Here is a 55,253-nt window from a genome sequence, read left to right as displayed (position 1 = left end):
CGACCAGGTCCTCGGCCGGGCCGCCGGTGGCCAGGCGGCGGAGCTGGAGGCCCATGACGAGGGCGACGGTGGCGCCCGCGTGCCGTTCGGCATCCGGGACGCCGAGGCCGGTGAGTATCTGGGCGGCGAGCCGGTCGTACGCGGCGAACGCCTCCGACGCGGCCTCGCGCAGCCGCTCGTCCCGGCCCGCCTGCACGTACAGCTCGAACGGCGCGATGTGCTCGCTGTCGAAGCCGATGCCGCCGGCGACCTCGCCCGCGAGGGCCGCCGCGCCCGCGAGGTCCACGTCGCCCGCGCGGCGGTGGGCATCGGCGAGTTCGGTGAAGCGGCGGGTCTCGTCGCGCACGAAGTGGAGCAGCGCCTCGCGGAGCAGCTCGTGCTGGGTGGCGAAGTGGTACGTGACCGAGCCGAGGGAGACGCCCGCCTCCGCCGCGATCCGCCGGTTGGTCACCGCCGCGACGCCGTCGCTGCCGATGATCCGCAGCACGGCCCCGATGATGCGCTGCCGGGTGGGCGCCGAACGCCCGGACAGGGCAGGCGCGACGGGCACGGTGGGCGAGGCGGGCACAGGGCCGGTGGGCCCGGAACGCCCGGGCACGGGCCGGTCGGTGGCGGAGGGGCCGACGGTGGACATGACCGTCATTCTCCCACCGGCGTGCTCCCCTCCACGACCGGCCCGGACAGGGCGGCCGCCTCCGCCCCCGGCGGACGCCGCTCGTACCACCGCAGTTCCGCCTCCAGTTGGGCCGCCAGCGAGATCAGCCGCTCCTCCGCGCCCTGCGGGCCCAGGAGTTGGGCGCCCACCGGCAGGCCGTCCGAGGTGAGTCCGGCGGGGACGCCGACGCCCGGCCAGCCCAGCACGTTCCACGGCCACGCGTACGGGCAGGCGGCGGCGATGCCGATGTCCGTACGCCCCGAGGACAGCCCGTCGAACGCGCCGATCCGCGGCGGCGGCGCGGCCGTCGTCGGCGTCAGCAGGACGTCGTAGCGGTCGAAGAAGCCGCCGAGGCGGCGGTGCTGGGCGGACTCGCGGGCGCGGGCGGCGCGGACGATCCGGCCGCCGAGGCGGTGTCCGGACCGGGCGGCGGCCCGGGTGCGGGGGTCGAGCAGGGACGGGTCGGGGTGGCGGTCGGCGTACTGGGCGATGCCGTTCGCCGCCCGGGGGAGGAAGCTCAGCCCGATGAGCCCGTACCGGGGGCGGGCCTCCTCGACCTCGTGGCCGAGGCGCGCCAGGGTCTCGGCGAGGGCGGTGACCGCGCGGCGGACCTCGGGGTGCGGGCGGGCCCCGGTCAGGGTGAGCGGCGGGAGCGGCGCGAGGGCGATCCGCAGCCGCCCCGGCTCCCGGCGGGCCGCGGCGGACGCGTCGACGGGCGCGGGCCGGAACCGCTCGCGGGGGTGCGCGCCGGCCGCCGCGTCCAGGAGGAGGGCCGCGTCGGCGACCGTCCGGGCGAGCGGCCCGTTCACGGTCAGGCCCTGGAAGCAGTCGTCGTACGGGTGGACGGAGACCCGCCCGCGCTGCGGCTTGATGCCGACGAGGTGGGTCCAGGCGGCGGGGATGCGGATGGAGCCCGCGCCGTCGGAGCCGAGCGCGGCGGGCACGAGACCGGCGGCGACGGCGGCGGCCGAACCGCCCGAGGAGCCGCCGGGGGTGTGGGCGGGGGACCACGGGTTGCGGGTCGCGCCGAAGGCCGGGCCCTCGGTGAACGGCCACTGGCCCAGTTCGCAGGAGTTGGTCTTGCCGACGATCACGGCCCCGGCGGCGCGCAGCCGGCGGACGGCCTCCCCGTCCTCGGCGGCGGGCGGGATCTCGCCCGCGCAGCCGAAGTACGTGGGGACGCCGGCCACGTCGGTGTCGTCCTTGACCGCGATCGGGACGCCGAGCAGCGGCAGCCGCTCCCCCGCGGCGAGCCGCCGGTCGGCCTCGCGCGCCTCGGCGAGGGCGGCTTCCCCGCGTACGGTCCGGAAGGCGTTGAGGGTGCCCTGGGTCGCCTCGATCCGGGCGAGGGCGCCGGCCACCAGTTCCTCGGACGTGGACGCGCCGGATGTGAGCGCCCTGATGTGCTCGGCCAGCCCGCCGGCCGGAGCTCCGGCACCGGTTGCGTCTGTGGACACGAAGCCCCGCCTCCTCCTTGTTCGTTCGAACGAACAGAACTGGAGAGTAACCAGCGGTACGGGGCCGGGGCAACCGTCCACGCGGGCCGAATCCCCGCGCGGACGGGCTCAGTTGACGGGACCACTCCAAGGGATCAGTCGAGGGGTGACGGGATCAGTCCAAGGGATCAGTCGACGGGCGCTCCGCGCCGGTCGGCACCGCTCAGGCGCATCAGCGCCAGATACAGCAGCAGCGAGGTCGCGAGCCCCACCGCCCAGCCGTAGTCGGCCAGCGGCTTCAGCAGCGGGATCAGCCCGTCCTCGGGGAACGGGCCCTTGCCCGGGGCGGAGTGGGAGCCGCCGACCGCGAGGACACCGCCGACCAGGAAGGCGGTCACGGCGTGCGGGTTCCAGCCGCCCGCGTACCAGTAGGGCCCGCCGGGGGCGTAGAGGGCGGGGAGGTCGAGGACCGTGCGCCGGACCAGCCAGTAGTCGGCGATCAGGATGCCGGCGACGGTGCCGAGCAGACCGCCGACCAGCCCGAGCCAGGTGAAGATGTACAGCTCCGGCGTGGCGGTGAGCTTCCACGGCATGATGACCACGCCGACGACCCCGGTGATCAGCGCCCCGGTCCGGAAGCTGATGAACTTGGGCGCCAGGTTGGCGAGGTCGTACGCGGGTGAGACGACGTTCGCCGCGATGTTCACGGAGATGGTGGCGACGAGCACGGTGACCAGCGCGAACAGCAGGCCGAAGACGTTGTCCGTCTTGGCGGCCAGTTCGACCGGGTCCCAGATGGCCGCGCCGTAGACGGCCTGGGAGCCGGAGGTGACGAACACCGACAGCAGGGCGAAGAGGGTCATCGTGGTCGGCAGGCCGAGGGTCTGGCCCCACACCTGGGCGCGCTGGCCCGCGCCGAAGCGGGTGAAGTCCGGGATGTTCAGGGAGAGGGTGGCCCAGAAGGCGATCATGCCCATGAGGGACGGGAAGAAGACCGGCCAGAAGTCGGCGCCCCAGCCCAGTTCGGACGGCTGGTCCAGCAGCGGCCCGAAGCCGCCCGCCTTGACCGCGATCCACCCCAGCAGCGCGAAGGCGCCGACGAGGACGAAGGGCGCCGCCCAGTTCTCGAACCGGCGCAGGGCCTCCATCCCCCGGTAGATGATGGCCAGTTCGAGGGCCCAGAAGAGGAGGAAGCAGAGCCACAGGGTCCACGGCTGGCCGCCGATCCGGGACGCCTCCGTCCAGCCGCCGAAGATCTTGCCGAGGAGGACGAAGATGCCCTGCCCGCCGATCCAGGTCTGGATGCCGAACCAGGCGCAGGCGACGGCGGCCCGGATCATCGCGGGCAGGTTGGCGCCGCGCAGCCCGAAGGAGGCGCGGGCCAGGACCGGGAACGGGATGCCGTACTTGGGGCCGGCGTGGCCGGTGAGCAGCATCGGCGCGAGGACGATGACGTTCGCCAGGGCGATGGTGAACACCGCCTGCTTCCAGTCCATCCCGAGGGCGACGAGACCGGAGGCGAGCAGCCAGGAGGGGATGTTGTGCGCCATCCCGACCCAGAGGGCGGCGAAGTTGTAGGTGGTCCAGCGGCGGGCGGCGACCGGCACGGGCAGCAGGTCGTCGTTGACGAAGCGGTTGTCGACGGGGAGGGCACCCGGCGGGAGCTCGACGCGTCCCGCCGGGTCGGCTATCGGTTCCTCGGAGGGCGCGGGCGGGACGGTCGCGGTCATGGGGCCTGCCTGTGAGGAGGGGACCGGTGAGGAGGGGGGCCTGTGCGGGCGGCCTGTGCGGAGAGTGGCGGGGCGCGGGTCAGGAGAACGCGGGGATGATCTCCGCGCCGTACGCGTCGATCGTCGCCTCCTTCGCGTCGTGCATGTCGTACACGGCGAACTGGTCCACGCCCAGCTCCCGCAGGGCCGTCAGCTTCTCGATGTGGGCCGCCGGCGGGCCGAGGAGGCAGAAGCGGTCGACGATCTCGTCCGGGACGAAGTCGGTGGACGGGTTCCCGGCGCGGCCGTGGTGGCTGTAGTCGTAGCCGTGCCGCTCCTTGATGTACGCGGTCAGCGCCTCGGGGACCATCGCGGAGTGCTCGCCGTACCGCGAGACCAGGTCGGCGACGTGGTTGCCGACCATCCCGCCGAACCAGCGGCACTGCTCCCGCGCGTGGGCGAGGACCGCGTCCGAGGCGTCCTCGGTCACATAGGCGGGGGCGGCGACGCAGATGGTGACGGCGGCGGGGTCGCGGCCCGCGTCGGCGGCGGCCTGCCGGACGGCCTTGACCATCCACTCGGTGAGGAAGGGGTCGGCGAGCTGGAGGATGAAGCCGTCCGCCTTCTCCCCGGCGAGGGCGAGGGCCTTGGGCCCGTACGCGGCCATCCAGACCGGCAGCTTCCCGTCGCGCACCCAGGGCAGGCGCAGCAGCTGCCCGTCGACCTCGGCCTCCCGGCCCTCGGCGAGGTCGCGGATGACGCCGATCGCCTCGCCGAGCCGGGCGAGGGTGTTGGGTTTGCGCCCGGCGACGCGCATGGCGGAGTCGCCGCGTCCGATGCCGCAGACCGTGCGGTTGCCGTACATCTCGTTGAGGGTGGCGAAGGTGGAGGCGGTCACCTCCCAGGTGCGGGTGCCCGGGTTGGTGACCATCGGCCCGACCACGAGCCCGGTGGTGTGCTCCAGGATGCGGCTGTAGATGACGAACGGCTCCTGCCACAGCACGGCGGAGTCGAAGGTCCAGCCGTAGCGGAAGCCGTTGCGCTCCGCGCGCCGCATCAGCCCGACGACCTCGGAGGCCGGCGGGTCCGTCTGCAGGACGAGTCCGAAGTCCACGCGGTGTCCCTTCAGTTCAGGCCACTGGGGCCGGTGTGGGTCAGCCCAGGTACTGGCAGGTGGAGCGGGGGGTGTAGACACCGTGCCCGGCGCGGCCGGTGTAGGTGCGCCGGTCGATGACGACCTCGCCGCGTGAGAGGACCGTCTCCACCTGGCCGGTGACCTTGCGGCCCTCGTAGGCCGAGTAGTCGACGTTCATGTGGTGGGTCTCGGCGGAGAGGATCTGCTCGGCGTGCGGGTCGTAGATCACCACGTCGGCGTCCGAACCGGGGGCGAGGGTGCCCTTCTTCGGGTAGAGGCCGAACATCCGGGCCGGGGTGGCGCAGGCGATCTCGATCCAGCGGCGGCGGGAGATGTGCCCGTCGACCACGGCCTGGTGGAGGAGGTCCATCCGGTTCTCCACACCGGGCAGACCGTTGGGGATCTTCGAGAAGTCGCCCCGGCCGAGGTCCTTCTGCCCGGTGAAGCAGAAGGGGCAGTGGTCGGTGGAGACCACCTGGAGGTCGTTGGTGCGCAGGCCCCGCCACAGGGCGGCCTGGTGCTTCCGGGGCCGCAGCGGGGTGGAGCAGACGTACTTGGCGCCCTCGAAGTCCGGCTCGGCGAGGTTGTCGGTGGAGAGGAACAGGTACTGGGGGCAGGTCTCGCCGAAGACGGGCAGCCCCTTGTCGCGGGCGGCGGCGAGTTCGGCGACGGCCTCCTCGGCGGAGACGTGCACCACGTACAGCGGGGCCCCGGCGACCCGGGCGAGCTGGATGGCGCGGTGGGTGGCCTCGGCCTCCAGCAGGACCTTGCGGACCTCGCCGTGGTAGCGGGGGTCGGTCTCGCCCCGGGCGAGGGCCTGTTCGACGAGGACGTCGATGGCGATGCCGTTCTCCGCGTGCATCATGATCAGGCCGCCGTTGCCGGCGGAGCGCTGCATGGCGCGCAGGATCTGCCCGTCGTCGCTGTAGAAGACGCCCGGGTAGGCCATGAACAGCTTGAAGCTGGTGACGCCCTCCTCGACCAGGCGGTCCAGCTCCTTGAGCGAGGACTCGTTGACGTCGGCGAGGATCATGTGGAACGCGTAGTCGATGGCGCACTTGCCGTCGGCCTTGGCGTACCAGGCGTCCAGGCCCTCGCGCAGGGAGCGGCCGACGGACTGGACGGCGAAGTCCACGATGGTGGTGGTGCCGCCCCAGGCGGCGGCCCGGGTCCCGGTCTCGAAGGTGTCGGAGGCGAAGGTGCCGCCGAACGGCAGTTCCATGTGGGTGTGCGCGTCGACGCCGCCCGGGATGACGTACTTGCCGGTGGCGTCGATGGTGCGGTCGGCGGTCCAGGACTCGGCGGCGGCGGTGCCGTGGGCGGCGAGCGCGGCGATCCGGCCGTCGTCGATCAGGACGTCGGCGTGGATCTCGTCGGCGGCGGTGACGACGAGACCGCCGCGGATCAGGGTGCGGGTGCTCATGGTCGGTCCCTCACAGGTCCCTCACGTACGGTCGGGTTCTCCGGTCGGTCACAGGCCGCGCAGGGCGCGTTCGAGGACGCCGGCGCCCTCCTCGGCCTCGGCGACGGTCAGGGTGAGCGGCGGGGCGATGCGCAGCACGCTGGTGCTGTGGCCGCCGCCCTTGCCGATGAGCAGCCCGGCCTCCCGGGTCGCCTCCAGGACCTGGGCGGCCGCCTTGGGGTCGGCCTCGTCGGTGCCGGGGCGGACCAGTTCGATGCCGATCATCAGGCCCCGGCCGCGGACCTCGCGGACGGCCGCGACCCCGGCGCCCACCGCGCGCAGCCGCTCCAGCAGCAGCCCGCCGACGCGCCGTGCGTTGCCCTGGAGGTCGTGCTCCAGGACGTAGCCGAGGTTGGCGAGGGAGGCGGCCATGGTGACGGGCGAACCGCCGAAGGTGGAGATGGAGTTGGCGTCCAGGCAGTTCATCACCTCGGCGCGGGCGACGACTCCGCCGACGGACATGCCGTTGCCGATGCCCTTGGCGAAGGTGAGGATGTCCGGCGGGCCGTTCTCGGCGTGTGCCTGCCAGCCCCAGAAGTGGTCGCCGGTGCGGCCCCAGCCGGTCTGCACCTCGTCGGAGATCCACAGCACCCCGTGCCGGTCCAGGACTTCGCGGAAGGCGGCGAACAGGCCGTCCGGCGGGGAGGTGAAGCCGCCGACGCCCTGCACGGGTTCGGCGATCAGCGCGGCGGGCGCGCGGGTGTGGCCGAGCAGGTCCTCCAGGTCGGCGACGCAGGCGGCGGTGAACTCGGCGTCGGACAGGTGCGCGTAGGGGCCGCGGGTGCGGACGCCGCCGTGCACGTACAGGGTCTGGAGCGGGGAGAGGCCGGTCGGGGACCAGGCGCTGTTGCCGGTGATCGAGACGGTGGAGAAGGAGCGCCCGTGGTAGCTGTTGCGCATCGCCAGGATCTGGTGGGAGCGGCGGTACGCGGTGGCCAGCAGCAGGGCGGTGTCGTTGGCCTCGGTGCCGGAGGTGGTGAAGAAGACGCGGGCGTCGGGGATGCCGGAGAGGGCGGCGATCCGCTCGGCGAGTTCGACCATGGGGCGGTCGAGGTAGAGGGTCGAGGAGTGGATGATCCGCCCGGCCTGCTCGGCGACCGCCTTGGTGACTTCGGGGAGGGCGTGGGCGGTCATCGTGGTGAGGATGCCGCCGAAGAAGTCCAGGTAGCGGTTGCCGTCCGCGTCCCAGACATGGCGGCCCTCGCCGTGGGTGAGCTCGATCGGGCGGTCGTAGTAGAGGGCGAGCCAGTCGGGCAGCACGGCCCGGTGGCGGCTGTGGAGGTCGCTCACGGCCGCACCAGCCCCTCGTAGGCGTCGGGGCGGCGGTCCCGGTAGAAGGCCCACTGCTGGCGGACGGTGTCGATGAGGTCGAAGTCCAGGTCGCGGACGAGGAGTTCCTCCGCCTTGTCGCTGGCCGGCTCCCCGACGAACTGGCCGCGCGGGTCCACGAAGTAGCTGGTGCCGTAGAAGTCGTTGTCGCCGTACTCCTCGATGCCGACGCGGTTGATGGCGGCGACGAAGTACTCGTTGGCGACGGCGGCGGCGGGCTGCTCCAGCTGCCAGAGGTAGGAGGAGAGGCCGCGGTGGGTGGCGGAGGGGTTGTAGACCAACTGCGCTCCGCCGAGGCCGAGTTGGCGCCAGCCCTCGGGGAAGTGCCGGTCGTAGCAGATGTAGACGCCGACCTTGCCGACGGCGGTGTCGAAGACCGGCCAGCCGGCGTTGCCCGGGCGGAAGTAGTACTTCTCCCAGAAGCCCTTGACCTGCGGGATGTGGTGCTTGCGGTACTTGCCGAGGTAGCTGCCGTCGGCGTCGATCACGGCGGCGGTGTTGTAGTAGAAGCCGGCGCCCTCGATCTCGAAGACGGGGACCACGATCACCATGCCGGTCTCGCGGGCGAGGTCCTGCATCCGGCGGACGGTGGGCCCGTCCGGGACGGGCTCGGCCCAGCGGTAGTGCTCCGGTTCCTGCACCTGGCAGAAGTACGGGGCGTTGAAGACCTCCTGGAACCCGATCACCTTGGCGCCCTGCCGGGCCGCCTCGCGGGCGTGCTCCTCATGCTTGGCGATCATGGATTCGGTGTCGCCGGTCCAGGTCGCCTGGACGAGGGCGGCGCGTACGACTTGGGCCATGAGCTGCTCCTTCGACGGGACGCCAGAGAGCCTCTACGCACGTAGACGCGATACGCAGATGGAGAACGTAAGCCACGTCACACAGCGGGGCAAGACCATCGTCGTCAACCCGCGGAGTCGATCATGTTTCGCACCCGAGCGGTCGATTTCGGAAGGGTTTCGGGGCGGGACCGGGCGCGGGGGCGGGGCGACGGGGGTGCCGGAGGGGGCCGCCCGGGGCACGGGGCGGCCGGTCGGGTGCGGGTCGCCCGGGTGCGGGCGGGGCGGCCGCGGCCGGTCAGGTGCCGAGGTGACCGGCGACGCGCAGGGCGTGCACCAGGTCGCGTTCCCGGGACGCGGAGACCTCGCGGGCCGCGTCCAGCAGCCGGGGCACCAGCCGCCCGGGGTCCCGTGCGCCGAGCCGGGCCGCGTCCTCCGCGCTGCGGGCGCGGACGTACGCGCCGAGCAGGGCGGCGGCGCGGGACGGGCGGCCGTCGTCGTCCAGGGCGAGGACGGCGTCGGCGATCTCCTCCGCCGGGCGCACCACGCCCTGGTGCAGCAGCTGCCGGGCGTCCTCGGCGCGGCCCGAGGCGTCGAGCAGCTCCGCCGCCGCGGCGAGCCGGGTCGCGGGCTGCGAGGCGACCTCCCAGAGCAGGGTGGACCGGTCGGCGGCGAGCCCGGCGCGGTCCAGCTCGTCCGCGAGCGGCGGCAGCCAGTCCGCGGGGCGGGCGGCGGCCTCGCAGAGCACCACATGCGCCTCACCGCTGAGCCCGGCGGACCGCAGGCTGCGCAGCGCGGCGACGGTCTCCCGGGCGGCCCGCAGCGCGACGTCCGGCGGCTCGGGGCTGGGCGGGGCCTCGACGGGCCCGGCCGCGGCACCGCCGTAGCGCGCGCCCCGGGGCACGTCCCCGGCCTCCGGCACCGGCAGCACGGGCACGCCCAGCACGCCGTCCGCCGCACCCCCGTCGTCCTCCACCCCGGCGAACCGGGCCCCACCACGGCGGCGCCGCTTCTTCGGGGCCGGGGGCGGGGTGGTGTCCGCGACCGCCTTCGCGGTGGGGTCGGGGTGGCCCCCGGCGGTGGGGGACGCGTGGCTCCGCCCGAAGGCGTCCTGCGGCCGGCCGCGCCCGGGGGCGTCCCGTGCGGGGTCGCCACCGGAGACGTCCGGTGCGTAGCCGTACCCGGAGCCGTCCGACGCGTGGCCGCGCGCGGGGTCGGCCGGTGCGGGGTGGCCTGCTCCTCCGGAGCGCGCGTCTCCCGGCATGGCCGGGCCTGCCGGGTCTCCGGTCCAGGCGCCGCCGCCGGGCCGTCCGGCCTGGTCGGACGCCGACGCGGAGCGGGGTTCGTCCCCGGACCGGGCAGGGTACCCCGGGTCCCCGGTCCAGGCGCCGCCGCCGGGGCCGGGCGCGGGCGCGGGGCGGGTGGGGTACCCCGTGGGGGCAACTGGTGAACCGGCGGCGTCCTCCCCCGCCCGGACCCGGTACGGGTCCGGCGCGGCGCCACCCGGCGCGGTGCGCGGGACACGGTGGTCCGGGGCCGGCCCGGGCGGGGCGTCGGTGGCCGGGTCCGGTGGGGTCCAACCGGGCGCGGGCCAGGGGTCGGGGGGCGGGAGCGCGGCCAGGCGGGCGGTGAGTTCCGTGACGCGGGCCATCGCCCGTGCGTGGTCGTCGCGGGTCCAGGCGAGTTCGTTGGTCAGGCGGTCGGCCTCGGGGCCGCGCGGCGGGACCGCCGCGAGGAGGCGCAGGAGTTCCTCCGCGCGCGACTTCGCGTGGATCTCCTCGCGGAGCATCAGTTCCAGCCGCTCCTGGAGGGCGTCCCGGCCGCCCGGCAGCCGGTCGTGCGCGGCGGCGGCCGCCGAGTGCAGGGAGCGGGCACGGGCGGCCTCCCGCTCGGTCCAGACCCCGCCCGCCACCGCCGCGAGGTCGTGGAGCAGGGACTCGACGACGTCCCACGGCGGCACCTCGACGCCGTCGAGACAGGCGCGCATCCCGTCCGGGTCCCGTCTCAGGAAGATCGCGTACCAGCCGTCCGCACGGTCGATCCGGCCGGTCAGTTCCGCGAGGTATCGCGCGAAAACCCCGGTCTCGACCGGGAGTTGCTGCACCGTCATCGCCACCCTGCCAGTTGGGGAGGTTCAACCGGAAGGCATTCGACCGCAGTTGTGTTACGGCGCTGCTACGCACGGTTTTCGGGAGCCGACCGGGGGCGCGCGGCCGGGAAGGTGACCGGAACCCGCCCGTGGAGCCGGAACCCCCCCTCAGAAGGTGACCGCGATCCCCGTGTGCGGGCGCTTCCCCAGCCGGGCGATCGTCGCGGGCCAGTCGACCAGCCAGAACTGCCAGGTGTACTTGCGCGCCAGCAGCTTGCGCACCGCCCGCGTGCCGGCCTCGTCGAGCAGCCGGGCCGTCCCCTCCGCGCTCGGGGCGCCGTCCTCGATCCGGCCCTTGACGTCGCACACGGTGATCTTCACGCGGGGGTCGTTGCGCAGGCGCTTGACCTTCCAGGAGTCGGACCGCGTCCACACGAACAGTTCGCCGCCGTCGACGGCGAACCACACGGGCGTGGCGACCGGCGTCCCGTTCTTGCGGTAGGTGGTGACACTGACGTACCGGGCGCGGGCGAAGGTGTCTGCACTCATACCGGCGGAGACTACGCGCCGCCGGACCGCGCCGCTCAGGCGGCCGGGGCCGCGACGGGCGCCGGTACGGACACCGGCGGGGCGGCGCAGCGCACCAGCACCTCGTCCAGGGAGAGACCCAGGGCGCCGGTGAGGGCGGCGACGGTGAAGAAGGCGGGGGTCGGGGCCCGGCCGGTCTCGATCTTGCGCAGGGTCTCGGCGGAGATCCCGGCCGCCGCGGCGACCTCGGCCATGCTCCGGCCGCCGCGCGCCTCCCGCAGCAGCCGGCCCAGCCGCTCGCCGCGTTCGCGCTCTTCGGGGGTGAGAGGGGTGCGCACCATGCCGTTATTCTAATCCCGCCCCGACCGGTATTTGAATACCGATCCGACCGGTATAGTAATTGGCATGGTGGAGATCAAGACAGACGCGTCCATGGACGCGATGCGGGAAGCGGGCCGGGTCGTGGCCCAGGCACTGACGGCCGTCCGGGAGGCCGCGACCGTGGGCACGAGCCTGCGCGAACTGGACCGGACCGCCCGCACGGTCCTCGACAAGGCGGGCGCAGGCTCCCCCTTCCTCGGCTACCACCCGGACTGGGCCCCGGTCCCCTTTCCGGGCGTCCTCTGCGTGTCCGTCAACGACGCGATCGTGCACGGCATCCCGGACGGTCGGCGCCTCGCCGACGGGGACCTGGTCAGCGTCGACTGCGGCGCCCTGCTGGACGGCTGGGCCGGGGACGCGGCCCTGAGCTTCACGGTCGGTCGCGCCCGCCCCGCCGACACCCGCCTCGTCCGCACCGCCGAGGCCGCCCTCGCGGCGGGCATCGAGGCGGCCGTCGTCGGCAACCGCGTCGGCGACATCGCCCACGCGATCGGCCGCGTCTGCCGGGACGCGGGGTACGGCATCCCGGACGGCTTCGGCGGCCACGGGATCGGCCGCCGGATGCACGAGGACCCGGGCGTCCCGAACGAGGGCCCACCCGGACGGGGCATGCGCCTGCGGCACGGCATGGTGCTCGCGATCGAGCCGATGGTGCTGGCGGGCGGCAAGGACGACTGGTGGACGGCGGGCGACGGCTGGACCATGCGCACCGGCGACGGCAGCCGGGCCGCGCACGCGGAGCACACGGTCGCGGTCACGGACGACGGGCCGCGGATCCTGACGCTGCTCTGACGGCCCGCGGCCCGCGGCCCTTGCGTCCCGGTCTCAGGACGGGTCGTCCACCGCGCCGACCAGCTTCCGGGCGAGGTCCTCGCCGAGGGACTCGGCGGCGGAGCGGCTCTCGATCGGGGTGGCCCGGGTGCCGGGGAAGAGGATGTACGTGACGTCCTCGGCAGTGCCCCCGCGGGTGGGGTGCGGGTCGATGCCGAGGGCCTCGGCCGCGGCGTACGAGGCCTCGCCGATGACGTCGGCCGGGCCGCTGTCGCCCACGACCCCGTACACGACCCGGTCCTTGTGGACCATGGCGGCGACGGTGCCGCCCCGGATGCCGGAGGCCCAGTAGTTCCACCGGTCGCTCGCGACGGGGACGACGACGAACGGCAGCTCCTCGGCGTTCAGATAGCGCCCGTCGGACTGCTGGAAGGCGGTCATGGGCTGGAAGTACGGGTCGGTGCGCCGGTTGCACTTGGCCGTCTCGCGGCCGTCGCAGTCGACGTCCAGGTCGGCGGTCCAGTGCACGATCCCGTCCCGGCCGCAGACGGGGACGTCGGCGGGGGCGGTGCGGTCGGTGCGGTACTTGCCCTGGGAGATCTGCGTGCAGCGGCCGAGGGCGGCACGCAGGGCGTCGGCGGTGACGGCCGCGCGGGGGGCCGCCGCGGGGTCGTCGGCGGCGTCGGTGACGGTCTCGGCTTCCGGCTCGGGCTCCGGCTCGGGCTCGGGGACCGGGGCCGGTTCGGGGGGCCCGGTGCCGGCGTCGGGCCCGGGCTCCGGGAGGGGGTCGGTGGTCCCGGCGGCCGGCTCGGCCTCCGGGAGGGGGTCGGACAGGGGGCCCGGCTCCTCGCCCGACAGGGCCGCGAACGCGGCGGCCCGTTCGGCGAGGGGGCCGCCGGGCGGGGGCGCCACGGCGGGCTGGGCGGCGGCGGGCAGGGCCAGAGCGCCGAGGAGCACGGAACCGGCGGTGGCGGCCAGGACGGTGTATCGCTTGCGCACAGGGGAGCCTTTCTGTCGGGGGGCTCCTTACCCGTGCGCGCCGCGACCGGCTCCGTCCCGGCCGCCGGACGGGCGACCCGTCGCGGGTCCCCGCGAGCGACCCCCCGCCGGGCCGGCGGCCGCCGCCCCACACCCCGCCACCTGCCGCGACACGGCGGGCACCGGCCCTCCCCACCGGGCCGGGGCGCCCACCCCCACGATCCCCCGTACGGCCCCGGGGCCCACGGCCCCTACCGCGCCGTCACTCCGCACGGGCGGCACCGGCGCACAGCGCCGAGCCGCACGCCCGACAGCCCGCCCGCCGGGCACCGGCGACCCCGGCCCGCAGGGCCCGGGGCCGGAGGGCCGAGGCCGGCGGGCCGGAGGCCCGGGGCACAGCCTCGGCACTCCGCCACCCGGGCCGCCGGGGCAGAGCCCGGCCGCCCAGGCGGCCCCGGTCCGCCGCGCGGTCAGCGGGTCGTCGGCCGGACCACCATCGCCGAGCCGCCGCCCCGGCGGGTCTTCTCCGCAGCCGCGAGCCAGCGGCCGTCCGGGAGGCGCTGGACGCCGGTCGCCGCGCCGATCTCCGGGTTCTGGCGGAAGCCATGGCCCAGGGCCTCCAGTTCCTTGCGCAACGGGCTGTTCCACAGGCCCGGTTCCAGCTCCGTGGTCGCCTGGTTGCGCTGGCTCGCGCGCGGCGCGGCGATCGCGTCGACGAGCGGAAGTCCCCGGTCCAGATGGCCGGTCAGGGTCTGGAGGACGGTGGTGATGATGGTCGCCCCGCCCGGGGAGCCGAGGGCCAGCACCGGCCGGTCCCGCTCGTCGAGGACGATCGTCGGCGCCATCGAGGACCGGGGCCGCTTGCCCGGGCCGGGCAGGTTCGGGTCGTGGACCGCCGGGTCGGCCGGTGCGAAGGAGAAGTCGGTCAGCTCGTTGTTGAGCAGGAAGCCCCGGCCCGGCACGGTGATCCCGCTGCCGCCGGTCTGCTCGATGGTGAGGGTGTAGGCGACGACGTTGCCCCACTTGTCGGCCGTCGTCAGATGGGTGGTGCTCTCCACCGCGTGCGGGGTCGGCACGGCCCGGCCGCCGCTGCGGCAGGCGGCGGGCCTGCGCGGGTCGCCCGGCGCGAGCGGGCTGGTGAGGGCCGCGTCGTCGCGGATCAGGCAGCCCCGGGAGTCGGCGTACCGCTGGGAGAGCAGGCCCCGGGTGGGCACGTCCTCGAAGGCCGGGTCGCCGACCCAGCGGCCCCGGTCGGCGAAGGCGATACGGCTCGCCTCGATGAAGCGGTGGAGGTAGCGGGCCTGGGAGGCGCGCGAGAGGTCGGTCCGCTCCAGGATGTTGAGGGCCTCGCCGACGCTGGTGCCGCCCGAGGAGGAGGGCGCCATGCCGTAGACGTCCAGGCCCCGGTAGGAGACCTTGGTGGGCGCGCGGCGAATCGTTTCGTAGGACCTCAGGTCCTGGCGGCTGAGGTCGCCGGGGCGGACGGTGCGGGTGGCGGACGGGTCGACCGGCGGGCGGCGGACCGTGCGGACGATGTCGTCGGCGATCGGGCCCCGGTAGAGCGCGTCCGCGCCCTTGCGGCCCAGTTCGGCGTAGGTGCGGGCCAGGTCGGGGTTCTTCATCGTGGAGCCGACGACCGGGAGCTTCCCGCCCGGCAGGAAGAGTTCGGCACTGGCCGGGAAGTCCTTGAAGCGGGCCTGGTTGGCCTCCGTCTGCGCGCGGAAGGTGGCGTCCACGGTGAAGCCGCGCGCGGCCAGCCGTTCGGCGGGCTTGAGGAGTTGGCCCAGCGAGCGGGTGCCCCAGGCGTCGAGGGCGGCCTCCCAGGTGGCGGGCGTCCCCGGGGTGCCGACGCCGAGACCCGAGGTGACGGCCTGGTCGAACGGGATCGGCTTGCCGTTCTCCAGGAACAGGGAGGCGTCCGCCGAACGCGGCGCGGTCTCCCGGCCGTCGATGGTGCGCACGCTCCGGGTCCGGGCGTCGTAGTGGACGAAGTAGCCGCCTCCGCCGATGCCCGCCGAGTACGGCTCGGTGACGCCCAGCGCGGCGGCCGTCGCCACGGCCGCGTCCACGGCGTTGCCGCCCCGGCGCAGCACCTCGATGCCGGCGGCGGAGGCGTCGGCGTCGACGCTGGCGACCGCTCCCCCGTACCCGACGGCCACGGGCGACTTCACGGGTGCGGCGGGGGCGCGTTCCTGGCCGGGCGGTGCGGCCGCACCGATCGAGACGACGGCCGCGACGACGGCGGGGACCGTCACCATCCGAACGGCACTACGGCGCATACGTACCTCCAGTGTGCGGGTGTCGGCGCAGCGTAACTTTCGCGACCGCCGCGCGTCAGGACCGCCTCCGCTCGGCACCGGGGACCCGCACCGCCGCCGACGGGATCCGGCGCGCCCGCGAGCATGCGCGCCCATGACGGACGACATACGCAACATCGTGCTCGGTGTGCTGGCCGCGGGGCTCAGCGCCGCGATCGGCTGGACGGCCCGTACCTACCTCTGGCGGCGCCGGCTCCGCCGCAAGCAGGCGTTCTTCGGTATGCCGACGGCCTCCGAGTGCCTGCTGGTCGTCAACCGGGAGGCCGGGCGGGACGGTTCGGTGCACCGTTTCGACGTGTTCGCGCTGCTGGAGCTGTCGGCCCTGGTCAAGGACTGCGGGGCGCACGGGCAGGTCGTCTGGCACGACGCGGCGCGGCAGGGGTTCGGCGAGCGGACGGAGTTCTGCGTGGGCGGTCCGGTCAGCAACCGGCGCACCGCGGCGCACCTCCAGTCGATGCTGCCCGGGGTGAAGGTGAACACGGACGCCGAACCGGGTCCGGAACAGGGCGCGTTCCAGATCGGCGCCGAGCACTACCGGATGGAGCCGGGTGCGGCCGAGTACGTGATCCTGGCGCGGCTGACCGCCGGTCAGGAGGCCCGGCCGGTCTTCCTCTTCTGCGGGCAGCGGGCGATCACCAACCAGGCGGCGACCCGGTATCTCGCGCGGCACCACGAGAAGCTGGCCCGCAAGCACGGGGGCGGCTCGTTCGTGCTGCTGCTGAAGGTGGTCAACTCCCAGGCGTACGGGCCCGATGTGGTCGAGGTCGTGGCCGATGTGACGCGGGCGGCGCAGGCCGCGCTGCCGGGTCCGCGCGCCTCGCAGCGCGCCTCCGCCTGAGCGGGAAAGCCCCGGCCCGAGCGGGAAGGAAAAGGAGCGGCGCCCCCGTCGCACGCGCGGCGACGGGGGCCCGCCCGGCATCGGGCACGGCCCCTACGGTGGAGCTGACCTTCTCCCCGGCCGCGGCGGTCCGGCGTCTCCGTCGGTCCCGCGGCGCGAGAAGTGATCACCGGCTGCCACCGGCCCCTGCCCGGGCAGGGTAGGACGATGCCCCATGAGCTGCTGCCCCCTCCGTCTCCCCTCCGCCGGGGCCGGGGGCGGCCGCACCATCACCACGGGGATGAACGGCACAGCGTAGTCCAGATCCCGGGCGGGAGGCGCGCGGGCGGACCGGGACCCCTCGGACGTGGCATCTGCCGTGCCCTTCAGTGCTTCAGGATCTTGGAGAGGAAGTCCCGCGCCCGGTCGCTCTCCGGGGCGGTGAAGAACGCCTCGGGGGCCCGGTCCTCCAGGATTCTCCCGTCCGCCATGAAGACCACGCGGTTGGCGGCGGACCGGGCGAAGCCCATCTCGTGGGTGACCACGATCATCGTCATCCCCTCCGCGACCAGACTCTGCATCACCTCCAGGACCTCGTTGATCATCTCCGGGTCGAGGGCCGAGGTGGGCTCGTCGAACAGCATCGCCTTGGGGTCCATCGCGAGCGCCCGGGCGATGGCGACGCGCTGCTGCTGCCCGCCGGAGAGCTGGGCGGGGAACTTGCCGGCCTGGTCGGCGAGGCCGACCCGGTCGAGGAGTTCACGGGCCCGCCGCTCGGCGTCCTCCTTCTTCCGGGAGCGGACCTTGACCGGGCCGAGGGCGACATTGGCGAGGACGGTCTTGTGGGCGAAGAGGTTGAACGACTGGAAGACCATGCCCACGTCCGCGCGCAGCCGGGCGAGTTCGCGCCCCTCCGGGGGCAGCGGCTTCCCGTCGATCGCGATGGTGCCGGACTCGATCTGCTCCAGCCCGTTGATCGCCCGGCACAGGGTCGACTTGCCGGAACCGGAGGGGCCGATGACGACGACCACCTCGCCGCGGCCGACGCTGAGGTCGATGTCCCGCAGAACGTGGAGGGAACCGAAGTGCTTGTTGACGTCACGCAGCTCGATCAGCGGATCAACGGCCATACGCTGCCCTGCTCCTGTTCGCTGTGTCGCGGTGATCGCAAACTATCCAGCCGGGAAAGGCACTTCGCCCCGACACGCATAAGTGAGGGATAAACCGTATTGTCGAGCCGTCGTCCCGAGCGGGCGTGCGCGGGAGCGCGCGGGCGGCCCCGGGCCAGGGGGCGGCCGCGGCGGCTCTCAGGCTTCGGCGGCCTCCGCGTAGACCTGGGAGAGTTCCGGCGCGCCGTTGACCGCCCACTCCAGCCCGGCCTCCACGACCCGGATCTCGCGGCCCGAGACGAGCCGCACGACGGGCTGGCCGCCGGGCCAGATGTGCCAGACGGCGCCGGGGACGGTGCGCACGATCACCGTGCCGAGGTAGAGGCCCGCGTCATTGCCCAGCCAGGGCAGTTCCTCCGGGTCGTCCCGCCAGCGGGGCGGCAGCTGGTCCAGGGCGCTCAACGAGGCCGGGGAGTCGTCGAGTTCCAGCCCCGCGTCGGCGGCGCGGGCGCGCAGCAGCTCGCACTCCGAGAGCAGGGAGGCGATCGCCTCGGCCCGCTCCGGGTCGCGGTCCCCCGGTCCGGGGCCGCCGGCGTGCTCGGGCGCCTCGTCGTGGCGCCGCAGCCAATTGTCCAGGAAGGGGATGTTCATACCGACCAGCGTCGCAGACCGGGGGTGGTGCGCACCACAGGGCACGCGCCCCCGATCCGCCCGGGCGGGCCCGGCGCGCTCTACACGTCCAGGTCGACGACGACCGGCGCGTGGTCGGAGGCGCCCTTGCCCTTGCGCTCCTCGCGGTCCACGTACGCGTCCTTCGCGGCGCCGGCGAAGGCGGCGTTGCCGTACACCAGGTCGATGCGCATACCGCGGTTCTTGGGGAAGCAGAGCTGGCGGTAGTCCCAGTACGTGAACGGGTGGGCGTACTTCAGCGGACGCGGGACGACATCGGACAGCCCGCGCTCGCGCAGGGCCTCCAGCGCGGCGCGCTCGGGGGCGGTGACATGGGTCAGGCCCTCGAAGGCGGCGGTGTCCCAGACGTCGTCGTCGGTGGGGGCGATGTTGTAGTCGCCGAGGACGGCGAAGGGCCGCTCCCCCGCCGCGTCCTCGGCGACGGCGGCGGAGAGGGCCTCCAGCCAGCGCAGCTTGTAGCCGTAGTGGTCGTGGGCGACCTCGCGGCCGTTCGGCACATAGACCGACCAGACGCGGACCGGGCCGCAGGTCGCGGAGATCGCCCGGGGCTCCTGGACGCCCTCGTACTCCGGGCCGCCGGGCAGGCCCTTGACGACGTCCGCCAGGCCGACGCGGGAGAGGAGGGCCACGCCGTTCCACCGGCCGGTGGCGTGCACGGCGGACTCGTAGCCCAGCTCGCGCAGGGCGTCCGCCGGGAACTGCTCCTCGGTGCACTTGGTCTCCTGGACGCAGAGCACATCGGTGCCGCTGCTCTCCAGCCAGGCCAGCAGCCTCGGCAGCCGGGCGGTGATCGAGTTGACGTTCCAGGTGGCGATACGCATGCGGCCAAGAGTAACGGCGGGGTCGGACAGAGCCCGGCGGACCGGGACGGGCCGTGCGGGGCCCTCACAGCTCGCGGGCGGCCCCCGGTTCCAGCCGGCCGTGGTCCGCGCCGCCGAGGGCGCCGATCTGGCGGTCGTAGATCGGGCGGGCCAGGTCGGTGAGGAGGGCGTCGTGGATGTCGATCGCGCGCCGGGGCTTCACCTCGCGTACGTAGTCGATCACTTCGGAGATCTTGTTCCACGGCGCGTGCACGGGCAGCAGCAGGGTGTCGACCGGCTGGTCCGGGACGGTGAGCGCGTCGCCGGGGTGGAAGAGCGAACCGTCCACCAGATAGCCGACGTTGGTGACGCGCGGGATGTCCGGATGGATCACCGCGTGCAGCTCGCCGTGGACGCGTACCTCGAAACCGGCCGCCTCGAAGGCGTCCCCGTGCCCGACGGTGTGCACCCGGCCGGGGAAGGCGGGCGCCAGCTGCTCGGCGACGCTGCGCAGGGTCCACAGCCGGGCGTCCGGGTTCGCCTCCAGGGCGGCCCGCAGCCGCCCCTCGTCGAAGTGGTCCGGATGCTCGTGCGTGACCAGCAGGGCGTCCGCCCCGGCGGCCGCGTCCCGCTCGCTGAAGCCGCCCGGGTCGATGACGAGCACGCGTCCGTCCTTCTCCAGCCGGACGCAGGAGTGGGTCTTCTTGACGATCCTCATGTCCCCATCCTGCTACGGGATCGCGCGGAGCGGGCCGCCCGGCCGCGGGACCGGGCGGCGGGCGGCCCCGGCCGCGGGGAGCTACGCGCCGGGGGCGGTCTCCTCCCGGATGACGGCGCGGGCGACCCGGAACGCGGCGTTGGCGGCCGGCACCCCGCAGTACACGGCGGCCTGGACGAAGACCTCGCGGATCTCGGCCGGGGTGAGGCCGTTGCGCAGGGCGGCGCGGGTGTGGAAGGCGAGTTCGTCGAGGTGGCCGCCGGCGAGCAGCGCGGTGAGGGTGACACAGCTGCGGGTGCGTCTGTCGAGCCCTTCGCGGGACCAGACCTCACCCCAGGCGTAGCGGGTGATGAGCTCCTGGAAGTCCCCGGTGAACTCGTCGGCCCCGGCGGTGGCTGCGTCCACGTGGGCGTCGCCGAGCACCTCGCGGCGGATGCGCATGCCCGCGTGGTACGGGTCGGGCCGGCCGCCGGGGTGGACGGCCTGCGGCTGCTCGGGCGCGGCGGGGCCGATCTCGGCGACCGGGGCGACGGGCGCGGAGCCGGCGGGCACGACCGGTGCCGCGTGCTGTACGGGGATGCCCGTGAGGGTGTCGTGGCGGGTGCTGCCGAAGTGGTGGGCGAGGAGGTCGGTGACGGCGGCCGGCTGCTCGACGGGGGCGAGGTGGGCCGCGCCGGGCACCAGGGCGAGCCGGGCGTCCGGGATGCCGGCGACCAGGGTGCGGGCCTCGGCGGGGCCGGTGACCTGGTCCTCGGAGCCGACGACCACCAGGGTCGGCACGCCCAGGCGGGCCAGCTCGGCACGGGCGTCGAAGGCGGCCAGCGCCTCGCACGCGGCGATGTAGCAGCCCGGGTCGGTGGTGCGCACCATCTGGACGGCCCACTCCACGATCGCGGGCTGCGCGGCGGCGAAGGGCCCGGTGAACCACTGCTCGGGGGCGCTGCGGGCGATCGGGTCCAGCCCGTTGGTGCGGACCACGACGCCCCGGCGGCGGAAGTCGTCCGCGGTGCCGAAGCGCGGTGAGGTGCCGACCAGGGCGAGGGTGGTGACCCGGTGGGGGTGGCGCAGGGCGAGGTCGACGCCGATCGCGCCGCCGAGGGAGCAGCCCGCGTAGCCGAAGCGCTGCACCCCGAGGGCGTCCAGGGTGGCGAGGAGGCGGTCGGCCAGCTCGGCGACGGATCCCGCGGGGTGGGCGGGGGCGCCGCCGTGGCCCGGCAGGTCGAAGCGGATCAGGCGCCAGCGGCCCGCGAGCTCGGCGATCTGGCGGTCCCACATGTGCCAGGTGGTGCCCAGCGAGGGGCCCAGGACGAGCACCGGTGCGTCGTCCGGGCCGTCGATCCGGTACTGCAGGGTCTTCGGGGGCGTCTGCGTCTGACTCACGGCGTCCACCGTAGTGACTGGAACCACCCGCTCCGGTCACCGGGGGTGGGCCCTCCACGCCTCGTTCACGGGACGGCCGGGCGGGGACCACGGACGGCGCGCCCGGCGCCCCGGCCGCGAACACGGGGCCCCGCGGCTACGGCATGGCGGGACCGCGGCTACGGCGTGGCGGCGGAGACCACGTAGACCCAGGGCTTGAGCGGTTCGGTCAGGTCGACGGTGATGTCCTGGCGGGGCCGGGGGGCCTTGTTGGTGTGGGTGGTGCCGGCCCAGTCGCGGCCGGGGAGGGCGAAGTTCCAGCCGACCGTGCGGGCGTCCCGCTCGCCGATGGTGACCTTGCCGCCCTTGAGCGCGGCCCGGTCGGTGCCGACGCCCTTGAGGAACTCGTCCAGGCCGTCGGGGGTGGTGCGGAACTGGACGTACAGGCGGCTGGTCCTCCAGTTGCTGGTCTCGTAGTAGCCGACCCGCCAGGAGCCCTCCGGGATCGGCACCTCGAAGACGCGGCGCTTCATCAGGGACGGCCAGCGCTCCCGCAGTCCGTCCGCCGAGGACTCGGCCTCCTTGTCGCGCCCGCTGTCGCGGCTCTGCTCGGCGGAGACCAGCAGGTACCCGGCCGGAATGCCGATCAGGAGCACGATGGTGAGCGCAGTGAGGAAGCGCCGCACCAGCATGCGGCGGCGCCCCTCGGGGGACGGCGGCACCGGGGCCGGCCGGTGGGTCAGCGTGGTCATGACGGGGGTTCCTGGGTCGGTCGGACGGAGCCGGGGTTGCGCAGGGCCTGCGCGTAGCGCTCGTAGCGTTCGTGCCGCTCCACCCGGCGCCGGTTGGCCCGGCGGAAGCGCCGGGCGACCAGCCGGGCGAGGTCGGCCGCTCCGACCATACCGGCCTCGGGGCCGAGCTGTGCCTTGGCGATCCGGGCCTCGGGGCGGTAGCCGCGGCCGGTCAGATGGCGGCGGAAGGCGTCCCGGGCGGGGCCGATCAGCAGGTCGTCGGCGGCGCTGACCCCGCCGCCGATGACGAAGCAGGAGGGGTCCAGGGCGGCGGCCAGGTTGGCGATGCCGACACCGAGCCACTGGCCGATGTCCTGGAGGAGTTCCACGCACATCGCGTCGCCCTCACGGGCGAGTTCGGTGATCAGCGGCCCGGTGATGTCCCGGACGTTGCCGCCGACCCGGTCGATGATGTTGTACGCGACCGGGGAGTCCGCGGCGGCCAGTTCGCGGGCCTCGCGGACCAGGGCGTTGCCGGAGCTGTACTGCTCCCAGCAGCCGCGGTTGCCGCAGGGGCAGCGGTGTCCACCCGGCACCACCTGCATATGACCGAACTCACCCGCGACGCCGTACTTGCCGCGCTTGACCCGGCCGTCCTCCAGGATCGCGCCGCCGATGCCGGTGCCGAGGGTGATCATGACGAGGTGGTCCTCGCCGCGTCCGGCGCCGAAGCGCCACTCGGCCCAGGCGGCGGTGTTGGCGTCGTTGTCGACCAGGACGGGCACCGCGAGGCGGGCGGCGAGGGCGTCGCGCAGGGGCTCGTTGCGCCAGGCCAGGTGGGGGGCGAAGAGGACGTTGGCCCGGTCGGCGTCGACCCAGCCGGCCGCGCCGATGCCGACCGCGTGCACATCGTGCCGGTCGGACAGGTCGAGGACCAGCTCGCAGATGGTGTCCTCGACGACCTTGGGGCTCTTGGACTTGTCCGGGGTCTCGGTGCGGACCTTCTCCAGGATGACGCCGTCCGCGTCGACCACCCCGGCCATCACCTTGGTGCCGCCGATGTCGATCCCCACGGTGGGGACCCGGGGGGCGGAGAGGTGCGAGCGCCGCTCCCGGGTGCCGACGGTCCGCAGGACCGTGGCGCGGGCTGCGCCTCGCTGGGTGAAGTCGCGGTACGTGCTCACGTCGTCCCTGCGGGTGGTGGGGGGCCGGGTCCGGTGGGCCGGGGCGGACGGTGCCCGCCGCTGACGATGCTAGGCCCTGGGCCGTGGTGCGGCGGGCCCGGTCCGGGGCCGCCGCACCACGGCACTCACCCCTTGGCCGCGTCCGGGCCGCCGAGATGGGCCGGGGCGGGGGCGCGCTCCAGCTCGTGGCGCAGGTCCTCCAGCTCGCTGCCGCCCGCCATCTGCCGGGTCAGCTCGTCCAGCGTCACCGTCTCCCGCGTGTGGCTCGCCGCCATCACACCCCGCTTGAGCAGCACGAACCGGTCGCCGACGAGATAGGCGTGGTGCGGGTTGTGGGTGATCAGGACCACGCCGAGCCCGGCGTCCCGGGCGGCGGCCACGTACTTGAGGACCACCCCGGACTGCTTGACGCCCAGGGCGGCCGTGGGCTCGTCGAGGACCAGCACCTTCGCGCCGAAGTGGACGGCCCGGGCGATGGCCACGCACTGGCGCTCGCCGCCGGAGAGGGTGCCGATGGGCTGGTCCACGTCCCGCAGGTCGATGCCCATGCGCAGCAGCTCGGCGCGGGTGGTGGCGCGCATGGTGTCCACGTCCAGGCGCCGGAAGGGGCCCTTGCCCCTGGTCGGCTCGGAGCCGAGGAAGAAGTTCCGCCACACCGGCATCAGGGGCACCACGGCCAGGTCCTGGTAGACGGTGGCGATCCCCCGGTTCAGCGCCTCGCGCGGGTTGCCGAGGGAGACCTCCTCGCCCTCGATCCGGAAGCTGCCCGCGTCGTGCCGGTGCAGCCCCGCGATGATCTTGATGAGGGTGGACTTGCCCGCGCCGTTGTCGCCGAGGACGCAGGTGATCCCGCCCGCCGAGACGGAGAGGGAGACGCCCTCCAGGGCGCGGATGTTGCCGTAGTACTTGCTGACGTCGTCCAGTTCGACCAGGGGGGCGGCGGGGGCCGTGCCGGTCGTGCCCTCGCCCGTCGGCTTGCCCTCGCCCGTCGACTTGTCCCCGCCCGGCGCCTTGTTCTCGTCGCTCGTCATCGTGTCGCCTCCGCCCGCTTGCGGACCCATGCGTTGAGCAGGGTGGCCAGCAGCAGCATCGCTCCCAGGAAGAACTTGAACCACTCCGGGTCCCACTCCGCGTAGACGATGCCCTTGCTCGTCATGCCGAAGATGAACGCGCCGACGGCCGCGCCGATCGCGGAGCCGTAGCCGCCGGTGATCAGGCAGCCGCCGATGACCGCCGCGACGATGTAGATCAGCTCGTTGCCGACGCCCTCGCCGGACTGCACCACGTCGTAGGAGAACAGCAGGTGCTGCCCGGAGATCCAGGCGCCGAAGGCGACGCCCATATAGAGGAGGATCTTGGTCCGGCCGACCGGGACGCCGACCGCGCGTGCCGCGTCCGCGCCGCCGCCGACCGCGAAGATCCAGTTGCCGAAGCGGGTGCGCAGCAGGATCCAGGTGGCGACGGCGATCAGCACGGCCCACCACAGAATGGTGGACTTCACCGTCGCGCCGAACAGGGGCGTCTCGGCGAACACCGTGCGGGCGGAGTCGAAGCCCTCCATGTCGGCGATCGACTTGGTGGAGACCGTGCCGCTGATCAGCTTGGTGAAGCCCAGGTTGAGACCGGTCAGCATCAGGAAGGTGCCGAGCGTGATGATGAAGCTGGGCAGCTTGGTGCGGGTGAGCATGAAGCCGTTGAACACGCCGATGGCGAGGGTGACCAGCAGCGAGACGCCCGCGCCGACCCACACGTTCGCGGTCATCTGGTAGCTGAACATCGAGGAGACCAGCGCGGAGCTGGTCACCAGCACACCGGCCGAGAGGTCGAACTCGCCGCCGATCATCAGCAGCGCCACCGGCACGGCCATCACACCGAGCGTGGAGGCCGCGTAGAGGACGGTGTTCAGGCTGGACGGCTGGAGGAAGGAGTCGGCGACCAGGGAGAAGAAGACGAACACGGCGACGGCGCCGACGATCGAGCCCAGCTCGGGGCGGCCCATCAGGCGGCGGAGCAGCGAGGTGCGCAGCAGCCGCTCGTCGCCCGCGCCGGGGCCGCCGCCGGGTCCGTCGCCGGGCGCGGACGCCTGGCCGGGGGTGCTGCCGGGTGCCTTGCCGGGGGTTCCGGACGGGCCGGGGGTGGCGGGGGTCGCCGGGGAGGCTGCCTCGCTCATCGGGTCCCCCGGTCCGTGTACTCCTTGAGCGCGCCCGCGTCCTTCTCGGTGATGATCTGCGGCCCGGTGAGGACGGGCAGGCCCCCGCCGAGGACGTCCGCGTTGTACTTGTAGAGCCACAGCAGGTCGACGGCCTCGTAGCCCTGGAGGTAGGGCTGCTGGTCGACGGCGAAGCCGAGGGTCTTGTCCGCGAGACCGGCCGCGACCTTGGCGTTCAGGTCGAAGGTGTCGACCTCGGCCTTGGACCCGGCGGTCTTCTTCGCCTGCACGGCCGCGTCGGCGAAGGGGGCGCCGAGGGTGACCACCGCGTCGATGGACTTGTCGGTCTGGAGCTTGGCCTCGATGGACGCCTGGACGTCGGGCATGTTGGTGCCGTCGACGTACAGGTTCTGCATGTCCCCGCCGAAGGTCTTGGCGGCCCCGGCGCAGCGCTGTTCGTGGCCGACGTTGCCCTGCTCGTGCAGGACGCAGAGGGCCTTCTTGCGGCCCCGGTCGTTCAGCTCCTCGCCGACGGCCTCGCCGGCCACGGACTCGTCCTGGCCGATGTGGGTGAGGGCGCCGAAGCTCTTGGACTGCTCGGAGCCGGAGTTCACCGTGACCACGGGGATGCCCGCCTTGACCGCCTTGGCGACGACGCCCTTCATGGCGTCGGGCTTGGCGAGGGTGACGATCAGCGCGTCGACCTTCTTGGCGATGTAGGAGTCGACGAGCTGGGCCTGCTGCTGGCCCTCGTCGCTGTGCGCGTAGAGGAAGTTGATGTTGTCCTTGGCGGCCGCCTCCTTGGCGCCGCGCTGGACGATGTCCCAGAAGGTGTCGCCGTCCCCGGAGTGGGTGACCATCGCGAAGGTCCAGCGCGGGGTGGTGACCGCGGCCTTGCCCCGGGCGTTCTCCGCGGCCTTGCGCGCGTCCTCGGCGCGCTTGCCGCCGGTGCTGCTGCATCCGGCGAGCCCGGCCGCGAGCACCACCGCCAGCAGCGCGCCCAGTGCGCGTACACCTGTTCCTGCCCGTCCCACGAAGGCGTGCCCTTCTCGCTGTGCCGTCCGGCCCGCACGGTCTGTCCGGTCCGGCCGGGAGGCGGCGGTTCGGGTCCTCGGACGCGAACCGGACCCCTGCCCGGCCGCCCAAGTATCCGTCACGGCCTCCGTCCGGGCAGGTGGCGGGGTGGGGCGGACACGTGGGACAGGGGTCGGGGCGGGGGTCGGGCCGGGGGTTCTGCCGCGGCTTCGCCGGGGGAATCGCATGGGTGTGTCCGCCTCCTGTCCCGGGCCGCCGGGTTGCGGCTGGGAGCGTTTCTACGGCGGGGGCGCGGGGGCGTCAAGGGTTTGTCCGAACATTCTGACCGGGCGGGGCCCCGAGGGTGGGGATCTCCGGCTCGGGTGGGCCGGAGACAGCTCAGGTGTCGAGCGCGTGTCCGGTCGTCGCGTCCACATGGTCCGGGATCTCGTCGTGGCGGTCGCCCACGGTCGGTGTCCCGGTGGGCTCGAACATGAGGATCGCGGCGCCGGACGGGGCGTACGGCCGGTGCTCCGTACCGCGCGGGACGGTGAAGACGGAGCCCCGGGGGAGCAGGACCGTGCGCTCACCGCCGGGCTCGCGCAGGGAGATGGACAGCTCGCCGTCGAGGACCAGGAAGAACTCGTCGGTGTCGTCGTGGACGTGCCAGATGTGTTCGCCCTCCACCTTGGCGAGGCGGACGTCGTAGTCGTTGACGCGGGTGACGATGCGGGGGCTCCACAGGGCGTCGAAGGAGGCCAGGGCCGTGGCGAGGGAGATCGGTTCATTGCTCACGGGCTCATCCTGGGCCGTTCCGCACGGCAGGCGGGAGTGCTAGGAATCGCATATGGCGAAAGAATCCTCGCAGGCGCGTCCGGTCGCGGGCGCGGCCGCGGGCCTACACCGGGTCGTCGTGATCGTGGACGAGAACTCCAACCCCTTCGAGCTGGGCTGCGCGACCGAGATCTTCGGCCTGCGCCGGCCGGAGCTCGGTCGTGACCTCTACGACTTCCGGCTCTGCTCCCCCGAGCCCCGAACCCTGATGCGGGACGGGTTCTTCACGCTCACGGGGGTCGCGGGCCTGGAGGCGGCCGAGGCGGCGGACACCCTGATCGTCCCCAACCGCCCGGACACCGAGGTGCCCCGCCGCCCGGCCGTGCTCGACGCCGTCCGCCGGGCGCACGCCCGGGGGGCGCGCCTGATCGGCTTCTGCAGCGGCGCCTTCACCCTGGCCGAGGCCGGCGTCCTCGACGGCCGCCGGGCCACCGCGCACTGGCAGTGGGCGGACTCCTTCCGGGCCCGCTTCCCCGCCGTCGACCTCGCGGCGGACGTGCTGTTCGTGGACGACGGCGACATCCTCACCGCGGCGGGCAGCGCGGCCGCCCTCGACCTCGGGCTGCATGTGGTCCGGCGCGACCACGGCGCGGAGATCGCGGGTTCCGTCAGCCGCCGCCTGGTCTTCGCCGCGCACCGGGACGGCGGGCAGCGGCAGTTCGTGGAACGCCCGGTGCCCGACCTGCCGGACGAGTCCCTGGCACCGGTCCTGGCCTGGGCCCAGGAGCGCCTGGACGCCCCCCTCACCGTCGCCGTCCTCGCGGCCCGCGCGGCGGTCAGCCCGGCCACCCTCCACCGCCGCTTCCGCGCACAGCTCGGCACCACACCGCTGACCTGGCTCACCGGCGAACGCCTCGCCCTGGCCTGCCGGTTGATCGAACGCGGCGAACACCGCCTCGACGTGGTCGCCCACCGCAGCGGCATCGGCACCGCCGCCCATCTGCGCACGCTGATGCGCCGCGAGACGGGCATCTCCCCGTCGACGTACCGGGCGCGGTTCGGGCCCCGGGCGGGGTGACGGGGGCGGCAGCCGGCGGGGGCGGGAACCGTGCACGGCGGGTCCGGCGCAAGGGCGGCAGCCGGCGGGGCCGGCCCGTCCGGAAGCAGCTGACCCTGGACCGGCCCGCGGCCCGGCCGGGGACGTCACGGGCGGACGAGGAGCTGGAACTCGAAGGCGTACCGCGTCGCGCGGTAGACGTGCGCGCCGTACTCGACCGCGCGCCCGGTGTCGTCGAAGGTCGTGCGTGCCATGGTGAGCAGCGGCGCGCCCGGGCGTTCGCCGAGGAGTTCCGCCTCCGGGCCCTCGGCCGCGCGCGCGCCGACCGTCTGGCGGGCGCTGTGCAGGGTGATGCCCGCGCCGCGCATCATCCGGTACAGGCCGGTCGCCTCCAGCCGCTCGGTGCCACAGTCCAGCAGCTGCGCCGGGAGGTGGTTGCGCAGCCGGGCCATGGGCTCCCCGTGGGCGTAGCGCAGCCGCTCGATACGGCGGACCTCGCTGCCCTCGGCGATGCCGAGCGCGGCGGCGACCTCGGCGTCCGCGGGCTCCACGGCGTTGACCAGGACGGTGGTGGCCGGGCGCTGGCCGGCGGCCTCCAGGTCGTCGTAGAGGCTGCTCAGCTCCAGCGGGCGCCGGACCTGGCTGTGCACCACCTGGGTGCCCACACCTCTGCGCCGCACGAGCAGGCCCTTGTCGACCAGGGACTGGATGGCCTGGCGGACGGTGGGACGGGACAGCCCGAGACGCCCGGCCAGCTCGATCTCGTTGCCGAGAAGGCTGCCGGGAGTGAGGGTGCCGCGCTCGATGGCCGATTCCAGCTGCTGGGCGAGCTGGAAGTACAGCGGGACCGGGCTGGTGCGGTCGACGCCGAGGTGGAGCTCCGGCGGCTCCAGGCGCTCCGGGCGCTCCGGGGGCACGTCCTTCTCTCGTCTGGGCTGCTTGGACACGAAGGGGAGCGTAGCCCCACGCCATGTTGACGGGAAGTCGTGAGGTTCGGTTGTCAGGACAAAGTCTTGACACCGTGGCGGGCCGACCTCCACCTTTGGGGCCATGCGCATCGGACTGATCGGGACCGGCCGTATCGGCAGCTTCCACGCGGGCATCCTGAGCCGCCACCGCGAGGTGGGATCCCTGGTCGTGGCGGACACTGACGCGGCACGGGCTGTACGGACCGCCGAACGCTACGGGGCCACCGCCGCCCCGAGCGCGAACGAGATCTTCACCTGGGGCGTGGACGCGGTGGTGATCGCCTCGGCGACCTCCGCGCACGCCGAGCTCATCGGCCGCGCCGCCCGCGCCGGGCTGCCGGCCTTCTGCGAGAAGCCCATCGCCCTGGACCTGGCGGGCACCCTCGCCGCCCTCCGGGACGTGGACGAGGCGGGCACGGTCCTCCAGCTCGGCTTCATGCGCCGCTTCGACGCGGGGTACACGGCCGCCCGGGAGCTGGTCCGCTCCGGACGCCTCGGCCGGCTGCACACCGTCCGCGCGATCACCTCGGACCCCGCTCCCCCGCCGGCCGACTACCTGCCGCTGTCCGGCGGGCTGTTCCGGGACTGCCTGGTGCACGACTTCGACATCCTGCGCTGGGTGACGGGCCGCGAGATCACCGAGGTGTACGCGACCGGCTCGGACGGCGGCGACCCGATGTTCCGCGAGGCGGGCGACGTGGACACCGCCGCCGCCGTCCTGACCCTGGACGACGGCACCCTCGCCACCGCCACCGCCACCCGGTGCAACGGCGCGGGCTACGACGTGCGCATGGAGCTGGCCGGCGAGCTGGACCAGGTCTCCGTGGGCCTGGACGACCGCACCCCGATCAGCTCCACCGAGCCCAAGGGCATCCCCCCGGTCGACAACCCCTGGCCGGGCTTCATGGAACGCTTCGCCCCGGCGTACGAGGCCGAGCTGGACGCCTTCGTCCGCCTGATCACGGGCGAGGCGGAGAACCCGTGCGACGGCCGCGAGGCGCTGACCGCACTGCGCGTCGCGGAAGCCTGCGAGCTCTCCCGCCGCGAACGCCGCCCGGTCCGGCTGGCGGAGATCCCCTCGGAGTAGCCGCCCCCGGCCGCCCCCGGCCGCCCCGGCTGTCGGGGCCGTCGGGGCCGGACCGGGCGGCCGGCTCACCAGCGCACCGGGAGGCGTTCCACGCCGCGGATCAGCATGCCGCCGCGCCAGGTGAGGGCGGCCGGGTGGGCGTCGAGGCGCAGCTCGGGGCAGCGGGTGAGCAGGGTGGTGATCGCGACACGGGCCTCCAGCCGGGCCAGGGGTGCGCCCAGGCAGTAGTGGAGGCCGTGGCCGAAGGCGAGGTGGCCGCGGGTGTCGCGGCGGATGTCGAAGCGGGACGGGTCCGGGAAGCGGGCGGGGTCGCGGTTGGCGTCGGCGAGGGCGATCAGGAGGAGTTGGCCGCCGCCGGGGACGGTTGTGCCGCCGACCTCGTAGGGGGTGGTGGTGAAGCGGTAGGTGGGCGTCTCGACGGGCCCGTCCCAGCGGAGCATCTCCTCCACCGCGCCGTCGATCAGCGCCGGATCGGCGCGCAGGGCCCCGAGTTGGTCGGGGTGGGTGAGCAGGGCGAGGACGCCGTTGCCGATGAGGTTGACGGTGGTCTCGTGGCCCGCGACCAGGAGCAGCCAGGCCATGCCCATGAGTTCGCCCGGGGTGAGGCGGTCGCCGTCACCGTCCTCGCCGTCTCCCTCGGCGTCCTCGGCGTCCGGGCCGGCGGAGGCGTGGATCAGGGCGCTCATCAGGTCGTCGCCGGGGCGGTCGCGCTTCTCCGCGAGGAGCCCGGCGAGGTACTGCGTCAACTGGGCCGCGGCGGACTCGCGTTCGGCCCGGTCCGGGGAGGAGAGCGCGGTGCCCGACCAGGCGCGGAAGGAGTCCCGGGCGAGGAAGGGGACGCCGAGCAGCTCGCAGATGACGGTGATCGGGAGGGGGAACGCGAAGGCGTCCACCAGGTCCGCGCGGCCCTGCGGCACCATCCGGTCCAGCAGTTCGTCGGTGATCTCCTGGACGCGGGGCGCCAGGCGTTCCACCCGGCGCATGGTGAACTCCCGTGCCACCAGCTTCCGCAGCCGGGTGTGCAGGGGCGGGTCGGCGCTGAGCATGGTGATGCCGGAGGACAACTGGCGGGTGCCCAGGTCGGGGGCGGCGTTGCGCCACTCCTTGGAGAGCGAGGGGTCCGCGAGCGCGGCGCGCCCCGCCTCGTGTCCGACGACGAGCCAGGCGTTGTGGCCCTCGGGGAGGCGGACGCGGTGGACGGGGCCCCGGGCGCGCAGGGCCTCGTACACGGGGTACGGGTCGCGGGTGAAGTCCTCGCCGAGGGCGGCGAGGTCGACGAGTGGGGCGTCGGTTCCGGTGGGGTCGGTCGTGTCGGTCGTGTCGGTGGTCACGGTGGTCCCTTCCGTTCGTCACGTCACGTCGTACCGGTGGTGGGGAAGCGGGGCAGGTGCCCCGGGCGCGGGGGCGGGGCACCTACCAGCGCGCCGGGAGGCGGCGGACGCCCCGGATCAGCAGCCCGGGCATCCAGTCGTAGGGCGCGTCCGGCTCGTCCAGGGCGAGGTCCGGGCAGCGGTCGAGGAGGGCGCGCAGGGCGATCCGGGCCTCCAGCCGGGCCAGGGGCGCGCCCAGGCAGAAGTGGAGGCCGTGGCCGAAGGCGAGGTGACCGCGGGTGTCGCGGCGGATGTCGAAGCGGGACGGGTCCGGGAAGCGCTCCGGGTCCCGGTCGGCGCCGGCCAGCCCGACGAGGACGACCTCGCCGGCCGGGACGGTCGTCTCCCCCGACCCGTCCCCGTACGCGACGGGTTCGGCGGTGAAGCGGACGGTGGCGTTCTCCACCGGTCCGTCCCAGCGCAGGGTCTCCTCGATCACGCCGTCGATCAGCGCCGGATCGGCGCGCACGGCGGCGAGTTGGTCGGGGTGGGTGAGCAGGGCGCGGACGGCGTTGCCGATGAGGTTGACGGTGGTCTCGTGCCCGGCGATGAGCAGCAGATAGGCGAGGGCGCTCAGTTCGGGCACGGTGAGCGCGTCGGCGTCCGCGTCGGAGTCGGAGTCGTCGGAGCCGTCCGGGCCTGCGGGGCCGTCGCCCGGGAGGGTTCGCAGCAGCGCCGAGATCAGGTCGTCGTCCGGGGCATCCGGGGCGTCCGAGGACCCGGCGCGGCGCGCGGCCTCGCGCTTGGCCTCGATCAGCTCGTCCAGGTAGTCGCGCAGCCGGTACACCGCCTCCCGCTCGCTCTCCGCGGAGACCGGCGCGACGATCGCGTTCGACCAGGTGCGGAAGTCGTCGCGGTCGGCGGCCGGGATGCCGAGGAGTTCGCAGATGACGACGATCGGCAGCGGGAAGGCGAAGGACTCCACCAGGTCGGCCCGGCCCGTCGCCGGCAGCGCGTCCAGCAGGCCGCCGGTGATCTCCCGCACCCGGGGTGCCAGGCGTTCCACCCGGCGCATGGTGAACCCGCGGGCGACCAGCCTGCGCAGCCGGGTGTGGCGGGGCGGGTCGAGGCCCAGCAGATTGGGGCCGATGACCTCCTCGTCGAGCATCGTCGTGCCCACCGTGGCCGGTGACTTGGACAGCCGGGGGTCGGCGAGCGCGGCCCGCGCCTCCTCGTGGCCCACGACCAGCCAGAAGCGGCCGCCGTCCGTGCCGCGCACCTCGTGCACCGGGCCGCGTTCGCGCAGCCGCGCGTACCAGGGGTACGGATCGGCGGTGAACCCGGGCCCGAACGAGGCGAGATCGACGACGGTCATCGTCCGACCCTACGGACCGGGCGGGTCCCCGTCATCGTCCGCGAGTCCCGCGTCGTGGACGAGGAGCGCGATCTGGACACGGTTGTTGAGGCCCAACTTGGCCAGAATCCGCGAGACATGGGTCTTGACCGTCGGCACGCTCATATACAGATCCGACGCGATCTCGGCGTTGGAACGGCCCCGGCCGACCGCGACGGCGACCTCCCGCTCGCGTTCGGCGAGGGCGTCGAGCCGGCGGGCAGCGGCCGGGCGGCGGGTGTCCTCGGCGCTGCCCGCCGCGTGGGCCATCAGCTGGCGGGTGACGGCGGGCGACAGGACGGGGTCGCCCGCGGCGACCCGGCGGACGGCGGCGACGATCTCGGCGGGCGGGGTGTCCTTGAGGACGAACCCGGCCGCGCCGGCCCGCATGGCGCGCAGCACCTGCTCGTCGGCGTGGAAGGTGGTCAGCACGACGACCTGGGGCGCGCCGGGCCGGGCGCGCAGCGCCTCGGTGGCGGTCAGGCCGTCCGTCACGGGCATCCGGATGTCCATGAGGACGACATCGGGGGCGAGCCGGTCGACCAGGTCGGGCACTTCGGAGCCGTCCGCCGCCTCCCCCACGATCTCGATGTCCTCGGCGCCGCCGAGCATGAGGGAGAGCCCGGCGCGGACGAGGGGGTCGTCGTCGACGACGATCAGGCGGATGGTCATGTGGGCCACGGTAGCCAGGCGGAGACCCGGAACCCACCGTCGCGGGTCCTGCCGTGCTCCAGGCGCCCGCCCGCGAGGACGGCCCGCTCGGTGAGGCCGATCAGGCCCTGGCCGGAGCCGGGGACGCGGGGGACGTCGCCGCGCGGCGGCGGGTTGAGCACCTCCACGGTCAGTCCGTCGCCGGGGCGTCCGCGGAGGGTGACCCGGGCCTCGGCGCCGGGGGCGTGCTTGCGGGCGTTGGTCAGGCCCTCCTGGGCGATCCGGTACACGGTCCGGCCGGTGGCGGCGGGGACGGCGGAGGGGTCGTCGATGGTGTTGTCCAGCTCGACGGTCATCCCGGCCTCCCGGGACTCGGCGACCAGCGCGTCCAGGGTGGCGAGGGTGGGCTGGGGCCGGTCGGCGGCGCCCTCGCCCTCACCGGGGGCGCGGAGGACGCCGATGATCTCGCGCAGGTCCTGGAGGGCCTCGTGGGCGCTGTCCCGGATGACGCCGGCGGCGCGGGCGACCTCGGCGGGCGGGGCGTCCGGCCGGAACTCCAGGGCCCCGGCGTGCACGGAGAGCAGGGTGAGGCGGTGGGCGAGGACGTCGTGCATCTCTCGGGCGATGGCCTCCCGGGCGAGCCTCTGGGCCTGCTCGGCGCGGAGGACGGCCTCCGCCTCGGCCCGGCGGGCGCGCTCGCGCAGGGCGACGTAGAGCTGCCGGCGGGAGCGGACGAGCATGCCCCAGCCGACCACCAGCAGGACGAGGACGAGCCCGGCGATGACGCTGACCAGGTACGTGGTCGACGGTTCCGGGCGGATCAGGGGCTGGACCACGGCCGTGAGCAGGGCGAGGGCGCCGACGGCGGCGACCGGCCGGAAGGGGCGGTGCACGGCCAGGCTGAACAGGCTGAGCATGGCGGCCCCGCCCGCGACGGGCGAGACGGTGCTGACGACCAGCAGCACCAGCGCGAGCCCCACCGGCCAGCGCCGCCGCACCCACAGCGCGCAGCAGGCGGCGGCACCGAGGAGCTGGTCCACGAGGACGACGACCTCGGCGTTGCCGGCCTCCTGGGACGCCTCACCGGCGGCCACCCCGATGGCGGCCGCGAGCAGGAAGACGAGGGTGTCCACGACCCAGTCGCGCAGGGTCCGTCGCGGCCGCGCCCCCCGGCGCCCGCCGGGCCCGTCCTCGGCGTCGGGGTCAGGGGTCTCGGCCATGGCGGAGGGCAGCAGCCATGGGTACTCCGTGCGCGTCATGTCGACAAAGCTAGGCGCCCCGGAGCCGGGCGCGGGGCCACCGGGCCGGATGTGCTACCGAAGTCGCGCGGTCTCAGACTTTCGCCCCCCCTTCCGCACCCGACGACCGACGCGCGGGGGCGCCCGCGCGGGCCACGCTCGCCCCATGAAGAAGATCCTCAGCGCCGCGGGCTGCCTCCTGTTCGTCTTCGGCGCGGCGGGCGTGGTCCACGAGTTCGCCGACTGGTTCCGCCTCTGGGGCCTCGTCCACCGCCTCCCGTTCCTCGACGGCTACGAACTCTTCGCGAGCATCGTCCTCACGGTCACGGGCGCGACGATCATGGTGGCGGCGGACCGGTTGCGGGAGTAGGGGCGGGGGCGGGCGGGGCCCCTGGCCGGTCGACCGGATCCGACGGTGGCGGGCCCGCCCGGGCTCGACGGCGCCGACGGGCCCAATCTGGCCTGCGAGGGGTGCGGGCGGGCGGTGGCGACCCGGGTGGACGACTGCCGGCTGTGGCAGGCGGTGTGGCTGGAGCCGGACGCCGTGCGCCGTGTCCCGGCCGATGGGCCCCCGGCTCCGTACGACCCCCGGGAGGCGCCGGGGTGGGAGCCGTTCGTCGCCCCGCACGGGGCGTGGAACCCGCGGTGGCGGGCGGCCGTCGCGGCGGCGCCGGCGCGGCTGGCGGTGGTCTGCGACGGACGGCCGGTGACCGTCGTGGACGCGGCCGTCGCCGAGTTGTTCGGCCGGGCGGTCGACGTGCTGTTCCCCTCGTCCCCGTCCGGGCCGGAACCGCTCACGCTCGCCCTGGCGGGGCCGGGGTGGACGGGGACCCGGGCGACGGCCCCGGACCTGCTGCTCGTCCCCCGGGACCCGCACACCGGTGAGGCATGGCGGCCACCGCAGCCGGTGCCGGTGGTGGTGCCGCTGGCGGCGGAGGTCTGGTCCCGGCTGGCCTCGCCGCCGGAGACCTCGCCGCTCCCGGCGTCGGGCACCCTGCCGGACGGCGTCCTGCGCGACGACTACCCGCTGCCGCCCCGCCCGGTCATCCCGTTCCAGCCGGAACGGCAGGTCTTCCTGCGGACCCTGGCGCGCCTGCCCGCCGTCCGCCGGCCCGGCCCGCGGGCGGTGTTCGAGCGGGCGGGCCGGTACCGGGGCGCGGCCCTGTAGCGGCGGCCGGTCCGCGGCGCCCCCGCCGCTACTCCCCCACCGTGCCGAACCGCGGCTGCCCCGCGAACCGGTAGGACAGGATCGCGACGCCCTGGGAGGTGGTGCGGCTGCCGGTGAGGGTGAAGGCGGTGGGGGCGGTGCCCGCGCCGAAGAGGCGCATGCCCTTGCCGAGGACGACCGGGGCGACGATCAGGTGGAGGACGTCCACGAGGTTCTGCTTCAGCAGCTGCCCGAGGACGGCGCCGCTGCCGTGGACCTGGATCTCTCCGTCGGTGCGCTCCTTCAGCGCGGCGACCTCCTTGGCCAGGTCCTCGCGGCCGATGACGGTGGTGCCGGCCCACTCCGGGTTCTCCAGGGTGGTGGAGGCGACGTACTTGGGGAGGGCGTTGAGCTTCCCGGCGACCGGGTCGGCGGGGTCGGTCTGCTTCGGCCAGTAGGAGGCGAAGATCTCGTAGGTGCGCCGGCCGAGGAGGAAGGCGGTGGGGTGGCGGAAGTTCTCGTCGACGAAGGCGCCGAAGTCCTCGTCGACGAGCGGAGCCAGCCAGCCGCCGAGGTCGAACCCGCCGGTGGTGTCCTCCTCCGGGCCGCCGGGGGCCTGGTAGACGCCGTCGAGGGTGAGGAACAGGGTGGCGCTGAGCTGGGCCATGACGCACCTTCTCTGTCGGAGCCCGTCCGGGGGCGCCGGTCCGGGCTCGTTCGGGTGGCTCTCGGTACATCAGGGCAGACGGCCGCGGGGGCGGCAACTCATCGGTCGGGGCGGCGCGGAAACCAGCGGGCCGGGGCCGGGCCGGGGCGGAGCCGGTGCGGGCATGCCCGTGGGGCGCACCGTTGCTGTCGGCCGGTGCGCCCCACAGGGGTGGGAGGGTGTCGTGCCTCCCGGTCCCGGGACGGGTCGTTCCCTCCCGGTCCCGGGACGGAGGGCGGGCTGCCGTCCCGGGAGGTCGGTCGTGGGTGAGGAGTCCCCGGTCAGCCGCCGAGTTCCTGGTGCCGGGCGGTGAGCCGGGCCGAGCCCTGGGCGGTCAGCGAGCCGAAGAGGCGCAGCCGGGAGATACCGCCGTCGGGGAAGATGTCGATCCGGACGTGGGTGCCGGTGGCCGGCGCGTCCAGGACGAAGCGGTGGTTGGTGTCGGGCTGGAGGCGGGTGCGCGGCAGGATCTCGCGCCACTCGCCGTCCTCGCCGTCGCGCACCGAGAGGGCCGCCCAGCCGGCGCTGTTGCCCTTGAGGTAGGCGGTGTCGATCTCGACCGCGCGGATCTCGGACTGCTCGACGAGGCGGTAGCGGATCCAGTCGTTGCCCTTGTCGCGGCGGCGGCGGGTCTCCCAGCCGTCGTCCATCTTGCGGGAGCGGCCGGGCTGGACGGTGTTGGTGGCCGGGGAGTAGAAGCGGTCGGAGGCGTCCTCGACCCGGCCGCCGTTCTCCAGGGCGACGACGTCGAAGGTGCCGAGCGCGGCGAGCCAGGCCGGGTCGGGGGCGACCTCGCCGTACACGCGCAGCCGGGCGATCCCGCCGTCGGGGTGCTGGTTGACGCGGAGGTGGGTGAAGCGCTGCTCGTTCTCGACGGTGAAGCCGTTGGCCGCGTGGCCGCCGACGGCGGTGCGCGGGACGAGGGTCGTCCACTTCACGTCGTCGCCGAGGAGTTCCGCGGGGGACGGCGAGCCGGGTACGGAGGCGCCCTCGACGGAGACGGCCTGCGGGTAGTTGCCGCGGAAGTGGGCGGTGTCGACGACGATGCCGCGCACCACGCCCGGCGCGCCGAGGCGGACGAGGGCCCAGTCGTGGTCGTCCTCGGTGGGGTGCGGCACCTCGGCGGAGACGCCCCGGCGGCGGCGGGTCTCCCAGCCGTCCATGACCTTGCCCTTGTGCCCGAAGTGCTCGGGGTCGAAGTGGGCGGCCTCGGGCTTGAGCAGGTTCTCGCGCTCGGCGAAGAACTCGTCGTTGGCGGCGACCACTCCGGCGCCGAGGCGGCGGTCGGCGAGGTCGGCGTACTGCGCGAAGGGGAAGCCGGCCGGTCCGGGGCCGCGGTAGTCGGCGTACGGGTCGCCGCCGCCGTAGGGGTTGGCGTCGCCCGTGTAGGAGGGGACGGCGGAGGGAGAAGCGGATGCGGACACGGTGTCAGTGGTTCCTTTCCAGCAGTCGGCCCGTCGGCTCGGCCAGGTCGCCGTCGGCCGCGATCCGGACGCCGCGCAGCCAGGTGGAGCGGACGACGCCGGCGAGGGTGCGCCCGGCGTAGGCGGTCACCTGGTTGCGGTGGTGCAGGCGGGCCGGGTCGACGGTGAAGGTCTCGTCCGGCGCGAGGATCGCGAAGTCGGCGTCGCGTCCGGCCTCGATCGCGCCCTTGCGGTGCAGGCCCGCGAGCTTCGCGGGGGCCGTGGACATCCAGCGGGCGACGTCGTCGAGGGTGTGGCCGCGGCGGCGGGCCTCGGTCCAGATCGCGGGCAGGCCGAGCTGGAGGGAGGAGATGCCGCCCCAGGCGGAGGCGAAGTCGGGGGTTTTCAGGTCGGTGGTGCACGGGGAGTGGTCGGAGACGATGCAGTCGATCGTGCCGTCGGCGAGGCCCTGCCAGAGCAGGTCCTGGTTGGCGGCCTCCCGGATCGGCGGGCAGCACTTGAACTCGGTGGCGCCGTCCGGGACCTCCTCGGCGGTGAGGGTGAGGAAGTGGGGGCAGGACTCGACGGTGACGGCGACGCCACGGCGGCGGGCGTCGGCGATCAGCGGCAGCGCGTCGCTGGAGGACAGGTGCAGGACGTGCACCCGGGCGCCCAGCCGTTCGGCCTGTGCGATCAGGTTCCCGATCGCGGTGTTCTCGGCGTCGCGCGGCCGGGAGGCGAGGAAGTCCGCGTACTTGGGGCCCGTCTGCTGGGGGGCGGCGGCGAGGTGGTGCGGGTCCTCGGCGTGCACGATGAGCAGCCCGTCGAAGCCGGCGATCTCGGCGAGGGAGCGGGCGAGCTGCTCCTGGTCGAGTTCCGGGAACTCCTCGACGCCGGAGGGCGAGAGGAAGCACTTGAAGCCGAAGACGCCCGCGTCGTGCAGGGGGCGCAGGTCCTTGACGTTGCCGGGCAGCGCGCCGCCCCAGAAGCCGGTGTCCACGTGCGCCTTGGGGCGGGCGACCTCCTGCTTGACGCGCAGGTGGTCCACGGTGGTGGTCGGCGGGAGGGAGTTGAGCGGCATGTCGAGCAGGGTGGTGATCCCGCCGGCCGCGGCGGCGCGGGTGGCGGTCCAGAAGCCCTCCCAGGCGGTGCGTCCGGGGTCGTTGACATGGACGTGGGTGTCGACGAGGCCGGGGAGGACGACGTCGTCGCCCGCGTCCACGAGCCGGGCGCCGGCGGGCACGGGGGCGTCGTGTGCCGCGACCTCGGCGATCCGGCCGGCGGCGACGGCGATGCTCGCGGGGCGCGTGCCCTCCGGGGTGACGACGCGCGTCGAGCGCAGCACCAGGGTCACGTCCGCCGGCACCGTCTGCTCCGTCTGCGTCCGTACGGGTTCGGCACCGTCCACCTCGGACACCCGCTCACCTCATCTCTTCCGCGTCCCCGGCTCTCCGCCGGGCAGAAATTCAACGAACTGTTGAAGTAATCAGGAGTCTTCCCCTCCGGCACACCCTCGTCAAGACCCGCCCGGGGCGCACGGAACGACTCGGCCTCGAATTGGATGTTTCCACAAAGCGGAAGTAGAATTCCGCACAGCGATTGGGGTGCTCCACCAGAGAAGGCCCCGTGGGCACCCCGCACTCCGCGGCGGACACCGGGACAAACAGGCCCTGACCGGCAGGTACGGCCCGGCCGGAGCCCTGTGCCCCGGACGTGCGCCCGGTAGGCTGCTGCCTTGCCCTGCCTGCCCGAAAGGACCGCCGACGTGCCGACGTCCAACGCCAGCACCACCGACGCAGCCAAGCCCGCGAACAGCGGCGGCGTGCAGTCCCTGGAGCGCGCCTTCGACCTGCTGGAACGGATGGCCGACGCCGGTGGCGAGGTCGGGCTCAGCGAACTGTCGGCGGCCAGCGGTCTGCCCCTGCCGACCATCCACCGCCTGATGCGCACCCTGGTGGCCTGCGGCTACGTCCGCCAGCAGCCGAACCGGCGCTACGCCCTCGGCCCCCGGCTCATCCGCCTCGGCGAGTCCGCCTCCCGGCTGCTGGGCACCTGGGCCCGCCCGTATCTGGCGCGCCTCGTCGAGGAGACCGGCGAGACGGCGAACATGGCGCTGCTCGACGGGGACGAGATCGTGTATGTCGCGCAGGTGCCGTCCAAGCACTCGATGCGGATGTTCACCGAGGTGGGCCGCCGGGTCCTGCCGCACTCCACGGGTGTGGGCAAGGCCCTCCTCGCCCACACCCCGGCGGACGAGGTCCGCGCCCTGCTGGCCCGTACCGGTATGCCGGCGGCGACGGAGAAGACCATCACCACGCCCGAGGGCTTCCTGGCCGCGCTGGAGCAGGTCCGCCGCACGGGGTACGCGGTCGACGACAACGAGCAGGAGATCGGCGTGCGCTGCCTCGCGGTGCCGGTGCCCGACTCCCCCACCGCCGCCGCCATCTCCATCTCCGGCCCGGCGGGCCGGGTCACCGAGGCGGCGACGGAGAAGATCGTCCCCATCCTCCACGAGGTCGCCCGCGACCTCTCCTCGGCGCTGGCGAGCACGGGGGCGGGGCAGGGGCAGGTCTGAGGGGGGCGGGGCGCGCTTCGCGCGCGGGGGCGCGGGTGGTCGGTTGGGCGCGTCCGGGGCGCGAGCCGGGACCCGAACGGGTCTCAGCCACCGGGACGCGGGTGGGCCCCCGGGCCCCGGGCCCGAACAGTGCCCCGCCTCGGGCGGACACCGGGGAGCGGGCCGTGGTGGGCGCAGGAGCCGCGGGACCGGCGGTGCCGCGGGCGGCCCGCACCCTGGACGCCCGGCCCGGCCGGACTCCGGGGCCCGGCACGACCGCCCGGCGGGACCGGCGTATGGCTCAGGGGTGGGCGTCAAGCGCGTCCACGCCCCACCCCCACCGGCCCCCGGGCCCGAACGGGGCCCGCCTCGGGCGGACACCGGGGGGCGGGCGGTGGTGGGCGCAGGGGCCGCGGGCGGCCGGCCCGGCCGGACTCCAGGGCCCGGCACGACCGCCGGGCCGGCGGGACCGGCGTGTGGCTCAGGGGCGGGGGTCCGGGGCGTCCGCGCCCCGGACGGCGGGGCCCGGGGGTGGCGGGGGTGGGCCGATGAGGTCCACCGCGTACAGGTCCACCGCGCCGCGGACCTGCATCAGGGCGGGCGAGAGGGCGCTGACCGACCCGATCGCCGCCGCGATCAGCAGCAGGGACCGGCGCATCCGCCGGATCTCGGGATCGCCGCCCGCGACCATCGCCGCGAGGACCGCGAGTTCGTCCTCCGCGATCTCCCGGTCGCCGAAATCGGCCGGATGACCGGCCAATTCGCGGCGGAGCCGGGCCACGGCGGCACGTAACTCCGCCGCCCTCGGGTCCTCACCGCTCGCCGTCGTCACCCGCGTCTGCCCCACGCTCCGCAACAAAGCCCAGCCCCTCGCACGTCTTTGCGCCCCCGCCTGCGCCCCCATGGGCAGGTGAGCAACGCCCTTGGGGTGCGGGACAGTTAACGCCATCGGCCCCGGCCGCGCCACAGGCACGACGGAATTCAGGCCACGCCCCCGGCGGCACGCCGGAAGCACGGCGACGGATCCGGGGTGCACGCTGTCGGAGACGGCCGCGCGCTCGGGCGACCGAACCGCCGCACACACGGCATCGGCCGTGAACCGAAGGAGTCCTGATGACACAACCCCCCTCCCCCGGGCCGCCCCCGCAGCCGAACCCGGCGCCGGGCCCCGGGCCCCGGGGCCCTCACCCGCCCCAGCCGGTCGTCGCCGGGCTGCTGCTCGCGGCCGGCGGCGGGCGGCGGCTCGGCGGGCGGGCGAAGGCGCTGCTCCCGTACCGGGGCCGGCCCCTCGTGGAGCACGCCGTGCGGGTCCTGCGGGCGGGCGGCTGCGGACCGGTGCACGTGGTGACCGGCGCGGCGGCCGACCGGGTGGCGGCGGAGGCGGACCTCGCGGGCTGCACGGTGGTGGTCAATCCGGAGTGGGCGTCCGGCATGGGCTCGTCCCTCCGCGCGGGCCTCGCCTCCCTCCAGGCCCCCGGGCCGGAGCACACCACCCCGGACGCCGCCCTCGTCCTCCTCGTCGACCAGCCGGGCATCGGCGCGGCGGCGGTGGCCCGGGTCCGGGAGGCGTACACCTCGCGCGACTCGCTGGTCACGGCCGCGTACGACGGGCGGCGCGGGCATCCGGGGCTGTTCGGCGCGGACCGGTGGGCGGACATCGCGGCGAGCGCCACCGGTGACCGCGGTGCCCGGGACCATCTGGCCGCGCACGCCGCCGCGATCCGGCTCGTGGAGTGCGGCGACATCGCCACCGACCACGACATCGACACCCCCGACGACCTGCGCCACCTTCGGTGAACGGCGTGGCACGCTGCGCCACGTTCTGTCGACCCGGAGAATCTCGACATCAACAAACCATTGAACTTCCACCATGCGGTAACTACTATCCACTGTTCAGAAGCGCTTGATCCATCGGACGGCGCCCGCCGCCGCACCTCGGAGCCCCTGGCACTGAGTGCCGCCCGGCGACCCGGCGGACGGCCGGCACCGACCGATGACATCTGCGAAGCCTGTGAAGCTCGCTGAAGGAAGTGACAGCTCATGTCCGCACCAGCGCCGTCCCCGCTGGCCATCGTCGAAGCCGAGCCCCTGCCCCGGCAGGAAGAGGTCCTGACCGACGCGGCCCTCGCGTTCGTGGCCCAGCTGCACCGCCGGTTCACCCCCCGGCGCGACGAGCTGCTCACCCGCCGCGCCGAGCGCCGCGCCGAGATCGCCCGCACGTCCACGCTGGACTTCCTCCCGGAGACGGCGGCGATCCGCGCGGACGACTCCTGGCGGGTCGCCCCCGCGCCCGAGGCGCTGAACGACCGCCGCGTGGAGATCACCGGGCCCACCGACCGCAAGATGACCATCAACGCGCTGAACTCCGGCGCCAGGGTCTGGCTCGCCGACTTCGAGGACGCCTCCGCCCCCACCTGGGAGAACGTCGTCCTCGGCCAGCTCAATCTGATCGACGCCTACGAGCGCCGCATCGACTTCACCGACCCCCGGTCGGGCAAGTCCTACGCCCTGCGCCCCGCCGGCGAACTCGCCACCGTGGTGATGCGCCCGCGCGGCTGGCACCTCGCCGAGCGCCACCTCACCGTGGACGGCGCCCCCGTCCCCGGCGCCCTGGTCGACTTCGGCCTGTACTTCTTCCACAACGCCCGCCGCCTGCTGGACGCCGGCAAGGGCCCGTACTTCTACCTCCCCAAGACGGAGTCGCACCTGGAGGCCCGCCTCTGGAACGACGTCTTCGTCTTCGCGCAGGAGTACGTGGGCGTGCCGCAGGGCTCCGTCCGGGCGACCGTCCTCATCGAGACGATCACGGCCGCGTACGAGATGGAGGAGATCCTCTACGAGCTGCGCGACCACGCCTCCGGCCTCAACGCCGGCCGCTGGGACTACCTCTTCTCCATCGTCAAGAACTTCCGTGACGGCGGGGAGAAGTTCGTCCTCCCGGACCGCAACGCGGTGACGATGACCGCGCCGTTCATGCGCGCGTACACCGAACTCCTCGTGCGCACCTGCCACAAGCGCGGCGCGCACGCGATCGGCGGGATGGCGGCGTTCATCCCGTCCCGCAAGGACGCCGAGGTCAACAAGGTCGCCTTCGAGAAGGTCAAGGCGGACAAGGACCGCGAGGCGGGCGACGGCTTCGACGGCTCCTGGGTCGCGCACCCGGACCTGGTCCCCATCGCGATGGCCTCCTTCGACGCGGTCCTCGGCGAGAAGCCCAACCAGAAGGACCGCCTGCGCGAGGACGTCTCGGTGGCCGCCGGGGACCTCATCGCCATCGACTCCCTGGACGCCAAGCCGACGTACGACGGCCTGCGCAACGCGGTCCAGGTCGGCATCCGCTACATCGAGGCGTGGCTGCGCGGCCTCGGCGCGGTCGCCATCTTCAATCTGATGGAGGACGCGGCGACGGCGGAGATCTCCCGCTCGCAGATCTGGCAGTGGATCAACGCGGGGGTCGTGTTCGAGAACGGCGAGCGCGCCACCCCGGAGCTGGCCCGCGCGGTCGCGGCGGAGGAACTGGCCGCGATCCGCGCCGAGATCGGCGAGGAGGCGTTCGCGGCGGGCCACTGGCAGCAGGCCCACGACCTGCTGCTGAGGGTCGCGCTGGACGAGACCTACGAGGACTTCCTCACCCTGCCCGCGTACGAGCAACTGGTCGGCTGACCAACGCCCTTCCGCCCGCCCGCCGCCCCCGGTACCGCACAGCACCGGGGGCGGCGGGCTGTCCGCACGGCCTCACCCGTGACGGTCGGGAACTCGTTCGACAGGGGGTCCGGCGCTCCACGATCCTGCGGAGCGGCACCGCACGCGTCCGGCGCCCGTGCCGCCGACAGCGCGTCCGCCCGGACGGGCGGGGGTGGGTGGTGATGGCGGACCCGGAGGGGAACGAGTTCTGCGTGGAGCGGGGGCGCCAGGGGGTGAGGGGGCCGAAGAGGCCGATGATCCGTCAATTCGCCTTTTCTGCAACGCACTTGGATTCGCAAATGTGTTGCCCCTGTGCACCCGCACAGTTAGGCTTTGCTTGACCGACGGCCGATCCACGGGGGACACCAGGCCAACCGGTCCGCTGCTGTGACACGGGGGAGTCGAGCACGCTCTGATTCGCCCTGCTGTTTCGTGTTTCCGCAGTTCGGGCACCCCTGTCTCCCCACTCGGGATCCGGCCGACCACTGCCTGCCGCAGGTCGACCGACCAGCGCGGGCACAACACGGGGATCTTCATTGAGACGTTCTCATCTGCGCACCACAGCACAGGTCGCGACTGCCGTCACCGTGGCGATGGCAGTCGGACTGGGCGGGGCGACCACCGCTCAGGCCGACTACTACGACGGAGGCATGCCCAGCCGCTCCTTCAATGTGAAGGCCGTGGGCATCAACGACACCTGGGTCGGGTTCCTGGACACCGGCCGCAAGAACTGGAACAACGCCAAGGCGGGCGTCAGCATCGGCCGCAAGTCCAACGCCAAGGCCACCTTCACGGCCGCGCGCTACAAGGAGAGCTGGTACGGCCTCTACTCGCCGTCCGGCTGGCGGCCCATCAACCGTGTCTTCAAGATCAAGGTGAACGCACGCACTCTCGACCGGGATTCGGGCTCCAAGATGACGCAGTGGTCCCGGAGCACCGTCACGCACGAGCTGGGACACGCGCTGAGCCTCGACGACAACCCGGGGACCAAGAAGGCGTCGCTGATGAAGCACAGCCGCAACCGGGCCAAGGTGCAGAAGCCGCTGGCGTACGACGTCTCCGAGGTGAAGAGGATCTACCGATGACCAAGCTGCGCCATCTCACCGCGGGCAGTGCCGCGGTTCTCGTCGCACTCGCCGCCGCCGGCTGCTCCGGCAGCTCCGGCAGCGGTTCCGCCGAGGCCGGGAGCACGTCCCAGAAGCCCGGCGTCATCGCCTATGAAGCGGACTACCCGGCCTTCGACTCGCTCGACGCGATCGTGAAGGAGGCGGACACCATCGTGAAGGGCACCGTCATCGGCTCCACGGTCAAGGAGCTGATGCCAGAGGTGTCCACCGAGGGCGACCCGCTGACCAACCCGCAGGCCGGTCTCTCCGAGGAGGAGGCCGGCGAGGTCGAGCCGGTGGTGATCACCGTCTCCACGGTGAAGGTCTCCGAGGTGCTCGCCGGTGACGTGAAGGCGGGCGACACCGTCGAGGTGAGCCAGCTCGGGGGCAGGCTCGACGAGACGACCTACCGGGAGGAGCACACCACCACCCTGGCGAAGGACGGCACCCAGTATGTGCTGATGCTCGCCGACCACGGGGACTCGTCGCCGTACGACCTCCTCAACCCCGAGCAGGCCCTGTACACCGTCGGCACCGACGGCACGGTGCAGCCCGCCGCGGAGGGCGGGTTCGAGGAAGCGGGGACGGTCGCGGGTCTCAAGGACCGCGCGGCCCGCGTCAAGTGAGCGACACCGCGAGCGCGCCCGGCGTGACGTGAGGCGTGACGTGACACGAGGGGGTGCCGTCCATGGACGGCACCCCCTCCGCCGCTCACTCCCCCAGACCGAGCCCCCTCAGCACGGCCGGGCTCAGCTCCACCTCGTTGCCCTCGGTCGGCACGGCTCGGGCGCCGGCGACACCGTAGGCGCCCTGGATGGTGTTCACCAGGGTGAAGCGGCCGTCGTCCTGACGTTCCAGCAGCAGCACGTACTCGTTCCCCGCCGCGAGATCGGCCGTCTCCGGCCCTCCGTCGCCGGGAGGTGTGTACCGGACGGTGACGGTCCGGCCCGGCGCGGCTCCCTTCGCCGTCGCGAGCACCTCGGCCGGGGCCTCGGTCGACGTCACGTCGTCGACGGTCCGCTCCTCGCCGCTGCCGAGCTTCGCCCGCACGATGAGGTCGGCGGCGTTCTCGAGTTCCGCGGCGGACGCGTAGTGCGGTTCGTCGGCCACGAGACCGCCGCTCGACTCGCCCTGGCCGGAGAGAACGGACACCGCAACGGCGGCCACCGCGGCCGCCCCCGCGAGGGCCCCGACCAGCAGGCCGAGCCGCCGCCGCGGGCGCGGAGCCGCCGGAGCGGTGGAGCGGACCGAGGGCGGGGCGGCGACCGTCGGAGCCGGAGGGGACTCGCCCGTCAGGGCACTCAACTCCCGCAGGGCGCGCGGCGACAGGCCCGGCTCCGCCGGCGCGGCGGCGAGCGGATCGGCCTGCCTGATCATCTCGGCGGTGCGCTTCGCGGACACCCGCGGCCTCCTGGACTGCATACGCTTCATACCGACTCCCGGGACGAGGTGTAGATCTCACGGAATGCCTTGCGTGCCCGGTGCAGACGGACCCACACGGCCGATGTGCCGCAGTCGAGCAGACCGCCGATCTCCGCGGCCGCGAGACCGTCCCAGTAACTGAGCAGCAGGACTTCGCGGTGCCGGTCGGGCAGCCGGTCCAGTGCTTCCAGCACCGCCGAGGTCTCGGCCGACGCGGGCGCACGGCCCAGTTCCGCACCGATCCGCCCGTGCAACTCGGTCAGCCGGGCATGCGACCGGTAGTGGTTGCCGAGGACGTTCCGCGCGGTGACGAACAGCCACCCGGGTGTCGTCTCTCCGCCACGGACCTCGTGTTCCCAGGCGATCCGGAACACTTCCGCGGTGATGTCCTCCGCCACCCCCGGGTCCCCCGTTCTGCGCCGCGCGAAGGCGTGCACACGCGGGTACTCCCGCGTGTACACCTGCGTGAATCGCGCGCTGCGGCCCGGCTCGCTCACGGTCTGCTTGTTCTCCACACCCCGTATATGTCATGCGCGGGTCCCATCCTTACCGGCGCCCCGAAAATCTTTCCGGCACAGGAACGGTCCGGCCGGCCACGGACTCCGGCCGGCCCGGTGCCGCGTAACGCGCTTGCCCCGTCCCCACGCCCGCTGACAGGGTCGGGGCATGCACACCTTCCCCGCCCCTGACGGCACCCCGCTCGCCTACCACGTCGCCGGTGCCGGAGCGCCGCTGGTCTGTCTGCCCGGGGGGCCGATGCGGGACTCCGGGTACCTCGGGGAGCTGGGCGGGCTCGCGGAGGCGGGGGTGCGGGTGGTGCGGCTCGACCTGCGGGGCACGGGGGCGTCCGGCGTGCCGGCCGACCCCGCCTCGTACCGCTGGGACCGCCAGGTCGCGGATGTGGAGGCGCTGCGGGTCCAACTGGGCCTGGAGCGGCTGCGGTTGCTCGGGCACTCGGCGGGCGCGGCCCTCGCGACGCTGTACGCCGCCCGGCACCCGGAGCGGGTGGAGTCGCTGGTCCTGGTGACGCCCGGCGCGGAGACCGTGGGCGGGGAGGTCACCGCGGCGGACCGCCTGGAGACGGCGCGGCTGCGGGAGGGCGAGGAGTGGTTCCCCGCCGCGTACGCCGCGCTGGAGGCGATCACCGCGGGCGGGGCGACGGAGGCCGACTGGGAGGCCGCCGCGCCTTTCAGCCACGGCCGCTGGGACGGGACGGCCCGGGCACTGCGCGCGTCGGGCCCGGCCCAGCGCAACGCGGAGGCGGCGGCGGTGTACTTCGGCGACGCGGACGGCGGCGAACCGGACGGCGGGGCAGACGACGGCACATCCCCGGCGGCGGTCCGCGACGCCCTGGCCCGCTTCGGCGGCCGAGTCCTGCTGCTCGCCGGGGAGTTCGACGTCGCCTCCCCGCCCCGCACGGTCCTCGCCTCGGCCGACGCGTACCCGCGGGCCGAGACGGTGGTACTGCCGGGCGCGGGCCACTTCCCGTGGAACGACGACCCGAAGGGCTTCACCGCCGCGGTGACCGGCTTCCTGGCGTCGTAGGAACTCCGCCGACGCCCGACCGCCCTGGCCCTCCCGATCCTCCCGACCGTCCCGATCCTCCCGACCGCCCTGGCCCTACCGGCCGTTCCCGACCGTCCCGATCCTCCCGACCGCCCTGATCGTCCTGGCCGGATTTCGCTGCGCCGGGCGGGTGAGCGGCGTTTGGGGCGGAGTTGATCTTCCTGTCACGCTGGCCGCCGACCACCCGCGCGGCGGAGGCGGCCCCGGCGCGCGAGCGGACCCGGGCGGCGGACGCCGTCCTGCTTCCCCTGGAGGGGCGATGAGCCACGGGCTCAGGCTGCGCCGAGCGATCGCGGACACGGGCACGACCCCGCTGATCGGCGTCCACGACATGTACTCCGCCTCGCTCGCGGCGCGGCACTACGACGGGTTCTTCCTGTCCGGCTTCGGCTTCGCCGCCTCGCACTACGGGCTGCCGGACATCGGGTTCATCGCCTGGCCCGACATCGTGGCCTTCGCCGAGCGCCTGCGCCTCGCCTTCCCCGCCCACCATCTGCTGGTGGACATCGACGACGGCTACGCGGACCCCGAGGTCGCCTGCCATGTGGTGCAGCGCCTGGAGCGGGCCGGGGCGTCGGGCGTGATCCTGGAGGACCAGCAGCGGCCCCGGCGCTGCGGGCACGCGGACGGCAAGCGGATCCTGCCGCTGGCCGAGTATCTGGAGAAGCTGCGGATGGTCCTGGACAGCCGGGACGAGCTGGTCGTGGTGGCGCGCACGGACGCGGTCGAGGACGAGGAGATCCGGCGCCGCGCGGTCGCCCTGGCGAAGAGCGGCGCGGACGTGGTCCTGGTCGACGGCGTCCGCAGCGTCGAGTCCATCCGGCGCGTCCGGGACGCGATCGGGGACACGCCCCTGCTGTTCAACCAGATCGCCGGGGGCAAGTCCCCGCGCCTGTCGCTCACCGAACTGTCCGCGCTGGGCGTGGACCTCGCGATCTACAGCACACCGTGCCTGTTCGCGGCCCACGAGGCGATCGACCGCGCCCTGCGCGAGCTGAAGGCCGCGGACGGCCGCCTTCCGGACACCGCGGGCACGCCGGACGCGGTGGGCGTCCGCGAGTCCACGCGGCTGCTGGAACGCAACATCAGCCGCCACCACGCGGGGCGGGGCGCGGGGGTCTGACGCGGGGGCGGGCAGCGGCGGGGCGGGTCAGTCCAGCGTCTGCGTCAGCTCGCTCCGGTCCGGCGTGTGGACGACCCGGGCCCGCGCGCCGTTGACCAGGGGGAGAAACGGCGGGACGTGGCCGCACTCGATGTCGGCGATGATCGGCACGCCGAGACCTCCGAATGCGTCGAGGACGGCCTCCCGCTGGGTGAGCGAGGGGCTGTCGGGGGCTTCGGTGCGGCCGACGAGGACGGCGTTGGCGCGGTCGAAGAAGCCGGCCAGCCGCATGCCGTGCAGATGGCGGCAGATGGTGTAGGCGTCGTCCCCGCCCGCCTCGACGTACACCAGCAGCCCCTCGGGGGCGTGCTCCTCGGCGAAGGCCGAGGTGTTTCCGTACGGCGTGCCCGCCAGCCCGCAGACGGTCTCGACGCAGCCGCCGATCAGCCGCCCTTCCGCGACCACGGGTCCGTCTCCGTCGAGACGGGTCCAGGTGCCGGTGGCGTTCAGCCGCAGCTCGCGCACGCGCGGGGTCGTGGCGTAGTCGTCGCGATCACCGGCGCGGTGGCGGCCCGGCGGGGTCTGGGTGAACCGGGCGCCCTCCGGCAGGGCGGCGATGTCCAGCCAGGAGAGCAGCCCTTCGGGCACCTCGTAGGGCGTGTCCATGAGGTTGTTGCCGTGCAGCGTCGCCGTGCCGGTGAGGAGGGTCAGCGGGGTGAGGATCGTCGACATGTCGGAGTACCCCACCAGCCAGGTGGGCTCGGCGGCCCGGATGCGGTCCCAGTCCAGCAGGGGCAGCAGGTCGACGGCGGTCTCGCCGCCCCACGGCGGGACGACGGCCCGCACCGCCGGGTCCGTCAGCAGCTCGGTCAGTTCGGCCGCCCGCTCGGCGGCCGGGGCGCTGACATGGCGGCTGCCGTTCAGGCAGTGCCCGGTCACCACCTCGTAGCCCCGCTCCGCCACGGTGCGGACCGCGAAGTCCAGCCGGGCGCGCAGGTCCTGGCCCACTCCGCTGGAGGGGGCGGTGACGGCGATCCGGTCGCCGGGGCGCAGCGGGCGCGGGTATCCGAGCGGCATGCGGGCGATTCTGGCAGGGCGAACACCGGGCCGGCCAAGGGGTTTTCGCGGCGGTGCCGGGGCTCGGCCGGGGTCGGTTCACCGGCGGCGGCCCGGGCGGGGTCGGTTCACCACCCGGGCCGGGGCCTGTCCGGCCGGGCGCGCGGGCGCGGCCGGGCGGGGCGTGCCCGTCAGCCGACCGCCGTCGCCGACTCCGCTCGCAGCCGGACCGCCAGGGCGCACACGCCGCGGCGCAGGCGGCGGAAGTAGGTGGCGCGGCCGAGGTGGAGGCGGCAGGCGATCTGGTGGTGGGGGCCCGCGCCGGAGAGGTAGTACGCGTCGAGGATCGCCCCGGCCTCCGCGTCCGCCGGGTCGGGGCTCCCGGCGAGGGTGCGGACGGCCTCGTGCAGCCAGTCGCGCAGGGCGGCGGCCGTGGGCGTGGCCGGGCAGTCCAGCAGAGGGCTGCCCGCCAGCGCGAACGGGTCGTGGACGCGGGACAGCGCGCGGGTGACCTCCGCGACCAGGTGCTCGTCGGGGGCCTCCGCCCCGGCCCCGGCCGGGCCGCCGCCACCCAGCCGGTCCAGCCACAGTGGAAGGGCCGCCGGGGTGAACGCGTTGCTGAAGACCTCGGGCGGCCGGCCGCAGCGGTAGACGTCGTCGCGGACGCTCCCGTGCACCCGGAACCCGAGCCCGCGCACGAGGAGTTGGTAGTCGGCGGTCGCCGTGGACACCACCAGGTGACCGGCGCGGACGGCGTTGCCGAGGATGTCGTGCAGGATGCGGGCGTGCGCGGCGGGGTCGGTCGCGTACGCGGCGCCGAGGAACAGTCCGCCGGGCGCGCGGCCGCCGAGGAAGCGGCCGGTGTGCTGCTGGAGCAGCGGCTCCAGCGCGTCCGAGGTGCCGTCCGCCAGCGGGAGCAGGGCGGCGAGGGCGACGGCCCGGCCCTCGCCGTCCCGGGCGACGCGGAACACGGAGGCGCCGTGGGCGAGCCAGCGTTCGGTGACCCGCTCGGCGCGCGAGGCCGCGAAGCCGCCGCGCCGGGCCCAGCGGTGCATCAGCCGGGCGATGTCGTCGGAGTCGGCATCGGAGTCGTCGCGTCCGGACGTGATACGGACGGCGGACTCGGCGGCCGGGAAGAGCGAGGCGCGCAGCCCGGGGTCGCCCGTCAGGAACAGCCCCTGGCGGACGAGTTCGGCCCGGACGGCGGCGTCCCGGGTACGGGCCAGCAGGGTGTGCCGGTACGCGGCGGCCCGGGTGCGCAGGGTGTGGTGGGCCAGGGGGCGGCGCCAGCGGTACGCGGTCTCCAGCACCGTCCGGTAGGGCTCGCGCACGGCGAGACCGAGCGGGGTGCGGGTGACGACGCTGAGGCGCGCGAGCCCGGTGAACAGGTCGGGCCCGGCGGAGAGCAGTTGCTCGTCGCCCGCACCGACGGTGGCGAGCAACCGGAGCGCGTGCAGGGCGCGGGGGCCGGGGAGGGCGGGCGTGGTGGGTGAACCGGGGTCGCGGGAGGCGGCGAGTTCGCGGCCGAGGCGTTCGGCCAGTTCGTCCGCGATGTGGTCGGCGACGGCGCCCTCGTCGTCGGGGGCCGCGCCCGCGTGCAGGGCGCGGCACGCGGCGGCGGCCAGCAGGGGGACGCCGGCCGCGAGCCGGACGACGAGGGCGCGGGCGGCCGGGTCGTCGATCCCGGCCCCGGCGGCGAGGGCGTCGACGGCCGGGCCCGGCAGCGGCGCGAGCGGGAGCGCCGCGACGGGGACCCCGGCGGTCCCGGGCGCGGCGGCCGGGGCGGACGTCCAGCCGTCGGTGGCCGCGAGCGGACAGCGGCTGACCAGGAGCAGACCGGGCCGCCGGGCGGTGGTGGCGCCGGTCCCGGGCCGGGGGTCGGTCGCGGTCGCCGCGTCCAGCAACACCCTTGCCGCGGCCGCCCGTTCCGGCCCGTCGACGCTGTCCACGATCAACGGGCCGTCCGCCGGGCGCGGCGGGGGCCACGCGGTGACCGGCCCGTCAACCGGGCGCGGCGGGGGCCACGCGGTGACCGGCCCGTCCGCCAGGTCGACGGTGACCCCGCCGAGCCGCCGCGCCAGGGCGGACTTCCCGATGCCCGGCGGCCCGTACAGGTTCACCACGGGATGTGTCGCCAACGCCGCGCGCAAAGCGTCGAGTTCCGCCGCGCGCGGCCCGGATCTGCCGTCGTTCGCCACCACTGTTCGTGCCCCCCTGCCCCTGTGCGGCCCGGTCCCCACCGGGCCGCGCCGAAGATACGACGGCCAGGGGCGTCCGCGCAGACGGCGGGGTCGGCAACCGGCCAGGGGAAGTTGAGACTCCGGTGAGACTGCACGGGGTCCGCCCGTCGGTAGCGTCCAGCCCGTCCCAGGACACGGGGTCCCTTCGCCCGCGCGTGGTGCCGGGCGACGACCGAGAGGAACGACCGTGAAATTGGCTCGATGGCTGGCCACGGCGGCGGCGACCGCGTTCGCCGCGGCGACGCTGTTCACCGGCAGCGCGACGGCGGCACCCGCCCAGGCCGCCGCCCAGGCCCCGAAGGCGGCGGCCCCCGCCGCACCGGCCGCGGCACTGGCACCGACCGCGCCCAAGTACTTCCTCGGCGCCGGCTACGGGCCGTGGAACATCGCCGTGGAGGCCGCCTGGAACACGGCGTACGCGGCGGCCGCCAACGAGGGCTACCCGGCGGCCAACTGCAGGCGTTCGGCCGGCCCGGCGGGCAACGAGATCAGCCCGGGCTACTACCAGGTGCTCGTGGAGATCCACTGCACCCCGCCGCCGCCCCCGGGTTCGGGCCGGATCGTCGGCGTGCACTCCGGCAAGTGCGTGGACGTGAAGGGCTCCAGCACCAAGGACGGCGCCCCGATCCAGCTCTACAACTGCAACGGCACGGGCGCCCAGATCTGGAAGCTGTACCCGGACAAGACCCTGCGGGCGCTGGGCCGGTGCATGGACGTCCAGTACGCGAAGACCGAGAACGGCTCGCACATCGGCCTCAACTCCTGCCACGGCGCGGGCAACCAGCAGTGGGAGCTGCTGCCGGGCGGTCTGCTGCGCAGCGTCCACTCGGGCCGCTGCCTGGACGCGCTGGGCTGGGGCACGGGCAACGGGACGCGCCTGGGCATCTGGGACTGCACCCCGCACCACACCAACCAGCAGTGGCAGGGCCCGGGTCTGAGCGGCTGACCCACGGGGGCGCGCCGTACGCGGGGGAACGCGGGGCCGGGCCCGACGAACGGGCCCGGCCCTGCCGACGCGGGCGGTCGTCACCCGCCGAGGCCGGCGGGGCCGGTCCGGTCACGGTCCGGGCCTCGCGGCCGGCCGGGCCGGGTCCGGCCCCGTCGGCGCCCGGTCCGGGCCCGCCGTCACCCCGTGCGGAGCCCGGCCAGGAGGCGGGCCAGCGCGGCCCGGGTGTCCGCGAGGTCCCCGGGCCGGGCCGGGCCCGCCAGCCACAGGGCCGCCTCGTTCATCGCGCCGGACAGCAGGTGCGCCAGCGGGGCGACCGGCTGCCGCGCGATCACCCCGGCCTCGACCAGCGCCGTGAGCGCCTCGGCCAGGTGGCGGGCCGAGGACGCCTCGTCCATCGCCCGCCACTCGCTCCAGCCGAGCACCGAGGGCCCGTCCACGAGCATCACCCGCTGGACCTCGGGGTCCGTGCTCGCGGCGAGGAACTCCTCGCATCCTGCGGCGAGTTGGCCCCAGGGATCGGCGTGGGCCTCCGCCGCCGCTGCGACACGTGCGCCCACTTCCTGCTGCACCTCCTCCAGCACGGCCCGGAACAGCTCCGCCTTGCCCGCGAAGTGGTGGTAGAGCGCGCCCTTGGTGACCCCGGCCCCGCGGACGATCTCGGCGAGGCCGACCTCCCCGTAGCCGCGCGCCGCGAAGAGGCGCCGCCCCTCCCTCAGCAGCGCCTGCCGGGTCTGTTCCCGCTGCTGGGCCCGGACACCGTCCTGCCGCATCGCACTCTCCCCTTCCGTTCTTCCGTCGCCGCCGGCCCCTGGATATGACCCGCCACCGTTTGACATACCGACGGTACGCGAATAGCGTGTTTCACATACCGATGGTACGCGAAAGGGGTCCCGTCATGAAGACCAACAGCTTCTATCCGGTGATCGGCACGGCCGCCCTGGCCGAGTCGCGCGACTTCTACACACGGCTGTTCGGCTTCGAGGTCACCTTCGAGGCGGACTGGTACATCAGCCTGCGCCTCCCGGGCGACCCGGGCTACGAACTCGCCCTCCTCGACCACACCCACCCCACGATCCCCGAGGGCCACCGCCACCCGGTGCGGGGCCTCGTCCTCAACTTCGAGGTCGACGACGTGGACGCGGAGTACGAACGCCTCGTCGGGCGCGAGGGGCTGCGCCCGGCGCTGGAGCTGCGCAGCGAGGACTTCGGCCAGCGCCACTTCATCGTGGCCGACCCCAGCGGTGTGCTGATCGACGTGATCACCGTCATCGAGCCGGTGGGCGAGTACGCGGAGCAGTACGCCTGAGGGGACGGGCCCGTCCCGGGCCGGACCGGGCGGCCCCCGCGGCGGGGCACCCTTACGCCGCCCGGTCGGGGCGGGCGGGGCCGGAACCCGGGCCGGGCCCCGGAGGCGCGCGTGACTCCTACGCCGCCCCCGCCCCCAGCCGGGGGAACAGCGGCCCCGGCGGCGGCAGGACGCCGTCCACCGGTGCGCACTGCGCCGCGACCCGCGCCGCGGCCCCCGGCAGGAACGGCGCCAGCCGGTCCGCGAGGACCCGGCACGCTTCGAGGAGCGCGGCGAGCGCATCGTCCAGGCGCTCCCCCGCCGCCGTGTCCCCGGCCCGCTCGGCCCGGGCCGACTCCCAGGGCCGGGTGGCGTCCACGCAGCGGTTCGCCTCCTCCACGATCGTCCACACCG

53 protein-coding genes and 1 pseudogene (2 of these 54 cut by a window edge) are annotated in these 55,253 nt (G+C 74.5%); 16 read left to right on the top strand and 38 right to left on the bottom strand.

Translation table 11 applies throughout. The features are described from left to right. The 10 genes from ABZ457_RS09780 to ABZ457_RS09735 form a co-directional block, all read right to left on the bottom strand. Positions 1-634, bottom strand: the 5' portion of a protein-coding gene (locus tag ABZ457_RS09780) for a TetR family transcriptional regulator (protein ID WP_359155814.1). The gene continues 71 nt to the left of window position 1, outside the view; only the first 634 of its 705 coding nucleotides appear in the window; the start codon lies at positions 632-634; its stop codon lies beyond the left edge, outside the window. Positions 635-639: 5 nt separating this feature from the next. After that, positions 640-2,112 (bottom strand): amidase, encoded by a 1,473-nt coding sequence (locus tag ABZ457_RS09775; RefSeq protein WP_359155812.1) that lies wholly within the window; start codon positions 2,110-2,112, stop codon positions 640-642. A gap of 167 nt (positions 2,113-2,279) precedes the next feature. Continuing rightward, the gene (locus tag ABZ457_RS09770; RefSeq protein WP_359155810.1) at positions 2,280-3,821 is read right to left on the bottom strand and encodes an NCS1 family nucleobase:cation symporter-1; all 1,542 of its coding nucleotides are present in this window, start codon (positions 3,819-3,821) and stop codon (positions 2,280-2,282) included. Positions 3,822-3,900: 79 nt separating this feature from the next. Beyond that, on the bottom strand, positions 3,901-4,914 hold the full coding sequence (locus tag ABZ457_RS09765; protein ID WP_359155808.1) for a TIGR03842 family LLM class F420-dependent oxidoreductase: 1,014 nt from the start codon (positions 4,912-4,914) through the stop codon (positions 3,901-3,903). Between the two features lie 40 nt (positions 4,915-4,954). Beyond that, complete coding sequence (hydA, locus tag ABZ457_RS09760) at positions 4,955-6,358, bottom strand: dihydropyrimidinase (RefSeq protein ID WP_359155805.1); 1,404 nt, start codon at positions 6,356-6,358, stop codon at positions 4,955-4,957. Positions 6,359-6,406: 48 nt separating this feature from the next. Beyond that, positions 6,407-7,687, bottom strand: coding sequence for an aspartate aminotransferase family protein (locus ABZ457_RS09755; protein ID WP_359155803.1), 1,281 nt, complete (start codon positions 7,685-7,687; stop codon positions 6,407-6,409). Further along, positions 7,684-8,526, bottom strand: a complete 843-nt coding sequence (locus tag ABZ457_RS09750; RefSeq protein ID WP_359155801.1) for a nitrilase-related carbon-nitrogen hydrolase — start codon at positions 8,524-8,526, stop codon at positions 7,684-7,686. The genes ABZ457_RS09755 and ABZ457_RS09750 overlap by 4 nt, the downstream gene beginning before the upstream one ends. 277 nt (positions 8,527-8,803) lie before the next feature. Further along, on the bottom strand, positions 8,804-10,615 hold the full coding sequence (locus ABZ457_RS09745) for a hypothetical protein (protein ID WP_359155799.1): 1,812 nt from the start codon (positions 10,613-10,615) through the stop codon (positions 8,804-8,806). Between the two features lie 147 nt (positions 10,616-10,762). Beyond that, entirely contained in the window at positions 10,763-11,143 is a 381-nt protein-coding gene (locus ABZ457_RS09740) for a PPOX class F420-dependent oxidoreductase (protein WP_359155797.1), read from the bottom strand. 35 nt (positions 11,144-11,178) lie between these two features. Continuing rightward, the gene (locus ABZ457_RS09735; protein WP_359155795.1) at positions 11,179-11,463 is read right to left on the bottom strand and encodes a helix-turn-helix transcriptional regulator; all 285 of its coding nucleotides are present in this window, start codon (positions 11,461-11,463) and stop codon (positions 11,179-11,181) included. Positions 11,464-11,527: 64 nt separating this feature from the next. Here ABZ457_RS09735 and map point away from each other — a divergent pair, with 64 nt between their 5' ends. Beyond that, on the top strand, positions 11,528-12,295 hold the full coding sequence (map, locus tag ABZ457_RS09730; protein WP_359155793.1) for a type I methionyl aminopeptidase: 768 nt from the start codon (positions 11,528-11,530) through the stop codon (positions 12,293-12,295). Between the two features lie 33 nt (positions 12,296-12,328). On the opposite strand, the gene ABZ457_RS09725 is transcribed toward map, so the two are convergent. Together ABZ457_RS09725 and ggt are read right to left on the bottom strand one after the other, a co-directional pair. Then, entirely contained in the window at positions 12,329-13,273 is a 945-nt protein-coding gene (locus ABZ457_RS09725) for a glycoside hydrolase family 75 protein (RefSeq protein WP_359155791.1), read from the bottom strand. Positions 13,274-13,722: 449 nt separating this feature from the next. Further along, positions 13,723-15,531: a gamma-glutamyltransferase gene (gene ggt, locus ABZ457_RS09720; RefSeq protein ID WP_359155789.1), complete on the bottom strand. Its 1,809-nt coding sequence runs from the start codon at positions 15,529-15,531 to the stop codon at positions 13,723-13,725. Between the two features lie 133 nt (positions 15,532-15,664). Between ggt and ABZ457_RS09715 the strand changes: the two genes are divergently transcribed. Further along, positions 15,665-16,408 (top strand): hypothetical protein, encoded by a 744-nt coding sequence (locus tag ABZ457_RS09715; RefSeq protein ID WP_359155787.1) that lies wholly within the window; start codon positions 15,665-15,667, stop codon positions 16,406-16,408. Between the two features lie 365 nt (positions 16,409-16,773). Here ABZ457_RS09715 and ABZ457_RS09710 read toward each other — a convergent pair whose 3' ends face one another. The 11 genes from ABZ457_RS09710 to ABZ457_RS09660 form a co-directional block, all read right to left on the bottom strand. Beyond that, positions 16,774-17,517: an amino acid ABC transporter ATP-binding protein gene (locus ABZ457_RS09710; RefSeq protein WP_359155785.1), complete on the bottom strand. Its 744-nt coding sequence runs from the start codon at positions 17,515-17,517 to the stop codon at positions 16,774-16,776. Positions 17,518-17,694: 177 nt separating this feature from the next. After that, complete coding sequence (locus ABZ457_RS09705) at positions 17,695-18,147, bottom strand: DUF6278 family protein (protein WP_359155783.1); 453 nt, start codon at positions 18,145-18,147, stop codon at positions 17,695-17,697. A gap of 80 nt (positions 18,148-18,227) precedes the next feature. Further along, positions 18,228-19,007 (bottom strand): exodeoxyribonuclease III, encoded by a 780-nt coding sequence (locus ABZ457_RS09700; protein ID WP_359155781.1) that lies wholly within the window; start codon positions 19,005-19,007, stop codon positions 18,228-18,230. A gap of 64 nt (positions 19,008-19,071) precedes the next feature. Next, positions 19,072-19,704 carry an MBL fold metallo-hydrolase gene (locus ABZ457_RS09695; protein ID WP_359155779.1) on the bottom strand — a complete coding sequence of 211 codons (633 nt, stop codon included), beginning with the start codon at positions 19,702-19,704 and terminating at the stop codon, positions 19,072-19,074. 81 nt (positions 19,705-19,785) lie between these two features. Continuing rightward, a complete protein-coding gene (pcaC, locus tag ABZ457_RS09690) occupies positions 19,786-21,093 on the bottom strand; it encodes a 4-carboxymuconolactone decarboxylase (protein WP_359155777.1) in 1,308 nt (435 codons plus the stop codon). A gap of 149 nt (positions 21,094-21,242) precedes the next feature. Next, positions 21,243-21,815, bottom strand: a complete 573-nt coding sequence (locus ABZ457_RS09685; RefSeq protein WP_359155775.1) for a hypothetical protein — start codon at positions 21,813-21,815, stop codon at positions 21,243-21,245. After that, on the bottom strand, positions 21,812-22,978 hold the full coding sequence (locus ABZ457_RS09680; protein WP_359155773.1) for an ROK family glucokinase: 1,167 nt from the start codon (positions 22,976-22,978) through the stop codon (positions 21,812-21,814). Before ABZ457_RS09680 ends, ABZ457_RS09685 begins: the two co-directional genes overlap by 4 nt. 125 nt (positions 22,979-23,103) lie before the next feature. Further along, positions 23,104-24,039 carry an ATP-binding cassette domain-containing protein gene (locus ABZ457_RS09675; RefSeq protein ID WP_359155771.1) on the bottom strand — a complete coding sequence of 312 codons (936 nt, stop codon included), beginning with the start codon at positions 24,037-24,039 and terminating at the stop codon, positions 23,104-23,106. After that, positions 24,006-25,148 (bottom strand): ABC transporter permease, encoded by a 1,143-nt coding sequence (locus ABZ457_RS09670; RefSeq protein WP_359155769.1) that lies wholly within the window; start codon positions 25,146-25,148, stop codon positions 24,006-24,008. The genes ABZ457_RS09675 and ABZ457_RS09670 overlap by 34 nt, the downstream gene beginning before the upstream one ends. Continuing rightward, entirely contained in the window at positions 25,145-26,161 is a 1,017-nt protein-coding gene (locus ABZ457_RS09665) for a sugar ABC transporter substrate-binding protein (protein ID WP_359155767.1), read from the bottom strand. Before ABZ457_RS09665 ends, ABZ457_RS09670 begins: the two co-directional genes overlap by 4 nt. Before the next feature lie 379 nt (positions 26,162-26,540). Then, the gene (locus ABZ457_RS09660; RefSeq protein WP_359155765.1) at positions 26,541-26,936 is read right to left on the bottom strand and encodes a cupin domain-containing protein; all 396 of its coding nucleotides are present in this window, start codon (positions 26,934-26,936) and stop codon (positions 26,541-26,543) included. Between the two features lie 52 nt (positions 26,937-26,988). On the opposite strand from ABZ457_RS09660, the gene ABZ457_RS09655 reads away from it, so the two are divergent. Beyond that, the gene (locus ABZ457_RS09655; RefSeq protein WP_359155763.1) at positions 26,989-27,993 is read left to right on the top strand and encodes a helix-turn-helix domain-containing protein; all 1,005 of its coding nucleotides are present in this window, start codon (positions 26,989-26,991) and stop codon (positions 27,991-27,993) included. 125 nt (positions 27,994-28,118) lie between these two features. On the opposite strand, the gene ABZ457_RS09650 is transcribed toward ABZ457_RS09655, so the two are convergent. Further along, positions 28,119-28,889 carry a GntR family transcriptional regulator gene (locus tag ABZ457_RS09650; protein WP_359155858.1) on the bottom strand — a complete coding sequence of 257 codons (771 nt, stop codon included), beginning with the start codon at positions 28,887-28,889 and terminating at the stop codon, positions 28,119-28,121. A 133-nt stretch (positions 28,890-29,022) separates the two neighbouring features. On the opposite strand from ABZ457_RS09650, the gene ABZ457_RS09645 reads away from it, so the two are divergent. After that, complete coding sequence (locus ABZ457_RS09645; protein ID WP_359155761.1) at positions 29,023-30,027, top strand: Gfo/Idh/MocA family oxidoreductase; 1,005 nt, start codon at positions 29,023-29,025, stop codon at positions 30,025-30,027. A gap of 65 nt (positions 30,028-30,092) precedes the next feature. On the opposite strand, the gene ABZ457_RS09640 is transcribed toward ABZ457_RS09645, so the two are convergent. From ABZ457_RS09640 to ABZ457_RS09625, 4 genes are all read right to left on the bottom strand, one after another. Next, positions 30,093-31,358: a cytochrome P450 gene (locus tag ABZ457_RS09640; RefSeq protein ID WP_359155759.1), complete on the bottom strand. Its 1,266-nt coding sequence runs from the start codon at positions 31,356-31,358 to the stop codon at positions 30,093-30,095. Between the two features lie 82 nt (positions 31,359-31,440). Continuing rightward, positions 31,441-32,712 carry a cytochrome P450 gene (locus ABZ457_RS09635; RefSeq protein ID WP_359155757.1) on the bottom strand — a complete coding sequence of 424 codons (1,272 nt, stop codon included), beginning with the start codon at positions 32,710-32,712 and terminating at the stop codon, positions 31,441-31,443. A gap of 9 nt (positions 32,713-32,721) precedes the next feature. After that, complete coding sequence (locus ABZ457_RS09630) at positions 32,722-33,402, bottom strand: response regulator transcription factor (protein ID WP_359155755.1); 681 nt, start codon at positions 33,400-33,402, stop codon at positions 32,722-32,724. Further along, complete coding sequence (locus ABZ457_RS09625; protein ID WP_359155753.1) at positions 33,399-34,640, bottom strand: histidine kinase; 1,242 nt, start codon at positions 34,638-34,640, stop codon at positions 33,399-33,401. Before ABZ457_RS09625 ends, ABZ457_RS09630 begins: the two co-directional genes overlap by 4 nt. 145 nt (positions 34,641-34,785) lie before the next feature. Here ABZ457_RS09625 and ABZ457_RS09620 point away from each other — a divergent pair, with 145 nt between their 5' ends. Both ABZ457_RS09620 and ABZ457_RS09615 read left to right on the top strand, forming a co-directional pair. After that, the gene (locus ABZ457_RS09620) at positions 34,786-34,989 is read left to right on the top strand and encodes a hypothetical protein (protein WP_359155751.1); all 204 of its coding nucleotides are present in this window, start codon (positions 34,786-34,788) and stop codon (positions 34,987-34,989) included. A gap of 45 nt (positions 34,990-35,034) precedes the next feature. After that, positions 35,035-35,787, top strand: coding sequence for a hypothetical protein (locus ABZ457_RS09615; protein ID WP_359155749.1), 753 nt, complete (start codon positions 35,035-35,037; stop codon positions 35,785-35,787). Between the two features lie 28 nt (positions 35,788-35,815). Here ABZ457_RS09615 and ABZ457_RS09610 read toward each other — a convergent pair whose 3' ends face one another. From ABZ457_RS09610 to allB, 3 genes are all read right to left on the bottom strand, one after another. Beyond that, positions 35,816-36,433 (bottom strand): dihydrofolate reductase family protein, encoded by a 618-nt coding sequence (locus tag ABZ457_RS09610; protein ID WP_359155746.1) that lies wholly within the window; start codon positions 36,431-36,433, stop codon positions 35,816-35,818. Between the two features lie 320 nt (positions 36,434-36,753). Then, a complete protein-coding gene (alc, locus tag ABZ457_RS09605) occupies positions 36,754-37,896 on the bottom strand; it encodes an allantoicase (RefSeq protein WP_359155744.1) in 1,143 nt (380 codons plus the stop codon). A 4-nt stretch (positions 37,897-37,900) separates the two neighbouring features. Continuing rightward, positions 37,901-39,292, bottom strand: a complete 1,392-nt coding sequence (gene allB, locus ABZ457_RS09600; protein WP_359155742.1) for an allantoinase AllB — start codon at positions 39,290-39,292, stop codon at positions 37,901-37,903. 348 nt (positions 39,293-39,640) lie between these two features. Here allB and ABZ457_RS09595 point away from each other — a divergent pair, with 348 nt between their 5' ends. After that, positions 39,641-40,450, top strand: coding sequence for an IclR family transcriptional regulator (locus ABZ457_RS09595; RefSeq protein WP_359155740.1), 810 nt, complete (start codon positions 39,641-39,643; stop codon positions 40,448-40,450). 460 nt (positions 40,451-40,910) lie between these two features. Here the strand turns inward: ABZ457_RS09595 and ABZ457_RS09590 are convergent, their stop codons facing one another. Further along, a complete protein-coding gene (locus tag ABZ457_RS09590; protein WP_359155738.1) occupies positions 40,911-41,288 on the bottom strand; it encodes a DUF5955 family protein in 378 nt (125 codons plus the stop codon). Positions 41,289-41,542: 254 nt separating this feature from the next. Between ABZ457_RS09590 and ABZ457_RS09585 the strand changes: the two genes are divergently transcribed. From ABZ457_RS09585 to ABZ457_RS09565, 5 genes and pseudogenes are all read left to right on the top strand, one after another. Continuing rightward, positions 41,543-42,226: a nucleotidyltransferase family protein gene (locus tag ABZ457_RS09585; protein WP_359155736.1), complete on the top strand. Its 684-nt coding sequence runs from the start codon at positions 41,543-41,545 to the stop codon at positions 42,224-42,226. Between the two features lie 243 nt (positions 42,227-42,469). Beyond that, complete coding sequence (gene aceB / locus ABZ457_RS09580) at positions 42,470-44,092, top strand: malate synthase A (protein WP_359155734.1); 1,623 nt, start codon at positions 42,470-42,472, stop codon at positions 44,090-44,092. Between the two features lie 176 nt (positions 44,093-44,268). Beyond that, positions 44,269-44,346: pseudogene (locus ABZ457_RS09575) on the top strand (VOC family protein); the annotation flags it as partial. Between the two features lie 360 nt (positions 44,347-44,706). Beyond that, on the top strand, positions 44,707-45,198 hold the full coding sequence (locus tag ABZ457_RS09570; RefSeq protein WP_359155732.1) for a hypothetical protein: 492 nt from the start codon (positions 44,707-44,709) through the stop codon (positions 45,196-45,198). Then, complete coding sequence (locus tag ABZ457_RS09565) at positions 45,195-45,845, top strand: hypothetical protein (protein WP_359155730.1); 651 nt, start codon at positions 45,195-45,197, stop codon at positions 45,843-45,845. The genes ABZ457_RS09570 and ABZ457_RS09565 overlap by 4 nt, the downstream gene beginning before the upstream one ends. A gap of 85 nt (positions 45,846-45,930) precedes the next feature. Here ABZ457_RS09565 and ABZ457_RS09560 read toward each other — a convergent pair whose 3' ends face one another. Then, a complete protein-coding gene (locus tag ABZ457_RS09560) occupies positions 45,931-46,620 on the bottom strand; it encodes a hypothetical protein (protein ID WP_359155727.1) in 690 nt (229 codons plus the stop codon). Positions 46,621-46,646: 26 nt separating this feature from the next. Further along, positions 46,647-47,156, bottom strand: a complete 510-nt coding sequence (locus ABZ457_RS09555) for an RNA polymerase sigma factor (protein WP_359155725.1) — start codon at positions 47,154-47,156, stop codon at positions 46,647-46,649. 151 nt (positions 47,157-47,307) lie between these two features. Here ABZ457_RS09555 and ABZ457_RS09550 point away from each other — a divergent pair, with 151 nt between their 5' ends. Then, the gene (locus ABZ457_RS09550; RefSeq protein ID WP_359155723.1) at positions 47,308-48,186 is read left to right on the top strand and encodes an alpha/beta hydrolase; all 879 of its coding nucleotides are present in this window, start codon (positions 47,308-47,310) and stop codon (positions 48,184-48,186) included. Positions 48,187-48,466: 280 nt separating this feature from the next. Continuing rightward, positions 48,467-49,330 carry an isocitrate lyase/PEP mutase family protein gene (locus ABZ457_RS09545; protein ID WP_359155721.1) on the top strand — a complete coding sequence of 288 codons (864 nt, stop codon included), beginning with the start codon at positions 48,467-48,469 and terminating at the stop codon, positions 49,328-49,330. Positions 49,331-49,357: 27 nt separating this feature from the next. On the opposite strand, the gene ABZ457_RS09540 is transcribed toward ABZ457_RS09545, so the two are convergent. Both ABZ457_RS09540 and ABZ457_RS09535 read right to left on the bottom strand, forming a co-directional pair. Continuing rightward, positions 49,358-50,386 (bottom strand): S66 peptidase family protein, encoded by a 1,029-nt coding sequence (locus ABZ457_RS09540; RefSeq protein WP_359155719.1) that lies wholly within the window; start codon positions 50,384-50,386, stop codon positions 49,358-49,360. Between the two features lie 170 nt (positions 50,387-50,556). Further along, complete coding sequence (locus ABZ457_RS09535; protein ID WP_359155716.1) at positions 50,557-52,485, bottom strand: hypothetical protein; 1,929 nt, start codon at positions 52,483-52,485, stop codon at positions 50,557-50,559. A 307-nt stretch (positions 52,486-52,792) separates the two neighbouring features. On the opposite strand from ABZ457_RS09535, the gene ABZ457_RS09530 reads away from it, so the two are divergent. Continuing rightward, positions 52,793-53,551 carry an RICIN domain-containing protein gene (locus tag ABZ457_RS09530; protein WP_359155714.1) on the top strand — a complete coding sequence of 253 codons (759 nt, stop codon included), beginning with the start codon at positions 52,793-52,795 and terminating at the stop codon, positions 53,549-53,551. Between the two features lie 179 nt (positions 53,552-53,730). Here the strand turns inward: ABZ457_RS09530 and ABZ457_RS09525 are convergent, their stop codons facing one another. After that, a complete protein-coding gene (locus ABZ457_RS09525; RefSeq protein WP_359155712.1) occupies positions 53,731-54,324 on the bottom strand; it encodes a TetR/AcrR family transcriptional regulator in 594 nt (197 codons plus the stop codon). A 125-nt stretch (positions 54,325-54,449) separates the two neighbouring features. Here ABZ457_RS09525 and ABZ457_RS09520 point away from each other — a divergent pair, with 125 nt between their 5' ends. Further along, positions 54,450-54,860, top strand: a complete 411-nt coding sequence (locus ABZ457_RS09520; protein ID WP_018847746.1) for a VOC family protein — start codon at positions 54,450-54,452, stop codon at positions 54,858-54,860. A gap of 118 nt (positions 54,861-54,978) precedes the next feature. Here ABZ457_RS09520 and metG read toward each other — a convergent pair whose 3' ends face one another. Further along, positions 54,979-55,253, bottom strand: partial view of a methionine--tRNA ligase gene (gene metG, locus ABZ457_RS09515; protein WP_359155709.1) — the final stretch only. Its footprint extends 1,312 nt past the window's final position; 275 of the gene's 1,587 nt are visible here — the last part of the coding sequence; the start codon falls outside the window, past its right edge — the gene reads right to left on this strand; it ends in the stop codon at positions 54,979-54,981.

Source organism: Streptomyces sp. NPDC005805 (genome assembly GCF_040630445.1).
GTDB lineage: Bacteria > Actinomycetota > Actinomycetes > Streptomycetales > Streptomycetaceae > Streptomyces.
The sequence above is the reverse complement of the archived record's forward strand: the minus strand, read 5'-3'. Positions and strand labels throughout refer to the sequence as shown.

Bases quoted from the DNA above. Each gene is read 5' to 3' on its own strand.
- ABZ457_RS09570 (WP_359155732.1), top strand. From the start codon at position 44,707: ATGGCAGTCGGACTGGGCGGGGCGACCACCGCTCAGGCCGACTACTAC.
- ggt (WP_359155789.1), bottom strand. From the start codon at position 15,531: ATGCGCCGTAGTGCCGTTCGGATGGTGACGGTCCCCGCCGTCGTCGCG.
- ABZ457_RS09750 (WP_359155801.1), bottom strand. From the start codon at position 8,526: ATGGCCCAAGTCGTACGCGCCGCCCTCGTCCAGGCGACCTGGACCGGC.
- ABZ457_RS09585 (WP_359155736.1), top strand. From the start codon at position 41,543: ATGACACAACCCCCCTCCCCCGGGCCGCCCCCGCAGCCGAACCCGGCG.
- ABZ457_RS09770 (WP_359155810.1), bottom strand. From the start codon at position 3,821: ATGACCGCGACCGTCCCGCCCGCGCCCTCCGAGGAACCGATAGCCGAC.
- map (WP_359155793.1), top strand. From the start codon at position 11,528: ATGGTGGAGATCAAGACAGACGCGTCCATGGACGCGATGCGGGAAGCG.
- ABZ457_RS09700 (WP_359155781.1), bottom strand. From the start codon at position 19,007: ATGCGTATCGCCACCTGGAACGTCAACTCGATCACCGCCCGGCTGCCG.
- ABZ457_RS09745 (WP_359155799.1), bottom strand. From the start codon at position 10,615: ATGACGGTGCAGCAACTCCCGGTCGAGACCGGGGTTTTCGCGCGATAC.
- ABZ457_RS09670 (WP_359155769.1), bottom strand. From the start codon at position 25,148: ATGAGCGAGGCAGCCTCCCCGGCGACCCCCGCCACCCCCGGCCCGTCC.
- ABZ457_RS09525 (WP_359155712.1), bottom strand. From the start codon at position 54,324: ATGCGGCAGGACGGTGTCCGGGCCCAGCAGCGGGAACAGACCCGGCAG.
- ABZ457_RS09630 (WP_359155755.1), bottom strand. From the start codon at position 33,402: ATGACCATCCGCCTGATCGTCGTCGACGACGACCCCCTCGTCCGCGCC.
- aceB (WP_359155734.1), top strand. From the start codon at position 42,470: ATGTCCGCACCAGCGCCGTCCCCGCTGGCCATCGTCGAAGCCGAGCCC.
- ABZ457_RS09655 (WP_359155763.1), top strand. From the start codon at position 26,989: ATGGCGAAAGAATCCTCGCAGGCGCGTCCGGTCGCGGGCGCGGCCGCG.
- ABZ457_RS09740 (WP_359155797.1), bottom strand. From the start codon at position 11,143: ATGAGTGCAGACACCTTCGCCCGCGCCCGGTACGTCAGTGTCACCACC.
- ABZ457_RS09675 (WP_359155771.1), bottom strand. From the start codon at position 24,039: ATGGGTCCGCAAGCGGGCGGAGGCGACACGATGACGAGCGACGAGAAC.
- ABZ457_RS09520 (WP_018847746.1), top strand. From the start codon at position 54,450: ATGAAGACCAACAGCTTCTATCCGGTGATCGGCACGGCCGCCCTGGCC.
- ABZ457_RS09715 (WP_359155787.1), top strand. From the start codon at position 15,665: ATGACGGACGACATACGCAACATCGTGCTCGGTGTGCTGGCCGCGGGG.
- ABZ457_RS09705 (WP_359155783.1), bottom strand. From the start codon at position 18,147: ATGAACATCCCCTTCCTGGACAATTGGCTGCGGCGCCACGACGAGGCG.
- ABZ457_RS09710 (WP_359155785.1), bottom strand. From the start codon at position 17,517: ATGGCCGTTGATCCGCTGATCGAGCTGCGTGACGTCAACAAGCACTTC.
- ABZ457_RS09685 (WP_359155775.1), bottom strand. From the start codon at position 21,815: ATGACCACGCTGACCCACCGGCCGGCCCCGGTGCCGCCGTCCCCCGAG.
- hydA (WP_359155805.1), bottom strand. From the start codon at position 6,358: ATGAGCACCCGCACCCTGATCCGCGGCGGTCTCGTCGTCACCGCCGCC.
- ABZ457_RS09645 (WP_359155761.1), top strand. From the start codon at position 29,023: ATGCGCATCGGACTGATCGGGACCGGCCGTATCGGCAGCTTCCACGCG.
- ABZ457_RS09545 (WP_359155721.1), top strand. From the start codon at position 48,467: ATGAGCCACGGGCTCAGGCTGCGCCGAGCGATCGCGGACACGGGCACG.
- ABZ457_RS09610 (WP_359155746.1), bottom strand. From the start codon at position 36,433: ATGGCCCAGCTCAGCGCCACCCTGTTCCTCACCCTCGACGGCGTCTAC.
- ABZ457_RS09735 (WP_359155795.1), bottom strand. From the start codon at position 11,463: ATGGTGCGCACCCCTCTCACCCCCGAAGAGCGCGAACGCGGCGAGCGG.
- ABZ457_RS09565 (WP_359155730.1), top strand. From the start codon at position 45,195: ATGACCAAGCTGCGCCATCTCACCGCGGGCAGTGCCGCGGTTCTCGTC.
- ABZ457_RS09635 (WP_359155757.1), bottom strand. From the start codon at position 32,712: ATGACCGTCGTCGATCTCGCCTCGTTCGGGCCCGGGTTCACCGCCGAT.
- ABZ457_RS09620 (WP_359155751.1), top strand. From the start codon at position 34,786: ATGAAGAAGATCCTCAGCGCCGCGGGCTGCCTCCTGTTCGTCTTCGGC.
- ABZ457_RS09695 (WP_359155779.1), bottom strand. From the start codon at position 19,704: ATGAGGATCGTCAAGAAGACCCACTCCTGCGTCCGGCTGGAGAAGGAC.
- ABZ457_RS09540 (WP_359155719.1), bottom strand. From the start codon at position 50,386: ATGCCGCTCGGATACCCGCGCCCGCTGCGCCCCGGCGACCGGATCGCC.
- ABZ457_RS09625 (WP_359155753.1), bottom strand. From the start codon at position 34,640: ATGACGCGCACGGAGTACCCATGGCTGCTGCCCTCCGCCATGGCCGAG.
- ABZ457_RS09550 (WP_359155723.1), top strand. From the start codon at position 47,308: ATGCACACCTTCCCCGCCCCTGACGGCACCCCGCTCGCCTACCACGTC.